Below are 57,190 nucleotides of genomic sequence, written 5' to 3' on the forward strand. Positions count from 1 at the left end.
CGATATGATCCTGAGTTTACCTATTAGCCTATTCTTTATTTTTAACGGGAATATTGGCTCAATTGAATTGATCAGCAACCCTGAAACAATGTGGTTAATTTCAGGCTTAGGTTTGATCAGTGCACTTGCTTTAGGCTTTCAATCTCTTTCAGCACCGCATCTAAATCTGACTCTTTTTGGGCTTCTTGTATATGTTGAACCAATACTATTATTAGCTGTATCTATATTACTTGGTGACACCATTAAAACTGATGAATGGCCCACTTACATTGCGATATGGTTAGCGGTTTGTACTCTTATCATTGAAGGGGTAAATAGCATAAAGAAAAATACTTATGCTTAACTTTCGAAATTTATAGCTGTCTTTTAAAAAGATTTACGACCCTGTATCCAATATGCACGATGAATGGGCCTAAAGTGGTTGCAATTAATCGTGCAGGATATGGCTGAATAATTGTCCCCTCAATCATATTCTCAGGGAGACACAATCTCTCGGATAATCCCCCCTCAGTTCTTCAAGACTCATAAAATCACTTACAGATTTTGTATTTAAATTTTTGGACGTAAACCTATTATTCCTATTCCCAGAAACCCTCTGATTAGTCCCTTGCTCACATTTAACCAATCAAAGTAATCACGCCACAAAATTATTTTTCCATTTTCAACTTTAAATGTACCGCATACCCAAAATCCAGCATGAAATGGCCCAATATTCACAATATCGGTACGCTCAGTGAGGACAACGTTCCCTTTAGCAACAATTTGATGATTTTTAACTTGTAATTTTCTTGTACGGCTAAGTGCAAGCTTTATTAGACCAGCGACCCTTTTTCCACCTTTAAATGTCGGTAAAGAAACATTGGTATAAAGGATCTCAGGATGGAGTAATTCACTGATCGTGACATGATCTTGTTCCACCAGTGCATTTAGAAATCGCTCAATGATTTCTTCAGATTGCGCTTCAATATTATTTAATGTTGTTTTCATTTCTGGTACTGCTCTAAAAATTTAAATTTTGAGGTCTAAACGCTTTTGCCAAAGGTTTTCCAATCTTTTGGTATCGTGGTCAAAAGGATGAAAATCTGGTCGGTAGTAATCTAAAAAATCTTTAACAGTGTGTAGTGTCAGTAATCCTTGATTACCTACTCCTTTTTTAAAAAATTTAGCGATGCCATTTAAAGAAAGTACTTGATCTGCTTTGAGTAATCTTCGTGTGTTATTTGCAATTAAGAAAAGTAAAATGCTTCCTGCAAATGTCATATAAAAAATACGTGATAAGTATCCCCCACCTGATGCTACATAAGCATCAAAAAACACCGCTTTATGTTCGTTTTCTTCAACCGCATGCCATAGCCATAGCTCGGCAACTGGACCTACTAAGCGATGATTCCACTGATCATTACGCAAGAGTTCGGCGCCCAAGGTTGCAGTGATATGTTCAATCGCACAACCAATCGACATGATATGCATAGTTGGTAATATTTTTTGCATTAGGGCATATAAGGCTTTAACTTCATTCTGTAGCTCATTGATATTGATTTGCTGTTCATCTGCATAACGGTTAAATGCCAAATGCTCTTTAGCATGCATCGCTTCTTGTCCAATAAAAGCACTTATCTCTGCTTGAAGCGCAGGGTCATCAATTTTGTGCCGAATATTTCTCAAAGCCTCAATCAACATTAATTCTCCTTGGGGAAAAATAGCTGACATTGCATTCATCAAATGTGTGAAATAAGCGTCATTATCAAACCAATAGCGCGTTGAACTGGTGAAATCAAAACTTAATCGTCTGACTGGAAAAGATGCTTTCAAACGATGTGCTATGGAAGAAGGTTTAGATTTAATGGCTTCAAGCGTAGACATAATTATTCCAATTACAAAAGTACCAATTGGTACTTTTGTAGATTGCTTTATATTCCTAGTCAATAGTTATTTTTTATCCAATTGAAATTCATATATTTATTTCAAGAGCTCAATGTTTTAAAAAAACAATCTTGAGCCAAAAAGCGGTTAGTGATAGTTTTAGCAAGATTTCAAATTTTAGAAGAATTAGTGTGGAAAAACTCTCTGGCGCTTACGATACTCAAGCAGCAGGCTTACCCAGAGGTCGTACTAGCCTGTTAACCGAAGAAACACGTGAAAAGCAACGCCGACGTTTGGTTAAAGCAGCCATCAGTGCATTTGCAGAAAAAGGATTTGCTGCTACAACGATTACAGACATTGTTAAAAGAGCACGAGTATCTAAGCAGGCATTTTATGAAATATTTGAAAATAAAGAAGATTGTTTTCTAGCAGCAGATGATTTAGGTAGAAAAGCTTTATTTGAGCAAGTTCTCTCTGAAATTAAACTTGAAGGTATTAGTGCAGATCAATGGATTAGGTCCTCTGTCCGCGCCTATTTACAACTATGTAATAGCGAACAAGACTTCACCAAGGCTTGGGCAATCGAGTTCCCAAATGCAGGAAGTCGCTGTCTAGAACAACGTAATTTGTTTTTCGCAGAGTTAGGGAAAAGACTGAAATCTATACATAACGTTATTAAAATGAATCACCCTGATCAATGGGTAAGTGTTCCTGATTTATTTTATGATGCAGCTATTGGCGGCGCTTATGAAATTATTTTTCGCTATATTTGTCAAAACAAGTTTACTGAATTATTAGATATCGAAGATGATCTCGTTAAATTCATTCAATTTTCTATTGGATATAAACAAGTCGAAACCAGTATTAGCAAATGACTGACATGACAGTTATTTAATTTCTACTATAACTACTCTTAAAGGTCACAGAAGATTACTTCGATATTCCCTACAACTTATTCAACCCCGCCAAAAAACAATCCAACACCCTTTCCCTTTCATCAACCTGATCCGAACTTAAAAGCTGAATAATGGCCCCCTCAATCATATATAAAAATAGTTTGGCGTCTTGAAAGGAAGCATCGGTTTTAAGTGCTCTAAGTTGGCTATAGATTTCATTGGTGAGCCATGTTCGATATTTAATTGCGACCTGATACGCTTTTGGATAGGTCAGTTTCGTTTCAAAAATGGCTTTAAATAATAGATAGTACAGCCCTTCTAAATCGGTGTGTAAGAAATAGAGCTTCTTAAGCTTATCAACCACATTAGTGTTGCAGTCATACTCAGCAATTGAAACCACTTTTTCTTTTAAACGTTCTTTTTGCACAATCAAACAGATTTCAACAAACCTTTCCTTAGAGTGAAAGTAGTTATAAAAAGTCGCTTTGGGAATTTCACACTCTTTCACAATTCGGTCGATTCCAACAACATGAAATCCGCGATGGTGAAATAAATCAATCGCCTTATTAACGACTTGTATGGCACGTGTTGGAAGAACTAACTTTGGCATAGTTTTACCGTTATAAAAATTCTTGTTGTTTCTAAATGAGATACTTTTTTGGGAGAAAAAAAGGCATAGCAAAGCCGTAAAGACTGTGCGTGGCACATCTCAAGTTTTATTGTTGATGCAAGTTTTTTTGAGCCGTAATGACTTAAAGCCTGAAAACCTTAGGGTGATCAAGCTGCTTTAATTTTTTAAGCTGTGTCGTTATAGCTTTTGGCAAGGGCTGCCAAGAAATAATGGATGTGCAAAGCCAACTCCTTTTTATTGGGAGTTCTGCCAAAACATTAAAATTATGGTGGCAGAACGAAAGAGGGGTTGACGGACTGGTCTCAGAGGCCAGCACACCCGAAGGTGTCCCCCCTCCCGTTCCACCTTAGAGGGGGCACGAGGGGCTAAACACTAAAAGAAAGCTCTTTTAATGCTCTGAGAAGCGGTCCGTCAAAACCGACTGGCAATGTAGGCCAGCACGCAAAGGATAGTGTCCAACCCTTTTGCAGTCAAGCACACAAAATGACATTTGTTTTAAATTAGATCATTAAAAAGTAAGGATAAATAATGAGTGAGTTATTGTTAAATTGGGGTTTATAAAACAGGCATAAACTAAAACAGCCAAGTGTAGATAAGTCTTGAGCTGAATATACACAGATGTTATGTATATTGCCGATTTGAACCAAGAAAATAATTTACTCTTAAATTTATTTTTTCATAGGTAGTAGTAAAACAGGGTCTTCAACATCATAACCAGTTTCTTCTGGAACCCCCAGATATTTAACGACAACTAACCTCTTATTTTGTTTAGGCACTCTATAATTTTGGGAAATTTTTATTGCTTTGGTGTAATGAACCGCAATATGGGTCTTACTTTGTAAAGACGGCGATTTTACAACATATTCAGTTTTATATTGTGTCATCTTTTCTGAAGGATCAGACCAAGCTGATATTTGATTCTGATGACTTTTTAATCTTTGAATTTTTACAGTCTTACTATTACTTACGATCAAAGGGGTTAAATTCTTTTTAATTTTTTTTATAGCCTTATTAAATCCACTACTATCTTGATCATAATCAATTTTATGGGTTTTTGGATTGATATATAGAGATCGAACTTCAATAAGTTTATCGGGTGATTTACTATTTAACAGATAATAATATAATTGTGGTAGACGACCTCGACCATCTTCATAATGTCTTAATACATAAAGTTTCTTGTCTTTTTCCTGATAACCCAATACTTCAATTTTTTGTCCACCACCCACTGTCGCATAAGTATGTGCGGATAACGTAAAAATAGCACTAAAACTTAGAATTTTTAGAAACTTCATTAGCTGATATCCTTGTGATTTTTTAGCTATCTTATATAAATATTAACCAGATTAAAATTACACTTCAGTAAGTGATGCTTACTGTTTTTTCTATTCTTTTGTAGAAAAGCACCCTCACTAATGACTACTTATTGGTCTTATATTCCGATGCTGTACTACTCTTTTTTCAATAACTCAAATATTAACGGATGCAAATAAAGCGATCCGATTATTCAAATCATCTGTTATCACAACTTCATAATGTGCGAATTTTTACAACGGAGGTCAGGAATTAGTTTGGTCGAAAAATAGAAAATTAAGGTTTAATAAATAACTTATTATTAGGGAAATCAATTAGAATTTTATGATTCCGAATAAAATTATTACCGATTACTCCATCGACATTCATATGCTTAAAATCACCATCGACTAGCATAGTATTAATTATTAATTTATTTTCAGCCCCATTGACTAACACTTTCATTGCATTGCAATTATTTTGATCTAGATTACTCATGACCTCTTCACAAGAAATCGCATCGTAATCCGTTTTTATTCTTTCCTTCCAAAATAAAGATAGTGTTGCTCCCGTATCCAAATTCATCTTGTACTTTTGATTGCCATTTTTTATCTCAATAGTTACACCTTCTTCGTTAACAACGAGAGGTAATGATATCCATTGACTTAAATCTGTTTTTAATTGACTTATATTTTCAACAACTGATAATTTTTTCTTTTCATAATCAATGAGAATAACTTTATCCTTAAATAATTTTAACCCGATCACCATGCTGTCAGGTTTTTCTCCATTCTCTAACACCAGCCCCCATGGCGTAAGAGATACCCCTTCAACGTAATTAAATGGCATACCATTTATCATTGCTTTATCGATTAGAAACTTATCATTCGTGTATATTCTGCCAGATAGGTCCATACTACGTTCTTTCTCACCAGTCACTTTAACTCCAGGAGTCTTGGCGATAAACTCTTTTGAAAAATGAAAAGGAGTTAATGAACCTGTATCAATCATAAATTCGCCACTTACACCATTTATAGTTACGTTTGACATAGGGAGTAAGCTTTTATCAAATGTTAATGGAATTTCCATTGCTGAAGTGGCAGAAAATGGATTCAATAACATCAAAAAAAATATAAAATTATTCTTCATTATTCAAATATCTCTATTCCAACTATTGCATAGTCATAAGATTAAAAAGCGGGTTAAGACTATCTCAATTCATTTTTCTTTGATAGCTGTTTAAGAGCATTATCCTTTAAAGTCAGTATATTTCCATAAAGTTAAGAATATACGTTTTACAGCTTATTCAAGTATTGACATTGAATTTCTGTTTCAAAGTCATTTGATTACATGAACCAGATAAAACTTATAAAAGCTAAATAAAGAAGCCGAAGCCTCTTTATTCTTATCGCACTAAAAATCAGTCTTTAATCATTGCGAACTCTTGCGCTGAAGTGTTGGAAACTTGGTAGAAAAAGATTTAATTGCAGTCCCAATTAGTAAGGAAATTCCTTTCCGATTGGTTGCCTCTCCTGAATATTTAGAAAAATACGGAACGCCCCAATCTATAGATGACCTTAAAAAGCACAAAGGCATCTATATACACCTCCTTTTTATTTGTTTTATACCAGCCGTAGATTGATGTCACCTGCTTTTAGAATTGTTAAAGATACCTTGAGTGAAATATAAAAAGTCCTCATTAGAGGACTTTGATTTATAAATTATCGTTTTTTAGATGGGAAAATTAATTAACGAACATAGAGTGGATCTTCTTCAACAAAAAATACTTCACCTGACGAAGGTAGAATCCATTGATAGGTTCCGTCTATTTTCTTCATTTGTTCTTTAAAAATATTATATATCGCTACAAGATCATGTTTTTCATCATATTCCCCCATATAGCCAAGCGCCTTTTCATCATGAAACTCTTTAAACATTTTATGCATTTTTACTGCTCTAAGTTCCATATCTTTTCTCCTTTTTATTATCACTACAATTAATTATGATCTTTTTTTCTTTCCAATACTAAAAAAATGTACCAAAATATATCTTATAAAATATCAATCAAATATTTATTGGATTTTAATATTTATCAAACCTAAACTTTTCCATATCGTATGGTATGTCTAGCTTCACACTCCATTGGCTTAATTCTTCACTCATTATAACGGCATCAACTTCAAAAGCATCTCGCTCACTAAAACCTTTTATTTTTAAAAAATTAACAAAACTAGAGGAGTTTATTTTATTAAGATATCCGACTCTTAAAGTATCTATATATACTGCGATTTTATTTGTTTCTTTTTCGAGGCATATTACAGCATTTTTAAAGACTTTCACGCTACCACCATTTTGGTTGCCGACTAAAGTTATCAATTCTTCTTGGTATAAAATTACTATTATTTCATGTTCAAAAAAGTTTTTGTTCTCTGTAAATATTTTTCCAGCTATTTTCAGGGTGCTTTCGGGGAGTTCTAGATTAACTGTAGAAAAAACCTTAAATAAAATATAAGCAAAAATAAATAAGATAAAAAGTATTATTATAAAATACATATTAAAATATTCCTCTTAATTTTATAAATTGGCAAAAAGAATAGTTATTCTTTCTACCAACCAATATTTTAAGAAAAAATATAAATTTCTATATTATGATTTTTTCTCATTTTTATCATTTTGATTGACTTTTTCTACGTCATTTTGCTCAGGAGTTTTAGGTTCAAACTCTTTACCATCTTGTTGTTGCTGTTGTTGCTCTTTTGATTTGTCTTGATCGCTTTTAACTTGGTCCTGAGACATTAGAGTCTCTCCTATTTAATGGTGTGCAGATGATTATCTAGCACTTAGTTAACATAGTCCCTTTACCTTTATATAGATACAACGCAAGTGTATCTGAATGTGATACTGTTGTTTATTATCACAATAATATATATATTTTAATCACCACACAGAATAAATACTTTAACCCCCTATATTTTTATTATTTTAAGCCTTATTAACTTTACACTCACACCCCAAGTAAAAATTTAACCCCAAAAAACAATATCATAAAGTTTTTATATTTTTTGATACAGATGCGAATATCATATTTTTTTTTACAGACTATATAAATAAAATAGATTTTAAATATCTATTAATTCGCATCCTTAATTTAAATTTTATTATTTAAATCAATATGTAAGATATTTTTTAAAAAATTATATCGATATTAAAGTATATAAAGGAACATATCTCTACATACCACTCCCATAACTACCGCAATGTAACTCAGTGAAAGGTATACTATCAAGCTTCACTACTCTTATTAAGAAGTTTAAAATGTCTGATTTTAAAGACTTTTCAAAAAAAGCAACTCAGAACCAAAATGACTCCGATCCAAAACCAAATGAGGATAAAGTTGAAAAACCAGCCCAGCCATCTGAATCAGAAGATTCTTCACCAATTAAAAATAATAAAGAAAAAAATAAATAAAAAGATAAAACTTTAATTAATATAAAAGAAGTCCATTTTTTGGGCTTCTTTCATATTAATTTTTTATAAAGAACACTCCAACTAGATCCCTTAAAAACTCAAAACCCAATTAATTTTTAAATTTACTTAAATCTTTTGAATTAAAATCTGGATCGACATGTGTTTGTATTAATAAAATGAGTTCTTCATTTACTTGTCGAATTAGCTGTGCTTTTAATCGGTTATCTTCAAGCTCATCAATTAACCGAATAATGATATTCCTTAACCATTCACACTCTATTTCTTTCTCTGCATTTTTTTGGGCAAGATAATTTAAAAGTTTATCTTTTTCAATCAATTTATCTCCCATATAGACACCTATAATCCAAACTAAATTATTTTCTTTAGATTACAGGATAAAAGAATAGATTCATGAATAATTATGTATTTATAAATTTCAAAAATTAAATCTATAAAATATTTAAATTTTATTTTAATGAAGAGGATAGCTTCAAAATTCCACCCTCTTTTATAATAAATTATTTATTTTAATTTAGGTAACTAAAAGTTTCGTATTCAGTATTAATTCAACTCTTTTTTGTGCTTCATAGAAGTCAAGTTCTTCACTTATCCAAAATGAATGAAGTTGCCCATCTAAATGAAAATACTCTTTATTATATTGAGATCCATGATCAGAATAATGGTTGTCTACTTTGAAATGAGTTTGATCATTCTTTCTTTTTTGACCATCAAGTATGCCGCCAATACAGATATCCATTTTAATGCCAATTATTAATCGAAATTGACTATAACACACATAGATCGGTTGCTCTAAAAAGAGTTGTTACCCGCAATTTTTCTACCATTTATCAATGCATTATGGTTTTAGTGTATCTACTTAAATTTACAGGTAATAAAAAATAAATTGTATGTCGAGAATATTTTAATATGCAATATTAGTGTTTAATTTTCCAAATTTCATATTAGTGAAAATAACCCTTCTTTGATTAGATAAATCTCTATATGCTGCAATGAACCACTTACAGAAAATTATTCGAATGGCCGAACAGACCCTACTACAAGAGCTTAACTCGCGAATCGAATATTACTCTGCAAGAACGGACTATCCGCTACGCAGAATTTTAATAGGCTACCGTGCATACGCAAAATTAATGTTATGCGCCTCTTTCTCAGATGAGGTCATAAATTCTGCAATTGATCCAAATAAACGCAAATATAAAAAGTTAAAAATTAAAATTACTAAAGACGACAATCAACTTGATCTCGAATAAATCAATGAAATTGGCTCATTTATGAGTGTTTTATAGACAACTGATTTAATGAGATAAAAAAGTACAATCTATTTAAAAAATAAAAAACTTTTAAATCTGGAAATGCTTAGAAAAATGGATAAATGAGTCACATAACCGTCTGTTACGGTGCAAGTCTGTAACACGTAGATGTAAATAAAGCGACTCTATTATTTAAACCATCTGTTATCACAACTTCATAATGCGCGAATTTTTTACTACTTCCGACTTTGGTTGCCGTTGCAAATAACACCTTATCTTTAGCACCGCTCATATAGCGGATATCAGCCTGTAGGCCAGTATATGGCGCATCCCCTGCATTACAAGCCATCGCAAAAGCAATATCGGCTAAAGAAAATATGACACCACCATGCACGCCGCCCAAGGCATTCATGTGTTCGTCTTTCACATTAAGCTGGCAACGCGCTTCATCAAAACTACGATGCAGCACTTGAACACCTAATAGCTCTGCGAATTGATCAACCGCAGTGGTTTCCATTTTTTGCACAAACGTCTCCCTACTCGTGCGAGTATTCCTTAAGTGTTAAACCTATGTGTATTGAAATCGACTTATGAATAGCCGTTAAACACTATCTTGTTTAATCTGATAGTTTGAAGAACTAAAGTCCTTATAAGTCAGGCGGTCACCCAACTCTGAGGTTAAAGGCTGAACTTCTTGCATTGAATTTAAGCATCGCTGTGCAAGCTCAATGTACTCTTGCGTGCCTCTGATTTTCCACTTTTTTTCTTGTTCTGATAAATCACGTGCAACCTTGGCAGGACTACCCATTGCCAACACATTTGCCGGAATAATATCTTTAGTTTTGACCAAACTATTTGCACCAATAATGGTGTTTTCACCAATTTCGGCATAGTCCAAAATTACGCTGTTCATGCCAACCAAAACATTTTTTCCAATGCGGCAACCATGCAAAATTGCCCCATGCCCAATGTGGCCCATTTCCTCAACTAAAGTCACGCTTTGCGGAAAACCATGTACGGTGCAGCTATCTTGTATATTGGCATTTTGCTTAATATGAATACATCCAAAATCGGCACGCAATGAAGCAAATGGCCCCACATATACGCCCGCTTCAATAATCACATCACCAATTAAAACAGCAGTTGGGTGTACAAAAGCCTCTGGGCTGACCACTGGAATAACACCGTCAATACTATAACAAGGCATGATTTAACCTCTCATTTGTCGCAACCAAACCTCCGAAACGGCGCCAATAATGTGCTGTGGCATTTGGCATAGGCCCTTCTGCTGTTGCGGCAACAGACAAGAAGTATTCATCCGCAGGTTCAAATACTTTTTTATAAATATTCATTGATAAAGTTCGTGCACTAATTGCAGGCCAGTCAGTTGGCAACAACTCAAGCGGCAATGCAGGGTCTTTCAATAAAATCCGTCGATAATAATGAATCAGCAAAGTTCGAATTTGAAAAGCCTGAACAGGTTCGAGTTGTTCGTTTTCCTGCATCAACAACACGCCAATTTCTCTAAAAATATCGAGAAACTGTAGATATCTTTGGCGTAATTCATCGATTGGCCAGTTGGTTCTGAGCATACGGCCAATGGTATCGACCGAATTATTAAAGAGCTGCAAGGTTTCGGCTTTAAACACCACCACTTGCTCACTCATATTTAAGTCAACCAACAACCGTTGCAGTTCAATACGGTTACACCCCGGATAAGCCATTAAGTTTGTCGAAATATTGGCAAACCCTAACCATTCCAGTTCTTTCTTTAACAACGCTTTATTTTCAGTGTCGAGGCTAGACATCAGAATAAGATCCCAATAATGGTCCCACTCTTTCATCTGGTCGTTATAAATACGTTGCTCGGCTTGTAAATAAGTCGAACGGCTTGAATCGGTAATTCGATAAAAACTGGTTCTGCCGATTTTGTCTGAACATAACCAATCATTTTTAACTAAACGAAAAACAGAGGTTCTTACAGCACGGTCATTAAAACCAAATAGCTCTAATAACTGAATCAGGCTTGCAAGACTAATGTTTCCACCCCGATGAAGTACTGAATCTCCAAAAATTGTCGAAATAAGCGAAGTTCCACTTAAGGTTTCATTCTTTACAACAGAATCAATTATTTGCTGTATTTTTGCACTCATACTCATGTCTTGGCGTTTAGTTTCAGGGTATAGATTCTATACCCTGAATGATCTTGATGTTAAGCAATCTGACGCATATCGATTACCCGCTTTGCCTTACCTTCCGAACGAGGTAAGGTCGCTTCTGTAACAACTTCTACAGTAACGCTAATCCCAATCATGGTTTTAATACGTTTCATCAACTCCTGAGCAAGTTGATTGGCCTGTATAGTACAGTTATGACACATCTCTGTACGAATATGCAAAGTATCCATATGTCCTTTTTTAGTCACCAAAATTTCATAATTTGGAACTAAATTCGGAACTTGCAAAATTTGCTCTTCAATTTGAGTCGGGAAAACGTTCACACCGCGAATAATGAGCATGTCGTCACTTCGGCCCACAATTTTATCCATTTTACGCATCGCCAGATTTTCTCCCGCTAGTAAACGGGTCAAATCACGGGTACGGTAACGAATAATCGGTAAACCTTCTTTGGTAATGGTCGTAAAGACTAGCTCGCCAAGTTCGCCATCTTTACAGACTTCACCCGTTTCAGGGTTAATAATTTCTGGGTAGAAATGATCTTCCCAAATGGTTAGCCCCTCACCCTCACTTAAGCACTGCATCGCAACACCCGGTCCCATCACCTCAGACAAACCATAAATATCGAGTGCTTTAATATTTAGGCGTTCTTCAATTTCACGGCGAAGTTCATTGGTCCACGGCTCGGCACCAAAAATACCAACTTTTAAAGACGTATTACGCGCAGTACCAAATTGCTGTTCTAGCTTTTCAATAATACTGACGCAATACGATGGCGTAACCATAATTGCGGTAGGTTTAAAGTCTTGAATAAGCTGAACTTGCTTTTCAGTTTGGCCGCCAGACATTGGAATCACGGTTGCACCTAAGCGCTCGGCGCCATAATGTGCGCCTAGACCACCTGTAAATAGTCCATAGCCATAAGCAACCTGAATCATGTCTTTAGCAGTTAAACCTGCCATGCGTAAGCAACGCGCAACAATGTCCGACCAAGTGTTAATATCTTTTTGAGTATAACCCACCACGGTCGGTTTACCCGTTGTACCTGATGATGCATGTAAACGCACAATTTGCTCTTGCGGTACGGCAAACATCCCAAACGGATAGTTGTCTCTTAAATCCTGTTTGGTTGTAAATGGAAACTTCGCCAGATCGTCTAAAGTGACGAAGTCATCAGGATGTACACCTGCTTCATCGAACTTTTTCTTATAGACCGGACTATTTTCATATACAAAAGTCAGGGTTTGTTTTAACCGTTTAGTTTGCAGCTCTCTAAGCTCTGCAAGTGTTAATTGCTCAACATTATCCGTTGTAAGGCTGTCCATCGCCTATCTCCTCACTATGTAATTTTTAAAACCGTCTGAATTAATTTAAATTTTCCAAAATCAGTGCGACGCCTTGTCCAACACCCACACACATCGTGCAAAGTGCATAGCGTCCACCTCGTTTTTTTAGCTCACGTGTTGCAGTAATCACTAAACGTGTACCACTCATACCTAGCGGATGTCCTAACGCAATCGCACCACCGTTTGGATTAACGCGTTCATCGTCATCTTTTAGACCGAGTTCACGCATACAAGCCAAAGATTGGGCTGCGAATGCTTCATTCAGTTCAATCACATCCATCTGATCTAGCGTTAAACCTGTCTGCTTTAAAATTTTCTGCACAGCCGGAACAGGACCTATACCCATATATTTGGGTTCAACACCTGCACTTGCAATGCCAATCACACGTGCTAAAGGTTTCAAACCATGTGTATTTGCAAATTCACGGTTGGTAATTAACACACACGCAGCACCATCATTTACACCAGAGGCATTTCCGGCAGTCACCGAACCGCCTTCTTTCTTAAAAGGTGCTTTTAGCTTCGCGAGTGCTTCAAGTGTTGTTTCACGCGGATGTTCATCTCGATTAACAACGTTCACATTTTTCTTACGGTCTGTAATCTCGACAGGCAAAATCTCGTCAGTAAAAAAACCGTTTTGTTGGGCAGCGACCGTTTTTTGTTGGCTACGCAATGCAAACGCATCTTGGTCTTCTCGACTAATCTGATATTTTTCAGCTACATTTTCGGCTGTTTCCGGCATGCTGTCGGTGCCGTATTGTGCTTTAAGTTGCTTATTTACAAAGCGCCAGCCAATGGTGGTGTCGTAAATTTCAGGAGTTCGGCTAAACGCTTCGGTCGGTTTAGCTTGTACAAATGGTGCACGGCTCATTGACTCAACACCACCAGCCAAAACGAACTGTGCTTCACCTGCTTTAATTGAGCGTGCCGCAAGTCCTACTGCATCTAAGCCCGATGCACACAAGCGATTAACTGTCATGGCTGGTACTGTGTCAGGGAGTCCTGCCAAGAGTGTTGCCATACGTGCAACGTTACGGTTGTCTTCACCTGCTTGGTTAGCACACCCTAAAAACACTTCGTCTACCGTATTCCACGGTAAGTTCGGGTGCTTATCTTTTAAATATTTGATGGGCAATGCAGCTAAATCGTCTGCACGTACAGCACTTAGAGCACCTGCATATCGTCCAATTGGGGTACGAATAAAATCGCAAATTAAAACGTCTTCCATGTTGACTCCTGATTATGCAAATTCGGTCATATCACGTGAATATTGAGTAGCAATGTTTTGAGTTTTCGCTACATATTGCTTGAGGTAGATACTCGCGCGATATTTTTCCTCTCCATACAGTGCATATAAGTTATTTAAGGTTTGGAGCACATAAGCACCGCCCATTTGTGTCAACCACTGGTAAGGACCCTTAGGATAATTCACTCCATATTTCATGGCATTATCAATATCTTCCAGACTCGCAACACCATGTAAACTTGCTTCGCATGCTTCATTAATAAGTAAAGCGATGGTACGTAAGGTTAACAGTGCAGGATGGTCCTTAATCCACATCACGCTCATGCCCAACTGTGCAAAGTAAGCTTCAACTTTTGCCAGATCACTTGCTTCACACAGCTCGTTATGGCTGAGTACTACAGCCTGTGCCTGCTCAAAATCATGGTGCCAATCCATCAAAACCACTTTACGGCTTAGGTAATGAATATTGGCTGACTCACCTTGGCTTAAACGTAAATCGATATCATCAATTTGAAGAATATTGTCATCACTTGCAGATCCGCTTTTTAAACCTAAACGCGTTAAAAAAGCAGGTAGCTGAGACCAGACACCTTTTAGCTGAATATGTGCATCGACTGGCTTGGCAACCACAGCTTGAGGCTGAAATGTCTCATACTGATTCTTTTCGTTATAGCGATAAAAGCCCTGTTTTGACTTACGGCCCCAAGCTCCTGCATCGACCAATTCTTTTTGAATTAGGCTTGGACGGTAGCGTGGCTCGTAAAAAAACTCTTGATAAACGCTTTGGGTCACCGAGAAGTTAACATCTTGACCAATGAGGTCTGTAAGTTCACACGGCCCCATTGCAAAACCGCCACATTGCTTTAAGGCATAGTCTAGCTGGTCGGAGCTGGTGACTTGTTCTTGCAGCGCTCTAAAGCCTTCTGCATAAAACGGACGTGCAATTCGGTTGACAATAAAACCAGGAGTCGACTTGGTTAATACTGGAATTTTTTTCCAGCCCAACATCAAGTTTTTTAAAGCCAAACATAAGCTGTTTGGTGTTTTTAAGCCTTGTACAATTTCAACCAACTTCATCACTGGCGCAGGGTTAAAAAAGTGTAAACCCACCACTCGCTCAGGGTGAGCAATGCCAGCCGAAATTGCGGTCACTGAAATTGAAGATGTATTGCTTGCAAAGATGGTTTGCGCACTACAAATTTCAGCAAGTTGTTTAAATAAAGATTGTTTAACTTCTTTTTTCTCAACGACCGCTTCAATGACCAAGTCAGCATCACGTAAAGCTTCAACTTGATTCACCACAGTTAAACGCGCTAAGGCTTCATCAGCTTGCTGTTGTGTGAGCTTGCTCTTTTCGACCAGCTTTTTAAAAGTCTGCCCCAATCCCTCAACAGCTTGTTGCGCTTTTTGAGTATCTAGATCATATAGAATGGTCGAGTGCCCATTTACTATGGCTAACTGGGCAATACCGATGCCCATGGTGCCAGAACCAATGACGGCAATTCGGGCGCGAGATAAGTCTAAATCTGTCATGCTTAGCGCCCTTTAAAATTTGGTTCACGTTTATTCATAAAGGCTTGCACACCTTCACGATAATCTTCTGAACGTCCAGCAATGCGTTGTAAATCACGCTCTAACAACATTTGCTCATCAAAGGTGTTATTGCTTGATTGATGAATCGCTTTTTTAATAAGAGATAAACCAAAAGTAGGCTGTTTTGCTAAACGTTCTGCGAGTTCCGTGACCTTTGTTTTAAGCTCTGTGTCTTCAACGACATCCCAAATCATGCCCCATTCTTTTGCGGTTTCTGCTGGTAGCTTGTCACCTAACAGAGTTAAGCCCATCGCACGTGCATGACCTACAGCACGTGGTAAAAACCATGTACCAGCCGAGTCTGGAACCAAACCTAAGCGGCAAAATGCTTGTACAAAGTTTGCCGATTTAGCTGCAATCACCAAATCACATGCCAGTGCAATATTTGCCCCTGCACCTGCTGCCACGCCATTTACGGCGCAAATGACAGGCTTTGGCATATTTACAATCGTTTTAATGAGCGGATTATAGTAAGTTTCAATGGAATATCCTAAATCTGGAGCTTCAGCATTTGGGTCTACCACACGATCACCCAAGTCTTGCCCTGCACAAAAGCCACGGCCTTCGCCGCTAATCACCACACAGCGAACATCCGGATTTTTGGTCCACAGGTTTAAAACCTCGGCCACTTCACGGTGCATATCAACGTTAAAGCTATTCAGTGCTTTTGGGCGGTTAAATGTCAGGTAGCCAACACCATTTTTTTCTTCAGCAATAATATTTTGATAGTCCATCACTCACCTCTAAACACTGGCTTTCTTTTCTCAAAGAAAGCATTAATCCCTTCGTTTCGATCTTTTGTAGCCGCCAGCCAGACAAAGTTTTGACGTTCAAACTTGAGTCCCTGACTTAAAGTCGTTTCATGAATACTTTTAATTGATTGTTTAATCACGCGAATCGCTAAAGGCGCTTGTTTGGCAATTTTGGCTGCAAGTTGAATAGCATATTCAACGGTTAATTCAGTCGGCACCACTTGACTGCAAATGCCATGTTGCTCTGCCTGTTTTGCCGAAATCATCTCACCTGTCATGGCCCAGCGCATGGTGAGTTGTTGCCCAACCAAGCGCGCTAAACGCTGTGTTCCGCCTGCACCTGGTAACATGCCAAGGCCAATTTCAGGTAAAGCAAAACGGGAATTTTCACCGCAAATCACCATATCTGAATGCAAAACCAACTCAAACCCAGCACCCAAGGCATAGCCATTCACTGCTGTAATGAGCGGCTTACTAAACGCATCAATTTTTTGCCAAAGCTTCGGGCGAATATCGAGTTGCAAAGACACGGCGTCCAATGCAGCCAACTCTGTAAGATCTGCCCCCGCCGCAAAACATTGAACGTTACCCGTTAAAACCACCGCTTTGACTTCAGCATTATGTTCAGCTTCTTCGAGCAACTCGCATAAACACTGCAATGTTGCATTGTTTAAAGCATTTCTTTTTTCTGGACGGTTTAGTGTTAATAACAAAACACCGTCAGCAGCTGTGCTGGCTTTAATCAACTCTTGCATGAGAGGCCTCTATTCATCAAAACTCAAACGAACATTCGAGCCTTTTGGCAAGGTCTGGCAACTGAGCACATAACCCCTTTCGACTTCATCTTTTTCAAGACTATAGTTAAGGAACATATCCACTTCACCAGAAACAACCTTACAACGACAAGTCGCACACACCCCACCTTTACAGGCATACGGTAAGTCAGCACCCGCACGTAAAGCCGCATCAAGAATACTTTCATCATCCTGAGCCACAGAAACAATCAGCTCACGTCCGTCTAAAATGATGTTTACTTTTTCCTCTTTACGGTTTGCATCAGCTTCAGCGCTACGTTTACGGGCTTGCCCTGTATGGAAACGTTCAGTGTGGATTTTTTCTTTTGCAATACCATAGTTTGGCAACGTGCTTTCTACAGCATTCATCATTTCGTCTGGACCACATGCAAAAACATGGTCAAAACTCGTTTCAAGCACATCAAAATCAAAAAGCTGTTTAAGCTTTTCTTGGTCAATGCGACCATTCATCAGTTCACTGTCGTTGAACTCACGAGAAAAAATATTGATGAGTTGAAAGCGTTCTTTAAACTGATCTTTCAAATCCATAATTTGCTCGGCAAACATGGTTTGTTTCCATGAACGATTGCCATAAAGCAACGTAAATTTAGCTTCAGGCTGTTCAAACAGAACCTGCTTAACAATCGATAAAATTGGGGTAATACCACTGCCCGCAGCAACGCCTAAATAGTTTTGCCCACCTGCCTTTGCTGCTTTTTGAAAAAACACGCCTTGTGGTGGCATCACTTCAAGTACATCGCCCACTTTTAAATGATCATTTGCCCAATGTGAAAATTGACCTTGATCAATTTTTTTAATAGCAATACTGATGTCTTCTTTTGCAGCATAGCTACAAATTGAATAACAACGGCGGATTTCACCAGCTTCAGTTAAATGGCGAATTGTTAAGTGTTGACCCGGTTGAAATTGAAATTGTTCTTGTTGTTCAGGTACAACGTCAAATGCAATACAAATTGCCTGATCGGTTTGAGGCGTAATACTTTTTACTTTTAATGGTACAAATTGGCTCATGGCTGATTTCCTTATCTAAAGACTTAAATACATTTGAAGTAATCAAAAGGCTCAAGACAGTCCTGACATTTATAAAGTGCTTTACAGGCGGTAGAACTAAACTCTGTTAACAGTCGGGTATGTCGGCTTTTACAACGTGGGCACTCGATACCATCAATCAAATGAACATGCGTACCACATTGATGTGCCAACCCTTCAGGTGGCGCAATGCCATAAACTTGTAGTTTCTTTTTACCCGCCTCAGACATCCAGTCCGTGGTCCATGCTTCTGATAAATCGACCATCACTTTAACTGGGGTCAAAGCTTCTGCGGTAAATGCCTCAACAATTTGCGCTTTCAACATATCTGTTGCTGGGCAACCGCTATATGTTGGCGTTAGACGAACTACAATTTCTTGTTGATCGTTAATGTCTACGCCGCGAATCATGCCTAAATCCACAACAGATAAAACCGGAATTTCAGGGTCACTTACCGTTTGTAGAACATCCCAACATTGGTCGATGCAATGACGAATCATGTGCATGGCTCACCTCCTTGTCTTACCAGGTCATTCCCGGATAAGTTCTTTGAATACTTTGCATTTCAGCCAACAAATAACCTAAATGCTCGGTATGCAATCCTTGTTTCGCACCGCGGCGATAAGCACCGTTAACAGCAACATTTAATTCAAAGCACTTAAGCTCCTCTGCAATGGTTTTGTCCCATTGTTCTTTTTCATTTGAAAAATCTGGAATCACGCCTTGTGCGACTAATGCTTGTTCATCTGCATTAAGTTCAAATAACTCAGCGGTAAAGCGCCATAAATTATTTAAACCGTCTTGCACACGTTGATGCGCTTCATCTGTGCTTAAACTTAAACGTTCCATCCAGCTTGTCGAAAAACGGATGTGATACTTCACTTCTTTTAACGATTTCACTGCAAGCGCACTTAATTCAAGAAGCGAGCTTTGGGTTAAAGAAGTAAATAAATGAAGATGGTAATGATCCATCAACCACTGGCGTACAATCGTTTGCGCAAAATCACCGTTCGGTTGTTCGCATAACAATAAGTTTAGAAACTCACGTTCTGTACGGAAATACGCAAGCTGATCTTCATCACGTTGGTTTTCATCATATTGGCCTGCCAACGTCAGAAAGTTTCTTGCCTGACCTAACAAGTCCAAACCGATATTTGCTAAAGCAATATCAACTTCAAGCTCAGGTGCATGTCCGCACCATTCAGCCAAACGCTGAGACAAAACCAGTTGACTATCGCCAATATGTAATAAGAATTTAGATAAAACTGAATGATTCATTTTCCAACCCCTTACATATGCTCAATGCCATCTGGAATATGGTAAAAAGTCGGATGACGATAAACCTTATCTAGAGCAGGATCGAAAAATTCAGCTTTTTCATCTGGCTGTGAAGACTTAATGAGTTCAGAACGAATCACCCAAATGCTAATTCCTTCATTACGACGTGTATAAACATCGCGTGCATGTTGAAGTGCGATTTCATCATCTGGTGCTCTTAAGCTACCTACATGACGGTGGCTTAAGCCTTGTTTGCTACGGACAAATACTTCGTAGAGTGACCAGTTGTTTTTATCTTCCATTTTGATTTCCTCAAATTTTTCCATAAATCTTGTTAAGCCACTTTGTTCGCTTCTAGCTGTTGTTTTTTAGCGTAGACCACGGCTGCTTCACGAACCCATTTGCCGTTTTCCCATGCTTTACGGCGCGCTTCTATACGCTCGTGATTACACGGTCCACGTCCGGCAATCACTTCATTAAATTCGTGCCAGTCGATCTCGCCAAACGCATAGTGGCCTGTTTCTTCATTAAACTTTAAATCTGGATCTGGTACTTCCAAGCCAAGCTGCAACACTTGCGGTACGGTGTTATCGACAAACTTTTGACGTAATTCATCATTACCAAAACGTTTGACTTTCCACGCCAGACTTTGTGCGCTATTTGGAGAATGCTCATCACTTGGGCCAAACATCATGAGTGCAGGCCACCAATAGCGATTTACCGCATCTTGTGCCATTTGTTTTTGTTCTGGTGTACCGTTTGCCAAAGCCATCATCGCTTCAAAACCTTGACGTTGGTGGAAACTTTCTTCTTTACAAATACGTACCATTGCACGTGCATATGGCCCATATGAAGTACGGCAAAGTGCAACCTGATTCACAATGGCTGCCCCATCGACAAGCCAGCCAATTGCAGCGACATCTGCCCAAGTCAAAGTTGGATAGTTAAAGATTGATGAGTATTTCATTTTCCCATTAATCAACTTTTCCATCATGTCATCACGGTCAGCACCTAAGGTTTCTGCCGCACTGTACAAATACAAACCATGACCCGCTTCATCTTGTACTTTCGCCAACAAAACTGCTTTACGTTTTAAAGTTGGCGCACGAGTAATCCAGTTCCCTTCAGGCAACATACCTACAATTTCAGAATGGCCATGTTGCCCAATTTGACGAATCAATGTTTTGCGATAAGCATCTGGCATTTCATCCTTAGCCTCGATCGTAATGTCATTGGCAATATTTTGTTCAAATTTCTGGTAGTTGTTTTCCATTCTTTCATTCCCTGTAGGCATCACCCTTAAATCTATTTTTCGATACACCAAAAACAAAGTCAACCTATTTTTTAGTATCAAATTAAATCCACCTACCAAAATCACAATAAACAATTGAAATAAATAAATATTAATCAAATGTAAAAAACTTTTTTACTTTTAAAAATCAAAATAAAGTTGACTTTTAGACAAATTAATCTGAAATTATGAATCATATTTTTGCAATTTTTATAATTGATGTATCACATAAAAAGGAGTTTGGTCATGCTTGAACAAGCACACCTAGAAGGAACCACAACTGACACAGATTTTCAGCAGTCTGAGCATCAACTACCTCACCTTGCTTCGTATGTCTATGGAACATGGCATTCGACGAGTGAAGAACTGCGTCCTGTTTTCCATGCCATTACAGGTGAAGCTATTTATGCTGTAAGTAGTCATGGCATTGATATGAAACGTGTTGTTCAATATGCCAAACAAAATGGTTCAGAACTGGCAAACTGGACATTCCACCAACGTGCAAATGCCTTAAAACAAATTGCCCAACATTTACTTGAGCATAAAGAAGAGTTCTACAAACTTGCTTATGCAACAGGTGCAACTCGTAAAGATGCATGGATTGATATTGAAGGCGGTATCCAGACCTTATTTGCTTATTCAAGTCTGGTTCGTCGTGAACTCAATGACGAAAAAATTATTACTGAAGACAGCTGGATTCAATTATCTAAAAATGGCACTTTCGGTGCTAAACACATTTTAAGCCCTAAAGCGGGTGTTGCAGTTCATATCAATGCTTTTAACTTCCCAATTTGGGGAATGCTTGAAAAAATTGCACCAACTCTACTTGCGGGTGTGCCATGTATTGTTAAACCTGCAACCGATGGTTCTCAATTAACACAAGCTGTTGTAAAAGCCATTGAAGAAGCCCATGTATTACCAAAAGGTTCACTACAACTAATTTGCGGTCAGACTTATGACCTGTTAGAGCATTTAGGTCCACAAGACTGTGTTACGTTTACGGGTTCTGCCTATACAGGCCAAAAACTGCGTAACCACCCTCACCTCAATAAATATTCGATTCCATTTAGCATGGAAGCCGACTCAGTAAACAGCGCAATTTTAAGCCCTGAGGCAAATGAAGAAACGATTGATTTATTTGTGCGTGAAGTCTTCCGTGAAATGACCACAAAAGCAGGTCAAAAATGTACAGCGATTCGTCGTGCATTCGTTCCTGAAAACTTGTTAGCGACTGTGCAAGAAAAGCTAACTGCCAAACTTGCTAAAGTTGTGGTGGGTGACCCGCAAAAAGAAGAAACCACCATGGGCGCTTTAGCGAGCATTAAACAAAAACATGACGTTGCAGAAAAAGTTGCTGAACTCAGCAAAGACGCAAAAATTGTTTTTGGTGACAGCACTAGCTTTACATTTAATGCAGATCATCCTGAAAAAGGTGCTTTTTTCGCTCCGACGTTATTGCTCTGCGAACAGCCTTTGCAAGCGACACATGTTCATACCACAGAAGCTTTCGGTCCAGTATGTACACTCATGCCATATCAAAACATTGAAGAATTGGCCGACCTCGTTTCACGTGGTGAAGGTAGCTTAGTGGCTTCAGTCGTTAAAAATAACGATGAAAATATCGAACAGATTATTCAAAAAATTGCGCCTTGGCATGGACGTGTGCATGTACTCGATGCAGAGTCAGCAAAAGAAAGTACAGGACATGGTTCTCCACTGCCTCATCTTGTACACGGCGGGCCTGGTCGCGCAGGTGGCGGTGAAGAGTTAGGTGGTATTCGTGCTGTTAAACACTATATGCAGCGCACAGCAATTCAGGGTTCTCCAAATAGCCTGACACAAATTACTCACTCGTGGACTGCTGGCTCAAAAGTCAACGAAGACCGTGTACATCCATTTAAAAAGTCGTTTGATGAGTTAGTGATTGGTGAACGTTTATTAACAGCGCGTCGCACTGTAAGCGAAGCAGATATTGTTAACTTTGCTGGTTTAAGTGGTGACTATTTCTATGCACATACCGACAAAATCGCAGCGGCCGAGTCTTTCTTTGGTGAGCGTGTTGCACATGGTTATTTCATTGTGTCTGCCGCAGCAGGTCTATTTGTAGACGCAGCGCAAGGTCCAGTCATTGCCAACTACGGTATGGACAACTTACGCTTTGTTGAACCAGTTAAAATTGGTGACTCGATTCAGGTTGAGCTTACCTGTAAACAAAAAACGCCTAAGCCACAAAAAGACCCGTCTCAGCCTGCCCATGGCGTTGTGGTATGGGATATTAAAGTTAAAAACCAACGCGGTGAACTTGTCGCAACCTACGACATTTTAACTTTAGTTGCTCGTGATTTATAAATAGAATTCAAACTGATGGATAGCCAATCTATCCATCAGTTTTTTTACATTAGTCGTTGTTCTTTTAATGGATCGAAAAATAACAACTTTAGAGTTACATTGGATCAAAACGTTTAGCCAGTTTCTTTTGCAGAATAATAACGAGAATTGGGAATCCTGCTGCGGAAATTGCACATATCATCAGTAACTTGTTTACATTTTGTGGTGCCATACCATGATCAGGTAATAGAAATGCAGACAGGAAGAATGCGATGGTTGTAACCAGATACATGATTGATGTCTGTAATGAAGAGAATCCAGCTCGTTGCCTATCATCAGGAAACTGAATCGAAACCACCGAAGATGACACCAAACGACTGTAAGATGCGCCGAGAAATAAAGTAATAAATAACGTTGCATACTGATAGCTTAGAATTGGTATCAGCAAACTCAATATAAAGACGATGGTTGAACCTGTAGCCAGTATCAAAGCAGAAAAACGGGAGGTTAACGCCCCTGTGATTTTTGTAGACAGATAACCTATAACGCCCCCGGTGAAGAAGAGCCAAGGCAGTAGATCTTGCGATGCGCCCAACTGCTGTATCATTAATGGCGCCAAAATAGGAATAACCAGCATAGGACTAAACTGTACAAGCGCATTACTTGAAGCGAACAGTAAAGTATCCATATCGAGAGGCAGCGCACGAAGCGTGTCTAAAGAGACTGAGTCTTGGGGTATGATGGATACAATCAATGGCAATGCCAACACACACAATGCACTTATTAGCCACAAAGCTACATGCCAACCATGATGTGTGCACAGAAATAATATCGTGGGCATTCCTACAATGCTTACTATCGAAAATGACGCAATCACCGTCGCCAACATTTTTCCGCGCAAGTTAGGCGGTGCGTTGTTTATCAATATACTTATACCCACACCCATTGTCGTACCACCAACCAGCCCTGCACAGAATCGTAGTGCGAGCAGAAGATTAAAACTGGATGTGAATGTAGTTAAAAGTGTCAGTAGACCTAATAGCGCCATATTAGCGATTAAAAAATTTTTCTTATTGAAAAGACCAATCCAGTAAAAGGCAATAACTCCCGAAAGAACGGCACCAAGTGTGTACATACCTGACACATAGCCTGAGAACGATACAGGCACTGCGAAATCTGTTGCCATAAAAACAAAAACAGGGTTGAACACCATATATTCCAGTGCATTCGTGAACTGGACAAAAGCAATTACAATGGCTATCCGCATGAGAGATTTATGATTAAATGTCTGCGTCACTAGGGGCATAGCAAGCAACCTATGGATGAAAGATATCCAAGTTTAACTGCTATCAATGGTGTTTATTATATGGTAGAAATGGCACTTATTATTATCAAATATGGGATAATTGATGCGTCCAGCTCTGGATTTTAATACCCTGAAAGTGTTCATTAATGTGGTTGAAAGAGAAAGTTTTGTTGGGGCATCGAAAATCCTTGAAATGCCGACATCAAATGTTAGTCGCTGTATTTCTCAGTTAGAAGAAAAACTGGATCTTCAGCTCATTGAGCGTAGCACCCGACATATGAAACTCACTCAGGCGGGGCAGCTACTCTATACTAGAGCAAAGCCATTACTGGAAGCGCTTGAGCAAACTGAGACAGAGTTAACGTTGCGGCAAATGCAACTCAAGGGCCCATTACGTATCTGTATTCCCAATGAAATAGGTCCTGCATTGCTGGGTTCTGTTATTGCCGATTTCGCCTTTCAGTACCCAGACCTAGAGATCAGCTGTATCACAAATTTGTCAGGTTTCGAATCTCTGCGAGATGATCTGGATTTAGCTATCATTATTACCCGTGGTCAGATGGATAACAGTGACTATATCGCCCGTCATCTGGTGACTATCCCTTGCACCATTGTTGCAGCCCCCTCCGTCATTCAGCGTTATGGCACCCCTACTCATATCCAGCAATTTGAAGAATTGCCCTGTATTACAACGGTAAGTGCACTCAAAGGTGCTCCTTGGCAATTTGTGAATAAAAAGGGGGAATTCGAGACCATCAAGGTTAAAGGGCATTATCGAGTAAACAGCGGAAAGATGGCAGGACAAGCTGCGATATCAGGTGTCGGTTTTGCAATTCTATCCAAACAAGCCTGCCAACCATACATTAGCGATGGACGATTAATCGAGGTTGAGTTTGAACAATCGGCAGCTCCATTGCAATTGTTCGCACTTTATTCAAATCGCCGTTACTTACCCGCTAAAACAAGAGCGCTTATTGATTTCATACAGCAGAAATTGAGTGATAGTTTGAGCTGATAAGGCCACTTTCTTTTTGCTATTTATTTCCTCGCTCATTTTAGGAATCCTTTTTGTCAATTAGTCTCAATTTGTTAAGATAGCAACCGTGAAAAATTAAGTTAAGTTCTCACACACTGTTAACTCAATATTGACACTAAAAAAGGTACACTACAAAGGTATACTTTTTTCTTAGATTAAGTCAGATTTACACAGAAGTTGTTAGAATTGGTTCGATAACCAAACTTTCAAAGTTAACTTATTTATTATTGATTTTTTAAGGGTTTAATACGCATGAATAGCGCTGAAATCATGGCTGACTTATCTTCTCATACACCTATGATGCAGCAATATCTCAAAGTCAAAACGGACTATCAACATGCGTTGCTGTTTTATCGTATGGGTGACTTTTATGAACTCTTCTTTGAAGATGCTCATTTAGCAGCCAAACTTTTAGGCATCACCTTAACCCATCGTGGCAAAGCCAGTGGGCGACCTATTCCAATGGCGGGTGTTCCCTATCACGCGGCAGAAGGTTATCTTGCACGTCTTGTCAAAGCTGGGCGCACTGTAGCCATTTGCGAACAAGTTGGAGAAGTGACAGGTAAAGGTCCGGTTGATCGTAAAGTTGTTCGTATTCTTACTCCAGGTACGTTAACTGATGATGCATTACTCAGCAGTTATCAATCATCTAACCTAGTCTCTTTATGCATCCATCAAAATCAGATTGGTTTTGCTTTACTCGACTTAAGTGCAGGCATTTTTAAAGTTCAACAACAAGATTACAAGCCAGAACAATTGCCTATCGAACTTGCACGTTTAATGCCAAGTGAAATTTTGATTGATGAAGACTTGGTCGACACGAATATTATCGAACAAATTAAAAAACACTTAGATTGTCCCGTTACCAAACGCCCGAATGTAGACTTCAATCAAAATAATGCACAAAAAACCTTATGTGATCAGTTTACAGTATCAACGCTTTCAGGCTTTGGTTTAGACCCATTACCTTTAGCTAAAGCTGCTGCCGCTGCACTCATTCACTATGCAAAAGAAACACAAAAAACTGCATTACCACATATTCGTTCAATTCAACTTGAACAAAGCACAGACTTTATTGCGCTTGACCCAATCACACGTCGTAACTTAGAAATTATTGAACCATTATTTGAACATGGCACGTCATTATTCCAACTGGTAAATGACTGCCAAACTGCAATGGGTGGCCGTTTATTAAGCCGTACACTCATGCAACCGGTTCGTGATACCGCATTACTCGATGCTCGTTTAGATGCCATTGAGCAATTAATTCAGGGATATCATGAAAGCCCAGTTCGTTTGGTCCTTAAAGAAATTGGTGATATTGAGCGTGTGCTTAGTCGTGTTGCACTGGGGAGTGCGCGACCACGTGATTTAGTACAACTTCGTCATGCATGTGCACAAATTCCAGCGTTAAGAACAGCATTAACTCCAGTTATTCAAACGAAAAAATCTAAACTATTAGTTCAACTTGATCAAGAACTTGGTGATTTTAAAGCGCTTCATCAACATTTGATGGCAGCCATTGTTGAAAACCCACCTGTATTACTTCGTGATGGCAATGTAATTGCAGAAGGCTACGATGCTGACCTCGATGAATTACGCCAAATTCGCGATCACGCAGGTCAATTCCTCATTGATTTAGAAATTAAAGAGCGTGAACGTACTGGCATTAATACCCTTAAAATCGGTTATAACCGTGTAAGTGGTTACTACATCGAACTCACTCGTGCTCAAGCAGAACAAGCTCCTGCTGACTATATCCGTCGTCAGACTTTAAAAAATGCTGAACGCTACATTACCCCTGAGTTAAAAAGTTTTGAAGATAAAGTTCTGTCGAGCGAGTCGCGTGCATTAGCACGTGAAAAAGCATTATTTGAAGCTTTACTTGAAAACCTTCGCGAAAATATTGCTCATCTCCAAATGATGAGTTCAGCAATTGCTCAAATTGATGTGGTTGCTAACTTTGCTCATCAAGCACGCTTAAACAATTGGGCGCGTCCTGAATTTACCCCAGAAACGGGCATTAAAATTCAGGCAGGCCGTCACCCTGTAGTTGAAGCATTAAACAAAGCACCATTTACACCAAATGATACTTTTCTTGATAGCCAACATCGCATGGCAATCATTACTGGCCCAAACATGGGCGGTAAATCAACATTCATGCGTCAAACGGCATTAATTAGTTTATTGGCTTACTGCGGCAGTTATATTCCAGCCAAAGCAGCCAAACTCGGTCCAATCGATCGTATTTTCACTCGTATTGGCTCAGCCGACGATTTATCTACAGGCAAATCGACCTTTATGGTTGAGATGACAGAAACTTCTCAAATTCTGCATCATGCGACTAATCAATCGCTTGTTTTGATGGATGAAGTTGGCCGCGGAACCAGTACCTATGATGGCTTGTCTTTAGCATGGGCATGCGTGGTTGATTTAACCAAACGCGTCAAATGTTTATGCCTTTTTGCTACCCATTATTTCGAATTGACTGAACTTGGTGGTGAAGCAGGAATTGATAACTACCATGTCACGGCGCAAGAGCTTAACGGCAACCTGATTTTATTGCATAAAGTTCAGCAAGGTCCTGCAAGCCAAAGTCATGGTTTACAGGTCGCAAAATTAGCAGGTATTCCTGCCAATGTGATTAAAGAAGCTCAAAAACGTTTACGTATTTTAGAGAAACAGCAGCAGCAACATTTACAAACCAGCTTTCAAAATGATTTGTTTGCTCCACCAGATGCGAACGCTGGTTCACAAATCATAGAGAAAGTTGTTGAGATAGAGGTTTCATCCCCTGCTCTAGATTTACTTAAGCAAATTGAAGTCGATAACTTATCACCTCGTCAGGCGCTTGAGCAGCTCTACGAGTTAAAAGCTGCGCTAAAATCTTAATAAATCACGTCTGAATAAGCAGGCTTAGGTCTGCTTATTCATCTCGGAGAATAATATTTATATGATTTTAAGATCTTTACAAAGTTCAGAAATCGATCTTATTTGGCTGCAGATTAGCCGCCGTGAATTAATCACTCAAATGTATATTCAAAATCAACAACACTTAGAATTGGTTGATTGTTTTTTTGATGTCCAACATTGGGACTCATATCATTTAGAAAATGACCCACCCAAATTAAAACAACTCTATGAGCAAGGTGCTCTATTTATCGGTGCATTTGATGCCGCAGAAAAACTTATTGGTGTGAGTGTGGTGTCAAATCAAATTATAGCTGACTATCCTAATGCTAAATTACTACACTATTTTTATGTAGATGCAGACCAACAAGGTAAAAGCATTGGTGCTAACCTTATGCAAGCTGCAAAAGAGTCCGCCAAACAACTCGGTGCAAATCAACTGTATATTTCAGCAACCCCAAGTCGACGCACTGTAGATTTCTACATTAAGCATGGTGCAGAACAGTTAAATGCCCCAGATCAACAACTTTGGCAATTAGAACCTGAAGATATTCATTTGCTCTGTACCCTTTAGTTCTACAGATTTAAGAGATTTTCAACTAAAAAAGCAGAAAATCAAAATTTGTAAAAGAAAAAAAGAGAAGTTAAGGCATTTAATAAAATTGATGGCTTTACTTAAATGACATCTGAATACTTAAAGGAAATATTTTTTAAGTAATTGTTTTATAAAGTATATTATTATTTTAATTTTATAAACTAACACATATTATGGATGGAAGATCCGTTTGATTATCAACGTATTAACTTATCTTCATATGCATGAATAAAGAATATCAATAAAAGCAATTGTTTGTTTACCCCTTTTTTGCCTAAAATAAGCTATTCGAAATGAAACCATATTTTTTAGGTAGCTGTCGCCATGACCTTTGTTGTCACTGAAAATTGTATTAAATGTAAATACCAAGATTGCGTAGAAGTTTGTCCTGTAGACTGTTTTTACGAAGGTCCGAATTTCCTAGTGATCAATCCGGATGAATGTATTGACTGTGCATTATGTGAACCAGAGTGCCCGGCAAATGCAATTTTCTCTGAAGATGAGTTACCAGAAGGTCAAGAAGTGTTTATTGAGCTCAATGCTGACCTTTCTCAAAAATGGCCTAACATTACTCAAATTGGTGATCAACCAGCTGACCGTGAAGAATGGAACGGCAAACCTGATAAATTACAATATCTTGAAAAGTAATTTCAAAAAAGATCAGCAACCGCTGATCTTTTTTTATACCCTATTCAAACATTTCATTGCAAATTCCTCGTAATTTGTGCACTGTTTTGCATTAAAATAGCCGCAATATTTATAAGTGCTTAATTTTTCTTATGCGGAAGTTTTTGCAGAGTATGGTGCCATTATGCATAATCCCAGCGGTTATGGTAGGTTGTGTCAGCTCTCCCCAACACACAACAACAGGCAAAACCTCTCCAAGTGGTAAACGAATCTTTATTCCACAAGAGCGCGTTATTATCGAGCGCCCAATTCCTCCTAAAGTTGAGCCTACATCTTATCGAGGTTGGTTAAGTTCTGGTGAAAATTACGAACGTGTTCGTGAATACGAAAAATTCTTAACCCGAAATAATGTCTCGGGCATTGTGCCAAGTTTTGAGTTATTACGTTCAGCACGCGATTGGCAAAAATGTGGACGTTCAGAATATGCTGTGCCTAATCGCGAACTTTGGGGAAATTCTTTATCGACCCTACGCGTATTTAAATATTTAGTTGCATCAAAAGTTTTAACCGACTTTGAAGTAACCTCGGTTTACCGAGATTTACCTTTAAATGAATGTGCTGGTGGTGCGAGTTCTTCTAAACATTTATTTAACTCTGCGATTGATTTCCGTATTGGCCCTGAGTTCCCTCGAGCTCAAGACTACGCATTTATTGAAAATACCAAGTTTAAACTCTGCCAATTCTGGGCTCAGCATGGCCAAAGCTTAAATATGGGTATTGGTTTATATAGCTCCGGACAAATTCATATTGATACTCAAGGCTATCGTACTTGGGGACCTGATTTAACTCGAAGCAGTTCGATGTGTAATTTTTAAATTAAAAAACTCCTTTCAATTGAAAGGAGTTTTCACTTAAACCCATTACAAACGTTTGGCTAAAGAGATGAGTTTTGAGCGGTTTTTAAAGCCATGCTTTTTATAAAAATCTTCGGAAATTGATGCTCTTAACGTGTGCAGAACAATGGTTTCTATATTATTTTCTCTACACTTTCCTTCTATATACTTTAAAAGCTTAGAGCCAACTCCTTTTCCCTGATATTGGGGATGAATAAAAAAATCATCTAGATAATAACGAAGTCCTTGTATAGTGGGATGAATATGCCCCATTCCCACACCAATTAATTGGTTTCCCCATTTTGCACAAAAGCCAAAAGAAGATGAATATTGAAAATATCTCTCAAAATATTTTCTAATTGGTTCTAAATCATCAAACTGCTCATTCCATGGCTCATTACTAAAAGCTGAACAATAAACCTCAATACCCTCTTCAAAATCTAGACTTGTGAAAGCACACAACGTAATTCTCATTTATACATCCCTAACTACACATTGATAAAAATAAGCAAGAAATGAACCTTTTTATACTCCTTGTTTAATTTAGGTTGGTAACTCAGAAAAAGTAATTTGCTCATTCAATAATCAACCAAAATTTCCTGAAACGAAGATTTTTGCACTCTAGGCATAAACGTTTAAAATACCCCTATCAACATATAGGTAAATTTGATTATGCAGCAGATGTGGACAGACATTGACGAATATATCGATTCACATTTAATTCCCGAAGACCCGCGACTCGAATATGCATTAAAAAATACCGATGAACACGGCTTCTCAAATCATCTTGCAGTGGCGCCTAACCAAGGAATGTTCTTGCAGATGCTTATTCAAATGAATAAATGCAAACGAGTTTTAGAGATTGGAACCTTTGCTGCATACAGTACAATTTGGTTAGGCCGTGCGTTACCTGAAGATGGTTATTTACTGACCATAGAAGGCCGTGACACTCACGCAGAAATGGCACAAAAAAATATCGACCATGCGAATCTTCCTGTAAAAGTTGAGCTTAAAGCTGGCCGTGCCGCAGATATTCTTTCTGAGATTGATCCTCAATCTATCGAGCCTTTTGATTTTATTTTCATTGATGCAGATAAACAGGGATATCCGGAATATTTAGAATTGAGCCTAAAATTTTCTAAATCAGGTACGATTATTGTGCTTGATAATGTGATTCGCGCAGGTGATATTTTAAATCCAGATAATAAAAAACCAAGTATTGAAGGCATCCGTGAAATGTTTAAAGCACTCGAAAACCATCCACAAATCTTGTCTTGTACAGCATTACAAACAGTTGGCTCAAAAGGCCATGATGGCTTCGCAATTGCAATTGTGAAATAATGGTTAAAAAATCGTCTTTTTTATTTTATTATTTATAATCAATAAATTACTTTTATTACAGTTGCTTTTCCATATAGTTATCCACAAGATTTGCGGATAACTATATGCAAATCTTATTATTTAGCTACTAGCAATGGTACAGTCGCATTTCGGAATACGGTTGTTGCAATACTTCCCAAGAAGAACTGATGAATTTTGCTATGACTAAATGCGCCTAGCACAATGATTTGAATACCATGTTCTTGTTGGTACTCTAAAATATTTTGTGCAACATCGCCATAGCGATATACGGTCACTACATCTATACCTGCTTGTTTAAGGTAATGCTCAGGTTCATTGAGTACTTCTGGGTGATCACCGACATAAACCAAATGACATTGCAGTGTTCGCAATAAATCACTTTGAGCAATGCGGCGCATCATTTTTTGACAAGTTGGTGAATATTCATAAGCGAAAATAAATCGTGTCGGTATTTTAAAGTTTTCACCAATGGTCAAAACAGTACAGTTGGCTCCACGAATAAAGTTTTCAACATTACTACCAATTGGTTTCTGTTTTTCGGCAGCTCTTTCCCCGACTCGACCTAAAATTACAATGTCATTTTCATGTAAGAGATTAAAACTTTGCTCTAAAAAATCACCTTTTTCTTGAATTTTTGAACACGTAATATCGTGTTTTTCTTTAATAAGATCAGAAATGTGACGAAGTAAATTATTGCTATAGTCTAAAGCGAGTTCACTTTGTTTTTGTTCCAGCTCAGCTAACTCTTTTAGCAGCATTGCATTGCTTTCAAAGCCAATTACTCCACTAATTTCACCAAGATGATAACTTGCAGGGTAATAGTCTAGAATTTGTAATAATACAAGTTCTCGTCCGGTTGCTTTAGCAACCCATGCTGCTGCATCGGCAATAGCATTAATACACGGTGATGAGTCAATACACGCAATAACACGGTTCATGTCAGCCTCTCTTCTTCAGGTCTTTTGCCTTGGAGATTATTCTTAAAACTTAGCTTTAACTTAACATAGATAAAAATTGGTATATTAAGGTTTATGTATAAAAATCAACTTTTTTGTTTAAAGATCAAACATTTTATTACATTCTTGAGACTGAATTATTCCCTTAAACGAATAAATTTTGCGGGGTTGCCACCTACAATATGGTACGGCTCCACATCTTTTGTCACCATACTATTCATGCCAACCACAGCATGCTTACCTATTTTAATACCATCTTTAATACCCACATGCGCCCCTAACCAAACGTCCTGCTCAATTTCAATTCCTTTGGATGTGACAGGTTGCTGGTAAAGTGGACGATCTAACTGCATGCCATGATCAAATGCATATAAGTGGCAATATGCAGCAATACGTACCTGATCATGCAGCTTTATGCCGGCTCGCCCCCCATCTAAAATACAATGATGATTTATCGCGACCTCATTACCTATTTCAAGGGGTCCATGCAGACTACAATCTGCTGCGATAAAGCAATTATCACCAATAATAATTTTGCGTCCCGGTTCAGCAAAAATATGAGCTAAGGGCGAGATAAAACAATTTTTACCAATCTCAACTGTTTCCATCTCCATCAAATAAGCCTGATATTCTTGTTGCCACTCTTCGGCCCAAGCACGATTTTTAGGTTTTAAAGTCCAATATAACCATGGCATATAATTTAAACGGTGCTTATGTTGTTCCCGATATTTGAGTAAGGAATCAGTCATCAGTTAATTCATCCTCAATTTTTAATTCTTCACGACCACGCGTTACATCTCTGAGTTTTAAGGCAAGTGGCTCAATTTGATGTATTTGTAGTCTTGCTTCAATATCTACACCCGTTGCAGTATAGGTTTCCTGATATTCAATTTGTTGTTGAGTAAGCTCATATTGAAATATGGCCCATTCATTAAAATGACAGGAAAAATTAATCGTTTTCTTTGCAATGAGTTCAATACGCTCAGCCAATAGCAAACATTGTCCAGCACAACCGCCATATGCTCTTACAAGGCCGCCAGTTCCTAGCTTTATTCCACCATACCAGCGGTTAACCATTACAATAATATTAGTCAGGTCATTCCCTTCAATGGTTGCCAAGATTGGACGACCTGCTGTTCCTGAGGGTTCGCCATCATCGTTAAAGCGTACGTTATGACCAATTTTCCATGCCCAGCATTGATGAGTTGTCGAGATATCTTTGTTTTGTTCTAAAAATTCTTTAACTTGCTGTTCATTTTCTACTGGTGCAGCAATAGCTTGAAATCTACTTTTTTTAATTTCTTCTTCAAACGTAACGGGTGATGCAATCGTAAAAGCCATAAATTAAATAAAGCATAATAAAAATCAAATTATAACGTGAATTTAATAGAATCAAACCCATAAAAAAAGCCCCGAATCTCGGGGCTTTTTTTATTATCTTTCTCGTAACGCTTCTTTAGCTTTATTAAATGGTTTAAGCAAGTAATCCAGTACCGTTTTTTGACCAGTACGAATATCTACAGTTGCCACCATACCCGGTGTAATACCGTATGCCTTACCTTGTTTATTATAAAGCTTGTCTGAATCGGTTCGAATATAAACACGATAATAGAACTGGTCCTGTTTAACTTCATCACGAATCGTATCTGGGGAAATAACCGTAACCTTACCTTTTAACCCCCCATAAATTGAGTAATCATAGGCAGTAATCTTAACCAGCGCTTCTTGTCCCGGTCGAATAAACGCAATGTCACGCGGTAAAATACGCGCTTCAATAAGCAACTGTTCATCAATCGGTACAATGGTCATCAACTTGCCATTTTGCGGAATAACACCGCCATGGGTGGTAACTGCAATTTCTTTCACAACACCGCGTACTGGAGCTTTAAAAATAGCACGATCTAAGCTGTCAGTACGACCCAGTACGACTTGTTGCTGCGTTTCAATATCGGTATTGGCTTTCGATAACTCTTCACGAGCCTTTACGAAATACTGGTTCTGCACATCATTCATTTTATTTCTAAGGTCGTTTGCTTCACGACGTAAACGTAAAACTTCAACCTCACTGGCCGCACCTTTAGCAACCAAAGGCTCCGTCATTGCCAGCTCTTGCTGTACCAATTGCAAAGCTTGTTTTAAGCCTGCAATGGTCTGTTCTAAATCTGCACGACGAGACCGATATAATGCCGTTTCTTCATGTACAAGTTTTGGCTCTTTCAGCACAATTTCAGGAAAAGCCAATGGTGTGCCATTCACCTCTGCACGTAAGCGCGCTGAGGTTGCCTGAGCAGAAATCAGTAAAGATCTTGATTCACCGACATTCGATGCAAAACGGGTTGGATCTAATTGCGCAAGAATTTCACCTTTTTGAACAATATCGCCTTCTTGTACATTCAGCTTGGTTAAAATACCACCTTCTAACGACTGGATGACCTGCTCCTTAGACGATGGAACCACTTTACCTGTGCCTGTAGACACTTCTTCAAGTTTAAATACCCATGCCCAGATAAAGAAAATAACTAAACCAATCCCCACAATCCAGATCACTAAACTGGCACGTGGTAATGGTGGCTCACTATAAGAGACATTCATTGAACGGGTGAGTTCTTGTTCTTGTTGTGGCTCGCTCATGAATTACCTCCTTGCACTTGTTTTTGTTGGGCTGTTGATTGATTAAGGACCTGATCTCTTGGACCATCCATCACGATTTTGCCGTCGTTAACGACAATAATACGGTCCACCAGTTCTAAAACAGCGCGGCGGTGAGTCGCAACCACCAAGGTTCGATGGGCCAGCCAGCCTTTTAAATGATCAATCAGTTGTTTCTCTGCCACATCATCAATGGCTGCTGTCGGTTCATCCAGCAATAAAATGTTAGGTTGGCGAATCAATAGACGGGCCAATAACAAGGCTTGTTTCTGACCACCCGAGAAACCAACACCACCTTCTAAAATCAGGTGATCGAGTCCTTCTTTTTTCTCTTGAACAAAAGGTAATGCACCTGTCACCACTAGAGCCCGAAGAATATCTTCATCGGTTGCAAGCGGTGCGCCCAAAGTGAGGTTCTCGCGAATCGTACCGTAGAAAAGTTGTGCATTCTGGTTGAGTAAACCCATATCACGACGTACATCAGATGGGTCAATTAAAGACAGATCCAGACCATCTAAATGCACTGCACCTTGAACAGGGACCTGCATGCCAGATAGAAGCTGAAGCAGTGTCGATTTACCAGCACCATTGCGCCCTAAAATTGCAATTTTTTCACCAGCACGAATTTTTAAATGGCGAATTGCTAAACTTGGTTTCGGGTCTTCTTCTCCATATTGGAACAAGACATTTTTTAATTCGTAGTCGCCATTTAAAACTGCTTTATGTACCAGATGTGAACGGTCAGCTTGGTCGATCGGACGTTGCATGAGTTCATCCAGACTTTGTTTAGCCACTTTCGCCTGCTGTAAACGTCCTAAAACGCCAGTAATTTGTGCAATCGGTCCTAACATGCGTGACGATAAAATTGAACAGGCCACTAACGCACCCGTGGTCATTTCACCTTCCATCACTGCAAAACATCCAACTAAAACCACAATTGCATAGGTTAAGCCCTGAAGCATTTGAGTCCATGCCATTAAGGTCCCAACAATTTTACGTTGTTTCATACCGATATCGGCTGAAACCTCGTTCATGTGATTCCACTGGTTTTGGAAACGCGATTCGGCACGCAGCAACTTGATATCTTCAATACCCTGCACCGCTTCAACCAGAATGGCATTACGAATTGAAGATTCTCTCATGCCTTCCTGTGCCAATTGCGCTAGCTTCTTCTGTGCCAGAATACCCGGCAAAAGCATAAGCGGCACAACCAGCAACATCACCCAAAACAGCTTTCCGCCAATAATGGCAAAAATTACCAGGAACAGGAAAAAGAATGGGAAATCGGCAATTGCACTAATGGTGGTAGAGGTCACCAGTTCACGAACGCCTTCGAGCTCACGAATCTGCGAAATAAAACTACCTGTAGATTTTGAACGATCTTTATTTTTGATGCGTAAGGCATGACCGAATACACGGTCAGAAACACGTAAATCCGCACGTTTACCAATAATATCGGATAGATAAACTCGGGACACACGTAAGGTAAACTCAAAAATGGCAGCAATCAGTACACCACCAGCCAGCACCCATAAGGTTGGAACAGACTGTGACGGTACAACGCGGTCATAGACTTGCATTGAGAAAATAATGGTTGCCAGTGCCAGCACATTGGCAATGAGTGAGGCAAACATAATATCAACGTAGCGCTTCCAGTCTCTTAGAACAATTGACCAGAACCAGCTTGCTTCATAGGGTTTGATATATTCATCAATACATGCATCGGGAATGGAGCTTTCAGGACGCAGAATATAGACATTCTTAATGGTATTTTTTAAGACATCTAGGCTTAAATTCTGAGAAAGTCCCTGATCCCCACTAAACTGGATACTGACATTCCCTTGGGTATCGGCTTTATCAATAATACCGACCTGCCCGTCATGAAACTCGACCATAACAGGTAGGCGCCACGGGTTCAGCAGCTCTAAAGAAAACGGTACTTTACGTAAATTTAGTCCAACCTGACGTGTAATGAGCTGTAAAACATCATCAAGGTTTTGATTCTGGTTCCAGTCAAGTTGTAAGCGGATTCTTTCTTCTGAAGGCTCAATTCGATAATGTTTAGCAATCGTTAAGACCGCCTGTAACCAGGGCTGGTAGTTTATTTTTGTCATCATGGTTGTACTTCGAACCCCTGAATTGAAATATTATTTAAGTCATAAGCTTGGCGGGAACGTCCTGTTGCCGAGATGTATTGCACAATACTGTTGTAGATGTCATAACGTGCAGTTTCGAGTTCTGAATTGGCACTATGAATAGCCTGCTCTGCATTCAATAAATCGACCAATGAACGTGTACCAAGTTTGTACTGCTCTTGATAAAGTTCACGTGTACGGACAGTCGTTGCCTGACGATTGGTCAGCACCTGCATTTGACGTTGTTTATTTTCAATTTGCTCACGGCTGGTTCTGATCTGATCGAGAACATCCAGATAAACTGAATTGACTTTAGACTTTGCAGCTTCTTCTGCATAACTTGCCATTTTGACCTGAGAAGAAACGGCTCCACCTTGATAAAACTGGCTGGTTGCTTCAAGCATGACAGAACTGTACAGACCGTCATCTTCATCATTGTTCGGGTTTCTGCCGTTAATGGCCTGACTCACCGAACCTTTTACCGCCAAAGTCGGATAACGACTCAGTCGGGTCTGTTCTTTTTGAGCTTTAGCAACCTCAACACCCGCTTGAGCCGCGATCATTTTTGGAATGGTATTGAATTCAGGTTCGCCATATAAATCGGACACTTTCACCAAATCATCCGAAATAATCCACCCTGTTCGAGAAACATCACCACCTAATAATGTTCTTAAGTGTTGCTGGTATTGTCTTAATAATGACTGCTGCGCGATCAAACTAGATTGGGCAGCTTGTAAATAGGACTGGGCTTGAATCGGATCGGCTTGACTGCTAATACCGGCATTTGCACGTAAATTGGCAATTTCCTGAATACGTTGAATCCCAGCAATTTGCTGCTCGGCAATTTTATTTAATTGAAGGTAGCGCTGAATATTGACAATCGACTGTGCAACATCAAGTGCAATATCATCAATGCTGACCAGCACATTGGCCTGCTCGACTTGAACTTTGGCACGCTCAACAGATACACCTGATTTTACTTTGCCAAAATCAAAAAGCATTTGAGTCGCATTTAGGGTCAATAACTGCCGCCCCCGTTCACCACTACTCAAATCACCTGTGGTTATTCCACCTGAAAGCTGGGGATAATAACCAGCCTTTGCATAATCAATACCCGCATTTTGCCCTGCTAAAGTTGAAATGGCTTGGGAAATATCTGGGTTCCGCTGGATCGCGACTTTCACCGCTTCCTGCAAAGTCATTTTCCTTGAGGGCAAATTTGAATAAGATGAAGCTGCTCTATCATTGAGTTGAACAGTCGGAAACTCCTGCACTCTGGAACGATCTAGCTTAAAATTACTCAACTCTTGCATCTTGGCAACTTTAAATTCATCACTACTTTTAGGGGCAAAAAGTTGTGATAAGTTGTCTTTTAGGGTGTGATATTGCTCACTGGGTTTAGCAGCATATATCACTACAGGTACATGCAACGAAGTTAAAAGCATCAACCCTTTCAGGAAAGCCGGCTTTTTACATGTCCTTTCTACTTTTCTTTGGTTATATACAATCATGCTTGTCTTGTTGATCTTGTTTGTTATCGTTTAAAAGCTTTTACATTCTACATAGTTTTTTGCATAAAGAAGCATAATTACTTGAATAATTTACACATTACTTTTTCATCAACTGATTATTTTAAATTATTGTTTTTAATAAATAAATATAAAAAAACTAAAAAGAGGCATTGACCTCTTTTTAGACAAATAGATTAACCATTTTATTTAAACTGTAAAATCGTCACCTAAGTAGACTTTACGGACTTGTTCGTTATCCAGAATTTCTTGTGGTGTACCTTCTGCAATGACAGCCCCTTCACTGACAATATATGCACGTTCACAAATTGCCAGAGTTTCACGTACGTTATGGTCAGTAATGAGTACACCAATACCACGATCTTTCAAAGTCTGAATGATATCTTTAATATCTCCAACCGAGATTGGGTCAACACCAGCAAATGGCTCATCAAGTAACATAAATTTAGGGTCAGCAGCCAATGCACGTGCAATTTCAGCACGGCGGCGTTCACCACCAGACACACTCATTCCCAGTGAGTCTTTAATATGACTGATTTTAAAGTCATTTAATAATTCAGTAAGACGTTGTTGGCGCTGTTGCTTATTTAAGTCTTTGCGTGTTTCTAAAATGGACATAATATTTTCAGCAATTGTCAGCTTTCTAAAAATAGAAGCCTCTTGCGGAAGATATCCAATTCCCTTACGTGCCCGTTCATGCATTGCCAAATCGGACATATCAAGATCATCAAGGTGAATTTCACCTTTATCCATACGCACTAGCCCTACAACCATATAGAAGCTTGTTGTTTTTCCTGCACCATTAGGGCCAAGCAAACCAACAATCTGTCCACTTTGCATACTAAAAGATACGTCTTTGACGACCCAACGCTTACTATAGTTTTTTCCTAAGTGCTTAATACACAAAGTTTGGGGTTGTTGAAGAGCTTGTTGCATTAGTCACGCGCTCCTGGAAAGCTTTTTGAACTTGATGGCGGAATAATAATTTGCACACGATTTGACGATGAGCCCTGAGCTTCAACATCACCTTTGTTCATACTATATTTCAATGAGTTACCACGAATACTAGAACCATCTTGATATAAATATGCACCACCAGCCAATGTAATAATGCCCGTATCTGCATTATAAACAATGGTCTGTCCTTCACCACGTGCCACGCCCTTGTCAGCACTTATTTGTTGCTGAAATTTAGATGGTCTACCCTTAGCAGTAATCGTTTGAATTTCACGTTTAGAATTTAACGTAGCAACAATTGAATCGGCTTGAAGCTTCATCGTGCCTTGCTCAATCACGACATTGCCTGTATAGGTCGTCAAACCGGTTTTTTCGTTATAAGTTGCACGGTCTGCCACGAGTGAAATTTGTTGACTACGGTCAGACGGTAACGCAAAAGTCGAAGCTGATGATAAAGCAACGAATGTAATTACCGCAGCTTGTTTCAGGAAAGCTGAAGAATGTTTTAAATTAAGACTTTGGTGCATACTTTCCTCGAACATTAAAAAATTCGTACTGACCATTATTTAAATTAGCTTTTAACCCTTGGCTGACAAACTCGGCCTGAGGAGATTGAACATTCACTTGGTGATTGGTTTCAATCTCTCTTGTTTTTGGATAACCCGTTAATTCATCGGTCTGGAATTCAATTTTTCCTTGAGGTGCTAATTTAGTCGCTACCACATCACCCGATAATATAACTTTACGGTTATCATCATAGCCATTTGCCTGTTTAGCAAAGAACGTTGCATCAACTTTGCCATCTTTATACATAGATGCATTAAGTTGATCCAACTTTGATGTTTTTTGTTGCATATCCTGTTCAAGCTGACGAACTTCAGCACGAATATACAAATTGCCTTGATCATCAGTTTGAGTCAAATGGACGCCCCGCGCCGAATATGTCATATTCTTCGCAGAACCAATGTCTAGTTTTTTTGCCTTGCCACTATAGTAGTAGTAACCACCACTTATAGCAGCAACAACTACAGCAACAATAGATAAAACTCTGGTATCCATGAGCAGGAATAGCCTACCTTTTTAAGTAATCTTATTATTAATGCGGTACTGCAAGATATTTTTCAAGAAGTTCTTGGTAAATGCCTTTTGCGATCAGCAACATATCACAGACTTCTCGTACAGCACCACGTCCACCCATCGACTGTGTCACCAAATGAGCACGACGACGCACTTCTTCATGACCATTTGGCACAGTGACGCTCATTCCTGCGATTGCAAAAGCAGATAAATCAGGCCAGTCATCGCCCATATATAAGCAATCAGATGGCAAAATATTAAACTGTGCACAAGCTTCACGTAGCGCAGAACCTTTGTCTTCACGCCCTTGAAAAACGAGATCCACACCTAAATCAGACATACGTTTTTCAACGATATTACTTTTTCGGCCTGTAATAATGATGATTTTCATGCCCGCTTGCTGCGCAAGTTTCATACCTAAACCATCACGAATATCAAACGATTTAATCTCATCGCCACTATTCGTTAAAGTTACAAAACCATCACTCAAAATACCATCAACATCCAGAACCAATGCCTGTAAATGACGTGCTTGTTCTAACAATGCATAAGATGCCATTGATTAATTTACCCCTGCCTGAATAAGGTCATGCATACTAATTACACCAATCACTTTATTTTGGTCATCAACCACAACAAATTGACTAATTTTTTTCAGGTTAAGCTGTTGTAGAGCTTCTACCGCACGTGCTTCTTGAGAAATAGTTGACGGTTTTTTTGTCATTACTTCAGAAACAGGTAAATTTACGTCGAAACCTTGCTGTTTATCAATTAAACGACGTAAGTCACCGTCGGTGAAAATACCAAGCAAATGTTCTTGTTCATCTACAATCGTGGTCAAGCCTAAACGCTTATTAGAAATTTCGTAAAGCACTTGATTCATTGGTGTGTCTGGTGAAACTTTTGGCAATTCTTCGCCAGTGTGCATCAGATGTTTTACATGTAAAAGTAAACGCTTACCCAAGGCTCCAGCAGGATGCGAACGCGCAAAATCATCTGCGGTAAAACCACGAGCTTCAAGTAAAGCAACAGCCAGCGCATCACCCAACACTAAAGTCGCTGTCGTGCTCGATGTCGGAGCCAACCCTAATGGACACGCTTCGTCAGACTCACCTAAAGTTAAAGCGATGTCGGCATTTTGAGGCATTGGCCCTTTATCAGTACGGCTAATGGTAATAAGAGGTACACCAAGATGTTTGATGAGTGGCATCAACATCATGATTTCATCACTTTTTCCAGAATTGGAAATCGCAATTAGAACGTCACCACGAACCAGCATACCCAAATCACCATGCCCAGCTTCGCCTGGATGCATAAAGAAAGAAGGTGTACCAGTTGAAGCAAAAGTCGCAGCCATTTTACGGCCAATATGCCCTGACTTACCCATGCCAGTAATCACAACACGGCCTTTACACTGTAACAATATTTCACAAGCCTGATTAAAACTGTCATTAATTTGTGTTGCTAACACATCTAGGGCTTGCTGCTCAATACGCAATGTTGCTAATGCGCTGCTTTGAAAATCTGTAGGATTGGGCATACGAGTTTGACTCAAAATAATTGATCTGATCTCTTGTGAAGATCGGTGATTTTAATCAAAAGATTTGGGGGCATTCTAACATAACTCAATCATTTACACGTTTTTAAATGTATAAGATTTCACAAGCTTATAAAATTCTTGTATAAAACTTTGTGAAAAATGATGCATCAGTTATGATGTAACACTGTTTTTGTTGAGTGTTTGAAAACCCTTATGCAACCGTTTGTTTTATATAACTCTGAGCAACGAAAAAAAGTTGAATTTGTACCTCGCAAAGAAGGTCACATCGATATGTACGTCTGCGGTATGACCGTTTACGATTACTGTCATATCGGGCATGCTCGAGTTATGGTTGCATTTGACTACATTATACGTTTCTTACGTAGTCAAGGCTGGAATGTTCGCTATATTCGCAACATTACCGACATTGACGACAAAATCATTAAACGTGCGAATGAAAATGGTGAAACCATTCAGCAGCTCACCACTCGTTTCATTGATGCAATGAACGAAGATGCAGCCAATTTAGGCTGTGCTGCACCCGATGAAGCACCTAAAGCGACTGAATATATTGATCAGATGCAAAATATGATTGGCAATCTGGTGAATAAAGGTTCAGCTTACCCTGCTTCAAACGGCGATGTTTATTTTGAAGTTACCAAATTTGAAAAATATGGTCGTCTCTCTGGACGCAAGCTTGATGATATGCAAGCAGGCGCAAGTGAGCGTGTCGACGTAGAAGTTGAAAAGAAACATCCGTTTGACTTTGTACTTTGGAAACATGCCAAAGAAAATGAACCGTCTTGGGCATCTCCTTGGGGTAATGGTCGTCCGGGTTGGCATATTGAATGTTCTGCAATGTCGACTTGCTGCCTAGGCAATCACTTTGACATTCATGGTGGTGGTTCAGATTTAATGTTCCCACACCATGAAAATGAAATTGCGCAAAGCGAAGCGTCAACTGGTGAACAATATGTGAACTACTGGATGCATGTTGGCTTCATTAATGTTGATGGTGAAAAGATGTCTAAGTCTTTAGGCAACTTCTTTACTATTCGTGATGTGATGGAGAAATTCCACCCTGAAGTGATTCGCTACTTTATTGTGTCTTCACATTATCGTAGTCCTGTGAACTTCTCTGATGTGGCATTGAAAGAAGCAAAAACTTCTTTAACTCGCTTCTATCATTCATTTAAAGCTTATCAACAAGTGTATGGTCAAACGACAACTGAAACGCTTGATCAAAGCTTTGTTGAACGCTTTAACAATGCAATGTGTGATGACTTCAACACTGCCGAAGCTATGGCTGTATTGTTTGAACTTAACAAAGAATTGAACCGTGCTGTAAAAGAAGAGCAAGCTGACCAAGCGACTGTGCTTTATTCAACCTTGCGTCACCTCACCAACATTTTAGGTTTGGTACAACACGATGTAGATGCTTTCTTAAAATCAGATATTGGACAAGAAGCTCTTGCTTTGTCTGATGCTGAAATTGAAGATTTTATTCAACAACGTGTTGATGCGAAAAAAGCAAAAGATTTTGCTAAAGCAGACGGCATTCGCCAGTCTTTGCTCGACCAAGGTGTTGTATTAGAAGATACGCGTCAAGGTACAGTTTGGCGTCGTGCTGATTAAATGTTCAATTAAATCACAAGAGTGTTGACACTTTAGTGAAACACTCTATAATGTGCTCACATTGCGGGAATAGCTCAGTTGGTAGAGCATAACCTTGCCAAGGTTGGGGTCGCGAGTTCGAGTCTCGTTTCCCGCTCCAAAATTTAAAAACCACTTAATTCGAAAGAATTAGGTGGTTTTTTTATTGTCTATTAGTTCGCTAAAAAAGTTAGATTGCTCCCCCCCTTCTTATAATTATCTTTAATCAAATTTGACGGGCTGCATTCTTTCAACAAAGGAAAAGACGGAAAGCATCTTTACGATCCAAATGAAGTTATTCCTATCCTTGAAAACTTGAATATTCAAAGGCAGTAAAGGCAGTCGAGAAGAAAAAATTAATATGGGGCTTCTGCCCCTTTATTACTTCTTATAAAAATATATTCCAACAAAAACTCAAGTACAATTAAATAAAATCACATTTTTAAAAACAATGTTTTCAATAAAGTTATTCAATGTAAAAACCGCCTATAAATTAATTTATTTACAATTTTATAATGAATTTATTTTTATATTTATATTAACTATTTAGCAATCTAATTCTAAATATTTACCACTTGGTAAAATATTTAGTTACACGTTTTAATATTTTATAAAAAAACTATATGTTAGTTTTTAGACTCATAATTAATTCCATTGTGAGATAAAAATGTCATCTAAATACAAGAAATTTAAACTAAAAACCCTTTCAACCACTTTATTTATTGCATTTGCTTCGGCTAGTGTATTTGCAGCAGATAGCAATACAAATCAACAAAAACCTGTAATGAATGTCGCTGAGACATTAGCATTTGATGCAAAACACTATGCAGCATCTTATGGAGTCACATTAGACGAAGCTATGCGCAGATTACTCATTATGCATGGCACTGATAATCAAGTAGCAGGTTTAAGCGATAAATATAAAAATGTTATTTCTGGCCTATATTTTGATAATGGACCTGACTTTGGATTAAAAGTTAAAGTTGTTGGAAATAATAATTCTCAACAAGCTTTTAAATTAGAAAGAAAACCAGATACATCAGTTAAACTTTTAAAAAACAAAAATGCTCAAGAACGTATTCAAGTTAGAAAGCTGGCAAATTTAACTGAAACTGAAGTGGAATCTGCATATAGAGCTATTGAGCGCGGTGTAAGTGCCCCTATTACCCTTATACAAGGAGCTTCAAATACTAAGCAACAACGAGTAAATCATCTTAATAAATCATTTGCTGCTGTTAAAAAGGCGTACCCTACAGTTGAAATGATTTTAGATAATGAGCAGACAGGAAATGTATTAGTCTATGTGAAATCTCTAAAACAAGTTGATAAACAAGCTCTCGAAAGACTACTCAACGTCAAAGTAGACTTATCTGAAATTCCTACCGGTATTCTACCGACAAAATCACGTGGTGGATCTTGGTTAGTAACGAATTCAGGTGGAAACTACTGTATGACTGGTTTTACTGCAAAGAGGATCTCAACTGGTGAACTCGGTGTTATAACTGCAGGCCACTGTATAGATCCAAATGTTCCTTTAAATTATAAAGATAAAGATGGAACTCAATATGCTATTTCACCAGTAGCAGGTATGTATCGTGACGATACAACTATGGACCTAGCATTTATGAAGGCAGGTACAACTACCGCTCAACAAGCTGTACCAGAGTTTTATGCTGATGCCACATCACCAGCTCGAGCTTTAACAGGTAAGCGAAATCGAACAAGTACTGCAGTAAAAAGTGGAACAGTTAAAGGATCTTATGTTTGTCACCTTGGACAAACTTCACCAACAAATCCAGCATTGATGCAAAGCTGTGGTGAAGTAATATCAATTACTGGTGCGAATCATCATCCAGGTGGGAATACTTTTGTAGTCGTTTCAAATACTCAAAGTGGAGCTGGAACTAATCATACAACTGGCTTAGGCACTTTACGTTGTGTTGGTGGTGATAGTGGCGGACCTTGGTTCGCTTTAAATGTTGCTTTTGGTATTCAGTCTGCCTGTTCTTGGAAAGATACAGGTAAAACAATAACAAATACAGTCATTTATACTAGTGTAGATTATTTGGCTGATTTAGGAGCTCAACTTGTATATCAATAAGATATTGTTAGTAATGGCTTCCGTTGGACTACTTGCTGCATGTCAGCAGCAAGTATCCGATAAGCAAGAAAAAAACGATCAGCTAGCCTCAGTAAAGCTTCCTGTTTATCAATCTAATGGCGTTTTCGCCTCTGCACGATTAAGGGGGCCGTTACAGCTAAAACAAGAATGTCTATATGTAAATGATATTCTAATAATTTTCCCTGAAGGATATGCAGAATGGGACCCTAAGAATCAAATTTTAACTTTTAATGATAAAAAAGTTGCCTTAGGAGAAGAATTAGATTTAGTTGGTGGTTTTGGCCAGTTTGAAAGAGATAGTAAGCGAGTTAAAAACTTAAGCGCTTCATGTGATCATAAAAGTATTTGGCTTGCTGGATAATTTAGCATCTTATTAAAAGTGCATTTCAAAAAATTGGAATGCACTTTTTCTTTTATGTTGTAATTGTTAAACTGATTACTCATCAAATCGCTTAATAACTCAGCTTTAATTGTAAAATTTTATTCGACACCACTTCGGCACCATTAAAACATAACCTATTGTTATTTAACATTTATTATAACATTTCCAAGGTTAGGGTCGCGAGTTCGAGTCTCGTTTCCCGCCCCAAAATTTAAAAACCACCTAGCTTTAAAAATTAGGTAGCCTTTTTATTGTCTGCCAGTTAGCTATTGATCACTAACACCCTCATATATTTTTAGCTAAATCTTTTGCTAAACATTGTTCATGCCAAGTCGTTTGAAAATTTTCGACAGCTTTTGACTTGATGAGAGGGTCTTCAAATAATTTTGAAGAATATGCAGATTTGATAAGCTCTTGATAAATTTGTTTGGCTTGTTCCTCTTCAAGATGATTCGCTATGTCATGTAGCTCTTTAGCTGGCACCTCATGTTGTCTAGCATCCATCACGCCACTTGCTGCTTTTTTAACAGTTTCGCAGTAATGAAGCTGCATTGCTTCTGACGCTGCATAACATGGAATAGAAATTGCGCCGATAAAGAGGAATATAAATCTCATAGTCTCACCTTAATTTGACGCGCAAGGTTAACAACTAATTTCCCAAAATTTAAGTTAAGAAAGGTTAATTTTTCTTTTCTCCGCTTTTACAGTTGCAAAAGAATGAGACGGTGCGATTAATTTCATTTCACTTTTTGCACATGAGTGTCAGAAGCATTAAGCACTTTTCCATCTGCCGCGACTGGCGCCATGAATGGAATTTGCTGACCTGTTTTCTTATCAATTAACAAAGAATGGCGTTCACCACTTTCAAATAAGTTGTGCTCACCCCATTGTCGCAAAGCCACAACCACTGGAAACAAACTCTCCCCTTTAGCTGTCAAAACATACTCTTGATAGGCCGTACCATCCGAAGCATCTTGCATTTCAAGAACGTCTGCATCAACTAATTTTTTCAGTCGATCAGAAAGAATATTTCGCGCAACTCCCAGACTCCGCTGGAAGTCTCCAAAACGGCGCATTCCATCAAAAGCATCACGCACAATAAGCAGTGACCAACGATCTCCTATGAGATTGACACAGCGCGCAACAGGACAAGGCTCATCTTTTAACAATATAGAGTTCGTCATCGAGTTTCCTTACTAATTATCAGTAACAAGTTATCTAGTTGCATTTTAAAACTAGTAAGCTTAACATTCAACCAGTTGCATTTTAAAACTAGATTGAGTGAGTTTAGGACCATGAAAGCTTCTCTTGCATCTTCAACTTCACCCGCAGAAAGCGATAAACAGCTTTCAAGCATGCCTCGTAGCGTCATATTGCTGTTTGCTATTGCAAGTGGTGCAAGCGTAGCAAATGTCTATTATGCACAGCCTTTGCTCGACATATTGGCTACGGACTTTAGCATTAGTCATGCCGCCATCGGTGGTGTAGTTACAGCCACGCAAATTGGTTGTGCGCTGGCCCTCGTGTTTCTGGTGCCGTTGGGCGATCTTGTAAATCGACGTCGATTAATGGCTATACAGTTACTGGCTTTGGTATCTGCATTGCTAGTGGTTGCATTTGCTCATTCTGTTGTTGTTCTTTTGGCAGGAATGCTTGCTGTGGGTTTACTCGGTACAGCCATGACGCAAGGGCTTATTGCTTATGCTGCGAGTGCTGCTCTCCCACATGAGCAAGGACATGTGGTTGGTACTGCACAAAGTGGTGTATTCATTGGTTTACTGCTTGCCCGAGTATTTTCAGGAGGAATCAGTGATTTGGCTGGTTGGCGTGGCGTTTACTTTTGTGCAGCCATAATCATGCTCATGATTGCTTTACCCCTCTGGAGACGACTTCCTCATTTAAAAGTTCAGCCCGTTTCAATGCGCTATCCGCAGCTTCTGGCTTCTATGTTAAAACTGCTACACCAAGAAAAAGTACTTCAGGTGCGCGGTGTCTTAGCTTTACTCATGTTCGCGGCATTCAATATTTTTTGGAGTGCACTGGTATTGCCATTGAGTGAGCCACCTTATAGTTTTTCACATACGATTATTGGGTCTTTTGGTCTTGTTGGAGTCATTGGCGCCCTCGCCGCTGCACGTGCTGGACAGTGGGCCGACCGCGGATATGCTCAGTGTACAAGTGCAGCAGCACTCATTATATTATTAATCGCATGGGGACCACTTTCACTCATGGCGTACTCGCTCTGGGCACTGGTGATTGGCATAGTATTGCTAGACTTGGGCGGGCAAGCTTTACATGTGACCAATCAGAGTATGATTTTTCGTACTCGTCCAGAAGCTCATAGCCGGCTTGTTGGTCTATACATGCTGTTTTATGCAATCGGTAGTGGATTAGGTGCAATCAGTACAACAGCTACTTATGCCCATGCTGGATGGCTTGGCGTGTGTGCTCTAGGTGCAGGTGTGAGTCTGTTGGCGCTATTATTTTGGTGGATCACACGTCATATTTTGTCCCCAAATACAGACGAAAAAGATAACAATATATGAATTAGTAAAATATAATGAGATGAAATCTTCTCTAACAATCTAAATGTTGATATGCAACGTTAGTCCATTACTATCAAAAATATATGGAAGCCCCTAAAGGAATAAAATTGGGTATTAATAATAAATTGATTTGCACAGTTGTGTTGGTACTCCTTACGGGATGTCAGCGACAAGAAGCGAACGAAAATACAAGCGCTGTAAAACTCCCTGTTTATCAGTTTAATGGCGTTTCTGCATCAGCACGCTTAAAAGGAATATTGCTGCTAAAACAAGAGTGTCTTTATGTGAACGACATACTCATTATCTTTCCAGAACACACCGCTCAGTGGGATTCGGAAAAAGAAACTTTAAGTTATAAAGGCAAGCACATCGCCCTAGGCAGTGAATTAGATATTACTGGGGGTTTTGGCAATTTTGAGCAAGACAACCTACGCATTAAACATTTGAGTCCCATGTGTGATCATCAGAATATTTGGTTTGCTGGATAATCTACAGTGAAGGGTTCGAGTTCAATATAGAAAATGAAAAGCCCCATATGGGAGCTTTTTCAAAGTAGTTTAAGACCTGTTATATAGATAAAGACTTAACTTGGATTAATCTCTGACGTTAATCTTTGCAAATCATGACCCGAAGGCGCTTGGTAAACACGTAAACCAAATTCAGGAAGAATCGCAATTAAATGATCAAAAATATCGGACTGAATTGCTTCATAGGAAACCCATGCAGTTGTATTGCTAAATGCATAAATTTCTAACGGCAACCCTTGGCTGGTAGGCTGTAATTGACGAACCATAATGGTTTGATTTTGAGCAATCCCCTTATGTTGGCGCAAATAAAATTCAACATAGGCTCTAAATGTACCGATATTGGTTAAACGGCGTTTGTTATAACGAGATTGATTGCTTAAATGTTTATTGAATTCTTCGATTTCAGAATTCTTTGCATCAAGATATTGATCTAATAATAAAAATTCTTTGAGCTTTTGTTGCTCTTCATCAGTCATAAAATGAACACTACTTTGATCGAGAAAGAGTGAACGCTTCATACGACGACAACCCGCATTGCTCATGCCTCGCCAATTTTTAAAAGTATCAGTAACGAGCTTATTGGTTGGAATGGTGGTGTAGGTTTTATCAAAATTTTGAACAGTCACTGTATGTAGTGAAATATCGATCACATCACCATCCGCATTCAGTGATGGCATCTCAATCCAGTCACCAATACGAACCATGTCATAAGATGCGATTTGTACACTGGCAACCAAAGACAAAATCGTGTTTTGGAAAACGAGCATTAATACTGCTGCCATCGCACCAAAACCTGCAAGTAAAGTGAACACATCTTTTTTAAGGAATGTTCCCAAAATCATCAGGCCACAAACAACGAATAAAATTAATTTGACTAGTTGTAGGTAACCTTTAATCGGTTTGTTTCTAGATTTTGGATTACGCTGATAAATGAGGTTAAAGATATTTAACACTTCGCTAACTGTAAGCGCGAGCGTAAGAAAAATAAATGCTTGCGCCCCCATTTCGACAAAAGAAATGAACTTTGGAGTTAGATGAGGAACTGTTGCAATACCATTCATAATCACAACAGCTGGAACAATATTTGCAAATTTCTTTATAACACTATGCTGAGCAAAAATAGATTGATTGGGTGATTTGAACTTTGTGACTAAGTGACGAACGCCCCGAACAATAATACGTTTAGCAATAAAATTTGCTATTGCTGCAAATAAAATCAAAATCGTGAGTGAAACAAACATTTCTAGCCAAGGATAGTGGCTTAATTCGACTCGAATATCACGAAAAAATTTTAAAAAATCCAAACTCATACCCCTTAAAACTTTATTTTCTAGAATTTTAGGCGTTAAGGACATTTATCATAAGGCTTGTTTACATATGTAGTCATAAATACAACAACTAAGTTATATACCCTGCCCAAATTTAATTATGAATCTTTTAATTTTGGCTCTTAACGATGAGGTCTTATCTGCATAACTGAAAATCTAAAGGTGCTTATTGCTAAACAAAATCACGATCAATATAAAGTCGGTAGCATAATAAAAATTAAATATGATCCACAAAATTTAAAGAATATTTCGATATTAGGAGAAGTGATGGTTTAAGTCATTAGAGGTTATTTAGAAAGTACGATAAGCCCTGAGGTGCACGTCCATTTAGCCGACTACTCGTTGTCACACGAACCAGATTACTCCAAGTAATATTGCAACAATGCTTTATAAATTTCTTAATTAAAGACACATCTTCATGACATGAAATAGGCTCAAAGCCCCCTACTAAAAGATAAACTTCCGCACTAAAACTTAAATTTGCCCCATGAATATGTGCATGATCCATCTGATCTTTATAATGTGCCAAGTATTTCTGCCGTTTGGATATCGATAGATGGCTCAAGTCATCTAAGGTCACCGTACCGCAAATTGCATCTGTTGGTTGATGCTGTATTTGATAGCGCAGCCAATCAGGACTAACCACCGTGTCTGCATCCGTACACGCAATCCATGTTACGCCACGCCCAATCAAATGACGAATACCTAAATCTCGTGCTTTTCCTACACATGCATAACCACACTCAATCCAATTGATTTGATAGCTTTGTGCAATCAACCGCGACTGATCTGTACAGTTATCAAGTACAACAATAACCTCTACGTCATAACCGCTAATATTATCTATGGCAACCTGAATCGATTGCAGGCAGGCCGATAGATATTGCTCTTCGTTATGTGCTGGAATGACGATACCTATTTTCATCTTAGTTTTTCCTGCTGTGCTAAAGAGGAAGTGTTCGCCGTCCAAACATCTATCATAAAATCTGGGTCGTTTAAGCTTAGATAGTGATGAAATGGAAAATGTTGCTGAAAAGCTTGATGTACTTGTTCTGCGTTTAATTCAAAATCTTGAATTTCATGACGCCAGTGACAACAAAGAATTTCACCGTCGTCATTTAAACTATGCTTTAACTTTTCAATAAACTGATGCAATTCGTTTGCCGACAAGTAATATGCCATCTCACTAATTAAAATCAGATCAAATTTTTGAACTGAATAATCTTCAGGTATTTTTCTATTTTCAACAACCACATGCTCAAATTCTTGTAGGCGCTCGGAAGCCAATTGAACAGCGCACTCAGAGACATCTATACACAACAATTGCTCAGCTCTTTGGGCTAAATGAATACTTAAATGTCCATTTGAACAACCCACTTCTAACACTTTTGGGTAGCGAGGTCTTGTGAGCAGCGCGAGACAAATTTGCCTTTTACGGGCTTCATACCAGTGTGAATCATAGCCCCATGGATCACTGTTATGACGATATAAATCTTCAAAGTACATGCGAGAATGAATCACTCAAATACACCTCATAAGGCATTAAAAGACGTTTAATAGCACTTGGAGAGAGAACCGCATCATTGCCCGTGGTTTCATCTACTTCAAGTTGGGTTTTAAACTGCAAAATTGCTTGATGTTTTTTAGTTAATTGTTCTTCGGTTAGGTGGTACGCTTTTGCGCGCTGCCAATCAATTCGTGGGTCTAAAGGCTCTGCCCAATGCCAAGCCCAAATTAATACGTGTAAACATAGTAATTGCTTAGCGTTTGCATAAGCTTGCACTGTTTTACCTACTGCTTCATGGTCTGGGTGACCATCAAGTGCATAACTACAAATCAGAATATCGTCAGCTTGAATGAGCTTGTCTAAACTCTGCCAAAGTTGATGGGTTTGAAAATGGATCTGTCCATCTAACAAATTAAGCTCTACATGCTCGGTTGACCCTGCTGCCCCTAAACAATCTAAAGCAGCTAAACTTTCTTTCGGGCGAAGAATATTGAGCTGATCTGGAGGATATTTTGTAGAGTTAGGATGACTTTGTGTGCCGTTACTCACTGCTAAAATTAAAATCTTACAATTCAGCGCAATGAGTTGCTGCATTAGACCACCACAGCCAAGCACCTCATCATCAGGATGTGGAGCGACAATCACCACCCTTTTAGAGCGAAATAGCTCAAGATCTAAAGGTGCTAAAGGAAGTTCTTTAAACGCCTTTAACCATTGCTCTTTGGACGTACCCTCACCAAAAATAACGCGGTCTTCTACCAAAGGATGTTTTAAAGTTCCCATAAGCTTTGCTCCGATAAACAGAGTTCTGCAATTTGTTCATAGTCAAAAGCGGCATGACTTTGTCTGATAAACACAGGCAAGTCAGCCATGAGCTGAGCGAAAGTCGTATCTTCACAAAAAGGCCGAGCACCCAAGGCTTTCCCCACTCGCTCAACGACACTCAGACAGCATTGTTCCGTTTGGGCACGTAATATCCGTATTTCCCGCTCATGACTCAGCAATGGTTGATGGTCAATTAGTTCAGCAACGTATTGAAAATATTGCTTGGTGATCGCTAATTGCTGAGCTAACTCTCCTAAGTACAATTTCTTAAAAGGGTTAGGATTTGCCTGACAACTTTCCTGCAAAAAGCTGGCTAAACGAACGGCTGCACCGTACCAACAAGCAGCGACTCCAGCCGCACCATGCCAAAACCCTGGACGTTCTAAATAACTGTTTGGATGACCTATCGGTTTAACAGGCGTATTTTCAAAAGTGACTCTAGCTGTCTGCGTGGCGTGCATTCCGACTGCATGCCAGTGACTTAAGTCGGTAGTAATTGAAGGATGTTCTAAGTTAACAATACAAAGCTGTGCTTGGCCTTGCTGGTCTTTATAACTCATTAAGGCTTTTTGGATAAACTCCGCACCGGAGCACCAAGGTTTTATGCCATTACAAAGATTATCTTTTATTTGCAATGGAGCTGGTCCACCGTCTGCTGCCCAAACCGCCCAAATCTGGTCATCTATTTCTTCTTGATAGCCCAATTCATTTAAAATACTTAAGGCATCACAATGAGACTCAAATAGTTTAGCCAAACTTAAATCTGACCCAGCAATCTGAGCAAAAAGTTGCCAACGTTGATAGGTTTGGCCCGACGCTGGATAAGGTAAATTTTTGGCTAAATTTACCAACTGAGAGAGTAAATCTATACGAAGCTTACTTTTATCTTCAGCTAAGGCAGATTCAAATTCACTCAAGATGCTCAATATCGTCATATTTATAGATATTTTAATATTCATTGCAAATAATTATTTATAAGACTTGATTTAAACATATCTAAATACTTCTGTTTAAATAAACACATTAATTGTAATAAAAAGATAATTATTATTAGATTTATATCTAATTATTTCATTGTTACTCAAATATATTCATTAAGTGAGTTTATAAACCGATCCTGTAAGGTTTATTAAAAATTCAACATTTAGCTCATTATTTAAAGTAATTTAGTTTCTACCGTTTTTCTATTTTCAAAGAAGAGGTCTAAAATGAATACTTTAAATATTACTGACATTCAAAAACACGCAGATGTTATTGCTTCTTGCGGTACTAAAGTAGGAACAGTCGACCATCTCGATGGTGAAAATCAATTAAAGCTGACTCGAGACGAAAGTGGTCAACATCATCTCATTCCTACTGCGTGGATTGGGGAAGTGAACGAAAACCAAGTCCTACTCAATAAAAATTCAGAAGAAGTTAAAGATCAATGGCAAGCGATCTAGGCTTTTAAGCACGGCGAGTTACTTACCGTAAGCTTTATAATAAAAAGTTTTAGCTTATAAAAAATGAATAGGCTTAAAGAATTTAAAGCCTAGATTATAAAAATGAAGGCTCCTTTTAATAAAGGAGCCTTTTTTATTGACCAAACCTCTCACTTAGACCTTTTTTATCTCTATAAGCCTTTTCTAAGATGTTTTTGTCCCTTAAGCACATGGTGATCGATTTTACTTAATGCTAAAAATTGTGCATTCGCATTAAATGAATAATTATGAATAGGGTGACGTATATGATCACAGGGAATCATCAGCTTAAAGCTCGAAAAGTATATTTTGATTTCGCGGAGTCATCTGTCTGCTGGATGCCGAATGATCCGTTATGCTCACATGTAGCAAATGGTATCAATATGCTTTTGCCAGCTGGCGAGTTTTGGTTCTGCCGAGTGTTTAATAAAACCCTTCCCTACATTACCGATGAAACATTAAAACAAGAAGTAGTAGGCTTTGTCCGCCAAGAAGCGGCGCATGCACGTGCCCATGAAAAAGCTCAAGACTTCTTACGTGAAAATGGCTATGACATTCAAGATCCACTCAACCGTGCGCATTTTGTTTTTAATATTTTATTGGGCGATAAACCCTTTGGTCTGCCGCTTGTAAAAGGCAAAAAACTTGAAGAATATTGGTTACTTTTCCGAGTAGGTGTTATTGCTGCAATTGAGCACTTTACGGGAACTATTGGTCAGTGGACACTTGATAGCAAGTCTTGGGATAGCGCCGACCCCGCAATGGCAGATTTATTCCGTTGGCACCTTGCCGAAGAAGTTGAACACCGCTGTGTTGCTTACGATTTATTTCAGCACCTTTTAACAAACAAGTTGGGTTTTTATGTGTCTCGCCAAGTCATTATGGCCGCGATCTTCCCGCTGTTTATTTACTTCCTTGCTGATTTTGCACGTAGTCTAGGTAAGCAGGATTTAGAGCACGAAGACATTCAAAAATTGATGCGTCGTGGCTTCTTTAATTTCATTCGTGAATTTGAAAAAACGGCTACTCGCTCAGACAACCTACCGACCATTAAATATTTATGGAAAGCGACTTTAAGATGGGTTTCTCCAAAATTTAACCCAATCCATGAAGGTGACACTGAACAAGCTTTGGCTTATATGGCTCGTTCACCTGCGGTTCAATATTTTGAACAAATGGCACAGCATTCTGCAAAACCTGCAACATTAAGCTAAGTATTTATTTTATTTCAATGAAAAAGCCTCCTTAATTAGAGGCTTTTTTGTATTTAAGTTCTAGCAATTAGACAAAGTTTAAAAAGAAATAATCCAACAGTCGTGCGCTTTCATCTACCCCATTTTCACCTAAAAGCTGAACCATTGCCCCATCAATCATAAATAAAAACATGTAAGCGTCTTGGAGTGAAGCCGTAGATTTTAAGGTTAAAAGCAACTTATGAATTTCGCCAACAAACCAGTTTCTATAATCAACTACGATTTTATAGGCAACCGGATAGAGCTTTTCAATTTCAAAAATTGCCTTAAATGGCAAATGATAAAAGCCATTTAAGTCGACATGTAGAAAATAAATCTCCTTAAGTTTATCAAGCACCATTTGTTCACGGTAAGAATTAGAAATTGAAAATACCTTGTCTTTTAGCGCGTCTTTTTGAAAAGTGAGACACATTTCGATGAGTCGTGCTTTTGAGTGAAAGTCATTATAAAAAGTAGCTTTGGGAATTTTGGCTTCCGTAATAATTCGGTCGACACCGACCTTATGAAAGCCATATAGATTAAATAAGTCTTTTGCTGCGTGAAGCACGCGCAGCGCTCTAAATGAAGATTCTAAATTTGGCATAGGTATACCGTTTAAATAATTTTTTGTTGTATCTAAAAGAGATAGAAATGCCGTCACTCTTAAAATGAGTGCTAAAAACAGGCATGCAAAAGCCGCACAAAAATGTGCCCTAAGCTATCTCTGGTTTTATTGTTGCTATGATTTTTTAGTCGTAA

Annotated in this window: 62 protein-coding genes, 1 tRNA gene and 1 pseudogene (1 of these 64 cut by a window edge); 20 read left to right on the top strand and 44 right to left on the bottom strand. The window is 38.6% G+C overall.

Going from position 1 to position 57,190, the window contains the following annotated elements:
• Positions 1-343 carry the 3' end of an EamA family transporter RarD gene (rarD, locus tag F936_RS12950; protein WP_005047919.1) on the top strand. 557 nt of this gene lie to the left of the window's left edge, so only the last 343 of its 900 coding nucleotides appear in the window; the start codon falls outside the window, past its left edge; the stop codon is at positions 341-343.
• Between the two features lie 206 nt (positions 344-549).
• Here rarD and F936_RS12955 read toward each other — a convergent pair whose 3' ends face one another.
• On the bottom strand, positions 550-987 hold the full coding sequence (locus F936_RS12955; protein WP_005047921.1) for a limonene-1,2-epoxide hydrolase family protein: 438 nt from the start codon (positions 985-987) through the stop codon (positions 550-552).
• A gap of 21 nt (positions 988-1,008) precedes the next feature.
• Entirely contained in the window at positions 1,009-1,863 is an 855-nt protein-coding gene (locus F936_RS12960) for a metal-dependent hydrolase (RefSeq protein WP_005047923.1), read from the bottom strand.
• A 191-nt stretch (positions 1,864-2,054) separates the two neighbouring features.
• Between F936_RS12960 and F936_RS12965 the strand changes: the two genes are divergently transcribed.
• On the top strand, positions 2,055-2,738 hold the full coding sequence (locus tag F936_RS12965) for a TetR/AcrR family transcriptional regulator (protein ID WP_005047925.1): 684 nt from the start codon (positions 2,055-2,057) through the stop codon (positions 2,736-2,738).
• A 70-nt stretch (positions 2,739-2,808) separates the two neighbouring features.
• On the opposite strand, the gene F936_RS12970 is transcribed toward F936_RS12965, so the two are convergent.
• The 6 genes from F936_RS12970 to F936_RS18955 all read right to left on the bottom strand — a co-directional run bounded on the left by F936_RS12970 (position 2,809) and on the right by F936_RS18955 (position 7,479).
• Positions 2,809-3,369 (bottom strand): TetR/AcrR family transcriptional regulator, encoded by a 561-nt coding sequence (locus F936_RS12970; RefSeq protein WP_005047926.1) that lies wholly within the window; start codon positions 3,367-3,369, stop codon positions 2,809-2,811.
• Between the two features lie 689 nt (positions 3,370-4,058).
• Entirely contained in the window at positions 4,059-4,685 is a 627-nt protein-coding gene (locus tag F936_RS12975; protein ID WP_005047927.1) for a hypothetical protein, read from the bottom strand.
• Between the two features lie 295 nt (positions 4,686-4,980).
• Positions 4,981-5,832, bottom strand: coding sequence for a hypothetical protein (locus F936_RS12980; RefSeq protein ID WP_005047928.1), 852 nt, complete (start codon positions 5,830-5,832; stop codon positions 4,981-4,983).
• A gap of 599 nt (positions 5,833-6,431) precedes the next feature.
• Positions 6,432-6,620 carry a hypothetical protein gene (locus tag F936_RS12985; protein ID WP_080595361.1) on the bottom strand — a complete coding sequence of 63 codons (189 nt, stop codon included), beginning with the start codon at positions 6,618-6,620 and terminating at the stop codon, positions 6,432-6,434.
• 145 nt (positions 6,621-6,765) lie between these two features.
• Entirely contained in the window at positions 6,766-7,236 is a 471-nt protein-coding gene (locus F936_RS12990; protein ID WP_003650913.1) for a hypothetical protein, read from the bottom strand.
• A 93-nt stretch (positions 7,237-7,329) separates the two neighbouring features.
• Positions 7,330-7,479, bottom strand: coding sequence for a hypothetical protein (locus F936_RS18955; protein ID WP_005041751.1), 150 nt, complete (start codon positions 7,477-7,479; stop codon positions 7,330-7,332).
• Between the two features lie 519 nt (positions 7,480-7,998).
• Here F936_RS18955 and F936_RS19350 point away from each other — a divergent pair.
• On the top strand, positions 7,999-8,151 hold the full coding sequence (locus tag F936_RS19350; RefSeq protein WP_005047930.1) for a hypothetical protein: 153 nt from the start codon (positions 7,999-8,001) through the stop codon (positions 8,149-8,151).
• 109 nt (positions 8,152-8,260) lie between these two features.
• Here the strand turns inward: F936_RS19350 and F936_RS12995 are convergent, their stop codons facing one another.
• Positions 8,261-8,500, bottom strand: coding sequence for a hypothetical protein (locus F936_RS12995; protein ID WP_005047931.1), 240 nt, complete (start codon positions 8,498-8,500; stop codon positions 8,261-8,263).
• 183 nt (positions 8,501-8,683) lie between these two features.
• Complete coding sequence (locus tag F936_RS13000) at positions 8,684-8,908, bottom strand: hypothetical protein (RefSeq protein WP_005047932.1); 225 nt, start codon at positions 8,906-8,908, stop codon at positions 8,684-8,686.
• 280 nt (positions 8,909-9,188) lie between these two features.
• On the opposite strand from F936_RS13000, the gene F936_RS19430 reads away from it, so the two are divergent.
• A complete protein-coding gene (locus tag F936_RS19430; RefSeq protein WP_016802098.1) occupies positions 9,189-9,422 on the top strand; it encodes a hypothetical protein in 234 nt (77 codons plus the stop codon).
• A 142-nt stretch (positions 9,423-9,564) separates the two neighbouring features.
• On the opposite strand, the gene F936_RS13010 is transcribed toward F936_RS19430, so the two are convergent.
• The 13 genes from F936_RS13010 to paaA form a co-directional block, all read right to left on the bottom strand.
• Positions 9,565-9,948 (bottom strand): PaaI family thioesterase, encoded by a 384-nt coding sequence (locus F936_RS13010; protein ID WP_004709473.1) that lies wholly within the window; start codon positions 9,946-9,948, stop codon positions 9,565-9,567.
• A gap of 75 nt (positions 9,949-10,023) precedes the next feature.
• Complete coding sequence (locus F936_RS13015) at positions 10,024-10,629, bottom strand: DapH/DapD/GlmU-related protein (RefSeq protein ID WP_005047934.1); 606 nt, start codon at positions 10,627-10,629, stop codon at positions 10,024-10,026.
• Positions 10,616-11,581, bottom strand: coding sequence for a phenylacetic acid degradation operon negative regulatory protein PaaX (paaX, locus tag F936_RS13020; protein WP_000062822.1), 966 nt, complete (start codon positions 11,579-11,581; stop codon positions 10,616-10,618). The genes F936_RS13015 and paaX overlap by 14 nt, the downstream gene beginning before the upstream one ends.
• A gap of 53 nt (positions 11,582-11,634) precedes the next feature.
• Entirely contained in the window at positions 11,635-12,924 is a 1,290-nt protein-coding gene (gene paaK, locus F936_RS13025; RefSeq protein ID WP_005047935.1) for a phenylacetate--CoA ligase PaaK, read from the bottom strand.
• A gap of 40 nt (positions 12,925-12,964) precedes the next feature.
• Positions 12,965-14,173, bottom strand: coding sequence for a 3-oxoadipyl-CoA thiolase (gene pcaF / locus F936_RS13030; protein WP_005047936.1), 1,209 nt, complete (start codon positions 14,171-14,173; stop codon positions 12,965-12,967).
• A gap of 12 nt (positions 14,174-14,185) precedes the next feature.
• On the bottom strand, positions 14,186-15,724 hold the full coding sequence (locus F936_RS13035) for a 3-hydroxyacyl-CoA dehydrogenase (RefSeq protein ID WP_005047938.1): 1,539 nt from the start codon (positions 15,722-15,724) through the stop codon (positions 14,186-14,188).
• 2 nt (positions 15,725-15,726) lie between these two features.
• Positions 15,727-16,518, bottom strand: coding sequence for a 2-(1,2-epoxy-1,2-dihydrophenyl)acetyl-CoA isomerase PaaG (gene paaG, locus F936_RS13040; protein ID WP_005047939.1), 792 nt, complete (start codon positions 16,516-16,518; stop codon positions 15,727-15,729).
• Positions 16,518-17,291 carry an enoyl-CoA hydratase-related protein gene (locus F936_RS13045; protein ID WP_005047940.1) on the bottom strand — a complete coding sequence of 258 codons (774 nt, stop codon included), beginning with the start codon at positions 17,289-17,291 and terminating at the stop codon, positions 16,518-16,520. Before F936_RS13045 ends, paaG begins: the two co-directional genes overlap by 1 nt.
• A gap of 9 nt (positions 17,292-17,300) precedes the next feature.
• Positions 17,301-18,362, bottom strand: a complete 1,062-nt coding sequence (gene paaE, locus F936_RS13050) for a 1,2-phenylacetyl-CoA epoxidase subunit PaaE (RefSeq protein ID WP_005047941.1) — start codon at positions 18,360-18,362, stop codon at positions 17,301-17,303.
• Positions 18,363-18,385: 23 nt separating this feature from the next.
• Positions 18,386-18,886 (bottom strand): 1,2-phenylacetyl-CoA epoxidase subunit PaaD, encoded by a 501-nt coding sequence (gene paaD / locus F936_RS13055; RefSeq protein WP_005047944.1) that lies wholly within the window; start codon positions 18,884-18,886, stop codon positions 18,386-18,388.
• A 16-nt stretch (positions 18,887-18,902) separates the two neighbouring features.
• Entirely contained in the window at positions 18,903-19,658 is a 756-nt protein-coding gene (gene paaC / locus F936_RS13060) for a 1,2-phenylacetyl-CoA epoxidase subunit PaaC (RefSeq protein ID WP_005047946.1), read from the bottom strand.
• Positions 19,659-19,669: 11 nt separating this feature from the next.
• Entirely contained in the window at positions 19,670-19,960 is a 291-nt protein-coding gene (gene paaB / locus F936_RS13065) for a 1,2-phenylacetyl-CoA epoxidase subunit PaaB (RefSeq protein ID WP_004642197.1), read from the bottom strand.
• Positions 19,961-19,992: 32 nt separating this feature from the next.
• Complete coding sequence (gene paaA, locus F936_RS13070; RefSeq protein WP_005047949.1) at positions 19,993-20,931, bottom strand: 1,2-phenylacetyl-CoA epoxidase subunit PaaA; 939 nt, start codon at positions 20,929-20,931, stop codon at positions 19,993-19,995.
• A gap of 264 nt (positions 20,932-21,195) precedes the next feature.
• Between paaA and paaZ the strand changes: the two genes are divergently transcribed.
• The gene (gene paaZ, locus F936_RS13075) at positions 21,196-23,298 is read left to right on the top strand and encodes a phenylacetic acid degradation bifunctional protein PaaZ (protein ID WP_005047952.1); all 2,103 of its coding nucleotides are present in this window, start codon (positions 21,196-21,198) and stop codon (positions 23,296-23,298) included.
• Between the two features lie 94 nt (positions 23,299-23,392).
• Here paaZ and F936_RS13080 read toward each other — a convergent pair whose 3' ends face one another.
• On the bottom strand, positions 23,393-24,583 hold the full coding sequence (locus F936_RS13080) for an MFS transporter (protein ID WP_005047955.1): 1,191 nt from the start codon (positions 24,581-24,583) through the stop codon (positions 23,393-23,395).
• A 103-nt stretch (positions 24,584-24,686) separates the two neighbouring features.
• Here F936_RS13080 and F936_RS13085 point away from each other — a divergent pair, with 103 nt between their 5' ends.
• The 5 genes from F936_RS13085 to F936_RS13105 all read left to right on the top strand — a co-directional run bounded on the left by F936_RS13085 (position 24,687) and on the right by F936_RS13105 (position 30,626).
• Positions 24,687-25,598: a LysR family transcriptional regulator gene (locus F936_RS13085; protein WP_005047958.1), complete on the top strand. Its 912-nt coding sequence runs from the start codon at positions 24,687-24,689 to the stop codon at positions 25,596-25,598.
• Positions 25,599-25,871: 273 nt separating this feature from the next.
• The gene (mutS, locus tag F936_RS13090) at positions 25,872-28,511 is read left to right on the top strand and encodes a DNA mismatch repair protein MutS (RefSeq protein ID WP_005047960.1); all 2,640 of its coding nucleotides are present in this window, start codon (positions 25,872-25,874) and stop codon (positions 28,509-28,511) included.
• Between the two features lie 61 nt (positions 28,512-28,572).
• Complete coding sequence (locus tag F936_RS13095) at positions 28,573-29,103, top strand: GNAT family N-acetyltransferase (protein WP_005047963.1); 531 nt, start codon at positions 28,573-28,575, stop codon at positions 29,101-29,103.
• Between the two features lie 345 nt (positions 29,104-29,448).
• Positions 29,449-29,772, top strand: a complete 324-nt coding sequence (gene fdxA / locus F936_RS13100) for a ferredoxin FdxA (protein ID WP_003650851.1) — start codon at positions 29,449-29,451, stop codon at positions 29,770-29,772.
• A gap of 131 nt (positions 29,773-29,903) precedes the next feature.
• Positions 29,904-30,626 carry a D-Ala-D-Ala carboxypeptidase family metallohydrolase gene (locus F936_RS13105; protein WP_176580072.1) on the top strand — a complete coding sequence of 241 codons (723 nt, stop codon included), beginning with the start codon at positions 29,904-29,906 and terminating at the stop codon, positions 30,624-30,626.
• A 45-nt stretch (positions 30,627-30,671) separates the two neighbouring features.
• On the opposite strand, the gene F936_RS13110 is transcribed toward F936_RS13105, so the two are convergent.
• A complete protein-coding gene (locus tag F936_RS13110; protein ID WP_005047968.1) occupies positions 30,672-31,118 on the bottom strand; it encodes a GNAT family N-acetyltransferase in 447 nt (148 codons plus the stop codon).
• A gap of 198 nt (positions 31,119-31,316) precedes the next feature.
• Here F936_RS13110 and F936_RS13115 point away from each other — a divergent pair, with 198 nt between their 5' ends.
• Entirely contained in the window at positions 31,317-31,985 is a 669-nt protein-coding gene (locus F936_RS13115; RefSeq protein ID WP_003650845.1) for an O-methyltransferase, read from the top strand.
• 116 nt (positions 31,986-32,101) lie between these two features.
• On the opposite strand, the gene F936_RS13120 is transcribed toward F936_RS13115, so the two are convergent.
• From F936_RS13120 to F936_RS13170, 11 genes are all read right to left on the bottom strand, one after another.
• Positions 32,102-32,944, bottom strand: coding sequence for a universal stress protein (locus tag F936_RS13120; protein WP_003650844.1), 843 nt, complete (start codon positions 32,942-32,944; stop codon positions 32,102-32,104).
• 155 nt (positions 32,945-33,099) lie between these two features.
• Entirely contained in the window at positions 33,100-33,711 is a 612-nt protein-coding gene (locus tag F936_RS13125; RefSeq protein WP_004642188.1) for an acyltransferase, read from the bottom strand.
• The gene (locus tag F936_RS13130; RefSeq protein ID WP_005047972.1) at positions 33,704-34,303 is read right to left on the bottom strand and encodes an IMPACT family protein; all 600 of its coding nucleotides are present in this window, start codon (positions 34,301-34,303) and stop codon (positions 33,704-33,706) included. Before F936_RS13130 ends, F936_RS13125 begins: the two co-directional genes overlap by 8 nt.
• 93 nt (positions 34,304-34,396) lie before the next feature.
• A complete protein-coding gene (locus F936_RS13135) occupies positions 34,397-35,593 on the bottom strand; it encodes an HlyD family type I secretion periplasmic adaptor subunit (protein ID WP_005047974.1) in 1,197 nt (398 codons plus the stop codon).
• The gene (locus F936_RS13140) at positions 35,590-37,728 is read right to left on the bottom strand and encodes a type I secretion system permease/ATPase (protein ID WP_005047977.1); all 2,139 of its coding nucleotides are present in this window, start codon (positions 37,726-37,728) and stop codon (positions 35,590-35,592) included. The genes F936_RS13135 and F936_RS13140 overlap by 4 nt, the downstream gene beginning before the upstream one ends.
• A complete protein-coding gene (locus F936_RS13145) occupies positions 37,725-39,191 on the bottom strand; it encodes a TolC family outer membrane protein (protein WP_017389959.1) in 1,467 nt (488 codons plus the stop codon). Before F936_RS13145 ends, F936_RS13140 begins: the two co-directional genes overlap by 4 nt.
• 273 nt (positions 39,192-39,464) lie before the next feature.
• Positions 39,465-40,211, bottom strand: a complete 747-nt coding sequence (gene lptB / locus F936_RS13150; protein WP_003650837.1) for an LPS export ABC transporter ATP-binding protein — start codon at positions 40,209-40,211, stop codon at positions 39,465-39,467.
• Entirely contained in the window at positions 40,211-40,759 is a 549-nt protein-coding gene (lptA, locus tag F936_RS13155) for a lipopolysaccharide transport periplasmic protein LptA (protein WP_005047982.1), read from the bottom strand. The genes lptB and lptA overlap by 1 nt, the downstream gene beginning before the upstream one ends.
• The gene (lptC, locus tag F936_RS13160; RefSeq protein WP_005047984.1) at positions 40,743-41,291 is read right to left on the bottom strand and encodes an LPS export ABC transporter periplasmic protein LptC; all 549 of its coding nucleotides are present in this window, start codon (positions 41,289-41,291) and stop codon (positions 40,743-40,745) included. Before lptC ends, lptA begins: the two co-directional genes overlap by 17 nt.
• A 37-nt stretch (positions 41,292-41,328) precedes the next feature.
• Positions 41,329-41,868: a KdsC family phosphatase gene (locus F936_RS13165; RefSeq protein WP_003650830.1), complete on the bottom strand. Its 540-nt coding sequence runs from the start codon at positions 41,866-41,868 to the stop codon at positions 41,329-41,331.
• Between the two features lie 3 nt (positions 41,869-41,871).
• On the bottom strand, positions 41,872-42,849 hold the full coding sequence (locus F936_RS13170; RefSeq protein ID WP_005047987.1) for a KpsF/GutQ family sugar-phosphate isomerase: 978 nt from the start codon (positions 42,847-42,849) through the stop codon (positions 41,872-41,874).
• A gap of 213 nt (positions 42,850-43,062) precedes the next feature.
• Between F936_RS13170 and cysS the strand changes: the two genes are divergently transcribed.
• The 4 genes from cysS to F936_RS13190 all read left to right on the top strand — a co-directional run bounded on the left by cysS (position 43,063) and on the right by F936_RS13190 (position 46,985).
• Positions 43,063-44,484: a cysteine--tRNA ligase gene (cysS, locus tag F936_RS13175; protein WP_005047990.1), complete on the top strand. Its 1,422-nt coding sequence runs from the start codon at positions 43,063-43,065 to the stop codon at positions 44,482-44,484.
• A 63-nt stretch (positions 44,485-44,547) separates the two neighbouring features.
• Positions 44,548-44,623: transfer RNA gene (locus F936_RS13180), tRNA-Gly, on the top strand.
• A gap of 546 nt (positions 44,624-45,169) precedes the next feature.
• Positions 45,170-46,603 (top strand): chymotrypsin family serine protease, encoded by a 1,434-nt coding sequence (locus F936_RS13185; protein ID WP_005047993.1) that lies wholly within the window; start codon positions 45,170-45,172, stop codon positions 46,601-46,603.
• Positions 46,604-46,616: 13 nt separating this feature from the next.
• Positions 46,617-46,985 carry a hypothetical protein gene (locus tag F936_RS13190; RefSeq protein WP_016801946.1) on the top strand — a complete coding sequence of 123 codons (369 nt, stop codon included), beginning with the start codon at positions 46,617-46,619 and terminating at the stop codon, positions 46,983-46,985.
• 306 nt (positions 46,986-47,291) lie between these two features.
• Here the strand turns inward: F936_RS13190 and F936_RS13195 are convergent, their stop codons facing one another.
• Both F936_RS13195 and F936_RS13200 read right to left on the bottom strand, forming a co-directional pair.
• Complete coding sequence (locus F936_RS13195) at positions 47,292-47,621, bottom strand: hypothetical protein (RefSeq protein ID WP_005047997.1); 330 nt, start codon at positions 47,619-47,621, stop codon at positions 47,292-47,294.
• Positions 47,622-47,743: 122 nt separating this feature from the next.
• On the bottom strand, positions 47,744-48,190 hold the full coding sequence (locus F936_RS13200) for a winged helix-turn-helix transcriptional regulator (RefSeq protein ID WP_005047999.1): 447 nt from the start codon (positions 48,188-48,190) through the stop codon (positions 47,744-47,746).
• 111 nt (positions 48,191-48,301) lie between these two features.
• On the opposite strand from F936_RS13200, the gene F936_RS13205 reads away from it, so the two are divergent.
• On the top strand, positions 48,302-49,552 hold the full coding sequence (locus F936_RS13205; protein ID WP_005048001.1) for an MFS transporter: 1,251 nt from the start codon (positions 48,302-48,304) through the stop codon (positions 49,550-49,552).
• A gap of 83 nt (positions 49,553-49,635) precedes the next feature.
• Complete coding sequence (locus tag F936_RS13210) at positions 49,636-50,040, top strand: hypothetical protein (protein WP_005048003.1); 405 nt, start codon at positions 49,636-49,638, stop codon at positions 50,038-50,040.
• A gap of 95 nt (positions 50,041-50,135) precedes the next feature.
• Here the strand turns inward: F936_RS13210 and F936_RS13215 are convergent, their stop codons facing one another.
• A complete protein-coding gene (locus tag F936_RS13215; RefSeq protein WP_026055586.1) occupies positions 50,136-51,383 on the bottom strand; it encodes a mechanosensitive ion channel family protein in 1,248 nt (415 codons plus the stop codon).
• Positions 51,384-51,551: 168 nt separating this feature from the next.
• Here F936_RS13215 and F936_RS19580 point away from each other — a divergent pair.
• Positions 51,552-51,683 (top strand): annotated as a pseudogene (locus F936_RS19580) (DUF3592 domain-containing protein); the annotation flags it as partial.
• A 4-nt stretch (positions 51,684-51,687) separates the two neighbouring features.
• Here F936_RS19580 and F936_RS13220 read toward each other — a convergent pair.
• Genes F936_RS13220 through F936_RS13235 form a run of 4 tightly spaced genes read right to left on the bottom strand, consistent with a single transcriptional unit; the run spans position 51,688 to position 54,698 of the window.
• A complete protein-coding gene (locus F936_RS13220; RefSeq protein WP_005048007.1) occupies positions 51,688-52,332 on the bottom strand; it encodes a glycosyltransferase family 2 protein in 645 nt (214 codons plus the stop codon).
• A complete protein-coding gene (locus F936_RS13225; RefSeq protein ID WP_005048009.1) occupies positions 52,329-52,928 on the bottom strand; it encodes a class I SAM-dependent methyltransferase in 600 nt (199 codons plus the stop codon). The genes F936_RS13220 and F936_RS13225 overlap by 4 nt, the downstream gene beginning before the upstream one ends.
• Complete coding sequence (locus tag F936_RS13230) at positions 52,903-53,697, bottom strand: PIG-L deacetylase family protein (protein ID WP_005048012.1); 795 nt, start codon at positions 53,695-53,697, stop codon at positions 52,903-52,905. The genes F936_RS13225 and F936_RS13230 overlap by 26 nt, the downstream gene beginning before the upstream one ends.
• Positions 53,685-54,698 carry an acyl-CoA dehydrogenase family protein gene (locus F936_RS13235; protein WP_016801951.1) on the bottom strand — a complete coding sequence of 338 codons (1,014 nt, stop codon included), beginning with the start codon at positions 54,696-54,698 and terminating at the stop codon, positions 53,685-53,687. The genes F936_RS13230 and F936_RS13235 overlap by 13 nt, the downstream gene beginning before the upstream one ends.
• A 249-nt stretch (positions 54,699-54,947) precedes the next feature.
• Between F936_RS13235 and F936_RS13240 the strand changes: the two genes are divergently transcribed.
• Positions 54,948-55,181, top strand: a complete 234-nt coding sequence (locus F936_RS13240) for a DUF2171 domain-containing protein (protein WP_005048017.1) — start codon at positions 54,948-54,950, stop codon at positions 55,179-55,181.
• A 284-nt stretch (positions 55,182-55,465) separates the two neighbouring features.
• Positions 55,466-56,413: a metal-dependent hydrolase gene (locus tag F936_RS13245; protein ID WP_005048019.1), complete on the top strand. Its 948-nt coding sequence runs from the start codon at positions 55,466-55,468 to the stop codon at positions 56,411-56,413.
• A 67-nt stretch (positions 56,414-56,480) separates the two neighbouring features.
• On the opposite strand, the gene F936_RS13250 is transcribed toward F936_RS13245, so the two are convergent.
• Entirely contained in the window at positions 56,481-57,035 is a 555-nt protein-coding gene (locus F936_RS13250; protein ID WP_005048022.1) for a TetR/AcrR family transcriptional regulator, read from the bottom strand.
• Positions 57,036-57,190: the final 155 nt, after the last annotated feature.

Origin of the sequence: Acinetobacter calcoaceticus DSM 30006 = CIP 81.8 (assembly GCF_000368965.1) — a bacterium.
Taxonomy (GTDB): domain Bacteria; phylum Pseudomonadota; class Gammaproteobacteria; order Pseudomonadales; family Moraxellaceae; genus Acinetobacter; species Acinetobacter calcoaceticus.

Excerpts from the sequence above, each read along its gene's own strand:
- F936_RS12955 (WP_005047921.1), bottom strand. The coding sequence starts at position 987 with ATGAAAACAACATTAAATAATATTGAAGCGCAATCTGAAGAAATCATT.
- F936_RS12960 (WP_005047923.1), bottom strand. The coding sequence starts at position 1,863 with ATGTCTACGCTTGAAGCCATTAAATCTAAACCTTCTTCCATAGCACAT.
- F936_RS12970 (WP_005047926.1), bottom strand. The coding sequence starts at position 3,369 with ATGCCAAAGTTAGTTCTTCCAACACGTGCCATACAAGTCGTTAATAAG.
- F936_RS12975 (WP_005047927.1), bottom strand. The coding sequence starts at position 4,685 with ATGAAGTTTCTAAAAATTCTAAGTTTTAGTGCTATTTTTACGTTATCC.
- F936_RS12980 (WP_005047928.1), bottom strand. The coding sequence starts at position 5,832 with ATGAAGAATAATTTTATATTTTTTTTGATGTTATTGAATCCATTTTCT.
- F936_RS12985 (WP_080595361.1), bottom strand. The coding sequence starts at position 6,620 with ATGTTTAAAGAGTTTCATGATGAAAAGGCGCTTGGCTATATGGGGGAA.
- F936_RS12990 (WP_003650913.1), bottom strand. The coding sequence starts at position 7,236 with ATGTATTTTATAATAATACTTTTTATCTTATTTATTTTTGCTTATATT.
- F936_RS18955 (WP_005041751.1), bottom strand. The coding sequence starts at position 7,479 with ATGTCTCAGGACCAAGTTAAAAGCGATCAAGACAAATCAAAAGAGCAA.
- F936_RS19350 (WP_005047930.1), top strand. The coding sequence starts at position 7,999 with ATGTCTGATTTTAAAGACTTTTCAAAAAAAGCAACTCAGAACCAAAAT.
- F936_RS12995 (WP_005047931.1), bottom strand. The coding sequence starts at position 8,500 with ATGGGAGATAAATTGATTGAAAAAGATAAACTTTTAAATTATCTTGCC.
- F936_RS13000 (WP_005047932.1), bottom strand. The coding sequence starts at position 8,908 with ATGGATATCTGTATTGGCGGCATACTTGATGGTCAAAAAAGAAAGAAT.
- F936_RS19430 (WP_016802098.1), top strand. The coding sequence starts at position 9,189 with ATGGCCGAACAGACCCTACTACAAGAGCTTAACTCGCGAATCGAATAT.
- F936_RS13015 (WP_005047934.1), bottom strand. The coding sequence starts at position 10,629 with ATGCCTTGTTATAGTATTGACGGTGTTATTCCAGTGGTCAGCCCAGAG.
- paaX (WP_000062822.1), bottom strand. The coding sequence starts at position 11,581 with ATGAGTATGAGTGCAAAAATACAGCAAATAATTGATTCTGTTGTAAAG.
- paaK (WP_005047935.1), bottom strand. The coding sequence starts at position 12,924 with ATGGACAGCCTTACAACGGATAATGTTGAGCAATTAACACTTGCAGAG.
- pcaF (WP_005047936.1), bottom strand. The coding sequence starts at position 14,173 with ATGGAAGACGTTTTAATTTGCGATTTTATTCGTACCCCAATTGGACGA.
- F936_RS13035 (WP_005047938.1), bottom strand. The coding sequence starts at position 15,724 with ATGACAGATTTAGACTTATCTCGCGCCCGAATTGCCGTCATTGGTTCT.
- paaG (WP_005047939.1), bottom strand. The coding sequence starts at position 16,518 with ATGGACTATCAAAATATTATTGCTGAAGAAAAAAATGGTGTTGGCTAC.
- F936_RS13045 (WP_005047940.1), bottom strand. The coding sequence starts at position 17,291 with ATGCAAGAGTTGATTAAAGCCAGCACAGCTGCTGACGGTGTTTTGTTA.
- paaE (WP_005047941.1), bottom strand. The coding sequence starts at position 18,362 with ATGAGCCAATTTGTACCATTAAAAGTAAAAAGTATTACGCCTCAAACC.
- paaD (WP_005047944.1), bottom strand. The coding sequence starts at position 18,886 with ATGCACATGATTCGTCATTGCATCGACCAATGTTGGGATGTTCTACAA.
- paaC (WP_005047946.1), bottom strand. The coding sequence starts at position 19,658 with ATGAATCATTCAGTTTTATCTAAATTCTTATTACATATTGGCGATAGT.
- paaB (WP_004642197.1), bottom strand. The coding sequence starts at position 19,960 with ATGGAAGATAAAAACAACTGGTCACTCTACGAAGTATTTGTCCGTAGC.
- paaA (WP_005047949.1), bottom strand. The coding sequence starts at position 20,931 with ATGGAAAACAACTACCAGAAATTTGAACAAAATATTGCCAATGACATT.
- paaZ (WP_005047952.1), top strand. The coding sequence starts at position 21,196 with ATGCTTGAACAAGCACACCTAGAAGGAACCACAACTGACACAGATTTT.
- F936_RS13080 (WP_005047955.1), bottom strand. The coding sequence starts at position 24,583 with ATGCCCCTAGTGACGCAGACATTTAATCATAAATCTCTCATGCGGATA.
- F936_RS13085 (WP_005047958.1), top strand. The coding sequence starts at position 24,687 with ATGCGTCCAGCTCTGGATTTTAATACCCTGAAAGTGTTCATTAATGTG.
- mutS (WP_005047960.1), top strand. The coding sequence starts at position 25,872 with ATGAATAGCGCTGAAATCATGGCTGACTTATCTTCTCATACACCTATG.
- F936_RS13095 (WP_005047963.1), top strand. The coding sequence starts at position 28,573 with ATGATTTTAAGATCTTTACAAAGTTCAGAAATCGATCTTATTTGGCTG.
- fdxA (WP_003650851.1), top strand. The coding sequence starts at position 29,449 with ATGACCTTTGTTGTCACTGAAAATTGTATTAAATGTAAATACCAAGAT.
- F936_RS13105 (WP_176580072.1), top strand. The coding sequence starts at position 29,904 with ATGCGGAAGTTTTTGCAGAGTATGGTGCCATTATGCATAATCCCAGCG.
- F936_RS13110 (WP_005047968.1), bottom strand. The coding sequence starts at position 31,118 with ATGAGAATTACGTTGTGTGCTTTCACAAGTCTAGATTTTGAAGAGGGT.
- F936_RS13115 (WP_003650845.1), top strand. The coding sequence starts at position 31,317 with ATGCAGCAGATGTGGACAGACATTGACGAATATATCGATTCACATTTA.
- F936_RS13120 (WP_003650844.1), bottom strand. The coding sequence starts at position 32,944 with ATGAACCGTGTTATTGCGTGTATTGACTCATCACCGTGTATTAATGCT.
- F936_RS13125 (WP_004642188.1), bottom strand. The coding sequence starts at position 33,711 with ATGACTGATTCCTTACTCAAATATCGGGAACAACATAAGCACCGTTTA.
- F936_RS13130 (WP_005047972.1), bottom strand. The coding sequence starts at position 34,303 with ATGGCTTTTACGATTGCATCACCCGTTACGTTTGAAGAAGAAATTAAA.
- F936_RS13135 (WP_005047974.1), bottom strand. The coding sequence starts at position 35,593 with ATGAGCGAGCCACAACAAGAACAAGAACTCACCCGTTCAATGAATGTC.
- F936_RS13140 (WP_005047977.1), bottom strand. The coding sequence starts at position 37,728 with ATGATGACAAAAATAAACTACCAGCCCTGGTTACAGGCGGTCTTAACG.
- F936_RS13145 (WP_017389959.1), bottom strand. The coding sequence starts at position 39,191 with ATGCTTTTAACTTCGTTGCATGTACCTGTAGTGATATATGCTGCTAAA.
- lptB (WP_003650837.1), bottom strand. The coding sequence starts at position 40,211 with ATGCAACAAGCTCTTCAACAACCCCAAACTTTGTGTATTAAGCACTTA.
- lptA (WP_005047982.1), bottom strand. The coding sequence starts at position 40,759 with ATGCACCAAAGTCTTAATTTAAAACATTCTTCAGCTTTCCTGAAACAA.
- lptC (WP_005047984.1), bottom strand. The coding sequence starts at position 41,291 with ATGGATACCAGAGTTTTATCTATTGTTGCTGTAGTTGTTGCTGCTATA.
- F936_RS13165 (WP_003650830.1), bottom strand. The coding sequence starts at position 41,868 with ATGGCATCTTATGCATTGTTAGAACAAGCACGTCATTTACAGGCATTG.
- F936_RS13170 (WP_005047987.1), bottom strand. The coding sequence starts at position 42,849 with ATGCCCAATCCTACAGATTTTCAAAGCAGCGCATTAGCAACATTGCGT.
- cysS (WP_005047990.1), top strand. The coding sequence starts at position 43,063 with ATGCAACCGTTTGTTTTATATAACTCTGAGCAACGAAAAAAAGTTGAA.
- F936_RS13185 (WP_005047993.1), top strand. The coding sequence starts at position 45,170 with ATGTCATCTAAATACAAGAAATTTAAACTAAAAACCCTTTCAACCACT.
- F936_RS13190 (WP_016801946.1), top strand. The coding sequence starts at position 46,617 with ATGGCTTCCGTTGGACTACTTGCTGCATGTCAGCAGCAAGTATCCGAT.
- F936_RS13195 (WP_005047997.1), bottom strand. The coding sequence starts at position 47,621 with ATGAGATTTATATTCCTCTTTATCGGCGCAATTTCTATTCCATGTTAT.
- F936_RS13200 (WP_005047999.1), bottom strand. The coding sequence starts at position 48,190 with ATGACGAACTCTATATTGTTAAAAGATGAGCCTTGTCCTGTTGCGCGC.
- F936_RS13205 (WP_005048001.1), top strand. The coding sequence starts at position 48,302 with ATGAAAGCTTCTCTTGCATCTTCAACTTCACCCGCAGAAAGCGATAAA.
- F936_RS13210 (WP_005048003.1), top strand. The coding sequence starts at position 49,636 with ATGGAAGCCCCTAAAGGAATAAAATTGGGTATTAATAATAAATTGATT.
- F936_RS13220 (WP_005048007.1), bottom strand. The coding sequence starts at position 52,332 with ATGAAAATAGGTATCGTCATTCCAGCACATAACGAAGAGCAATATCTA.
- F936_RS13230 (WP_005048012.1), bottom strand. The coding sequence starts at position 53,697 with ATGGGAACTTTAAAACATCCTTTGGTAGAAGACCGCGTTATTTTTGGT.
- F936_RS13235 (WP_016801951.1), bottom strand. The coding sequence starts at position 54,698 with ATGAATATTAAAATATCTATAAATATGACGATATTGAGCATCTTGAGT.
- F936_RS13240 (WP_005048017.1), top strand. The coding sequence starts at position 54,948 with ATGAATACTTTAAATATTACTGACATTCAAAAACACGCAGATGTTATT.
- F936_RS13245 (WP_005048019.1), top strand. The coding sequence starts at position 55,466 with ATGATCACAGGGAATCATCAGCTTAAAGCTCGAAAAGTATATTTTGAT.
- F936_RS13250 (WP_005048022.1), bottom strand. The coding sequence starts at position 57,035 with ATGCCAAATTTAGAATCTTCATTTAGAGCGCTGCGCGTGCTTCACGCA.